General features: G+C 60.2%; 45 protein-coding genes and 1 tRNA gene. 29 read left to right on the forward strand and 17 right to left on the reverse strand.

All coding sequences use genetic code 11. From position 1 onward, the window contains the following. Positions 1 to 156: dissimilatory sulfite reductase D family protein (locus Q0J81_RS01835; protein WP_294445763.1), on the forward strand; the 156-nt coding region annotated here is incomplete at its 5' end. A gap of 136 nt (positions 157 to 292) precedes the next feature. Next, positions 293 to 1678 carry a cobyrinate a,c-diamide synthase gene (locus Q0J81_RS01840; RefSeq protein WP_294445710.1) on the forward strand — a complete coding sequence of 462 codons (1386 nt, stop codon included), beginning with the start codon at positions 293 to 295 and terminating at the stop codon, positions 1676 to 1678. Between the two features lie 150 nt (positions 1679 to 1828). On the opposite strand, the gene Q0J81_RS01845 is transcribed toward Q0J81_RS01840, so the two are convergent. From Q0J81_RS01845 to nth, 5 genes are all read right to left on the reverse strand, one after another. Then, positions 1829 to 2746 (reverse strand): amino acid ABC transporter permease, encoded by a 918-nt coding sequence (locus Q0J81_RS01845; protein WP_294445711.1) that lies wholly within the window; start codon positions 2744 to 2746, stop codon positions 1829 to 1831. Beyond that, positions 2725 to 3534 (reverse strand): transporter substrate-binding domain-containing protein, encoded by an 810-nt coding sequence (locus tag Q0J81_RS01850; RefSeq protein WP_294445712.1) that lies wholly within the window; start codon positions 3532 to 3534, stop codon positions 2725 to 2727. The genes Q0J81_RS01845 and Q0J81_RS01850 overlap by 22 nt, the downstream gene beginning before the upstream one ends. After that, positions 3531 to 4331, reverse strand: coding sequence for an amino acid ABC transporter permease (locus Q0J81_RS01855; protein ID WP_294445713.1), 801 nt, complete (start codon positions 4329 to 4331; stop codon positions 3531 to 3533). Before Q0J81_RS01855 ends, Q0J81_RS01850 begins: the two co-directional genes overlap by 4 nt. 18 nt (positions 4332 to 4349) lie before the next feature. Continuing rightward, positions 4350 to 5063 carry a hypothetical protein gene (locus Q0J81_RS01860; RefSeq protein ID WP_294445714.1) on the reverse strand — a complete coding sequence of 238 codons (714 nt, stop codon included), beginning with the start codon at positions 5061 to 5063 and terminating at the stop codon, positions 4350 to 4352. Positions 5064 to 5243: 180 nt separating this feature from the next. Next, on the reverse strand, positions 5244 to 5918 hold the full coding sequence (nth, locus tag Q0J81_RS01865; RefSeq protein ID WP_294445715.1) for an endonuclease III: 675 nt from the start codon (positions 5916 to 5918) through the stop codon (positions 5244 to 5246). A gap of 499 nt (positions 5919 to 6417) precedes the next feature. Between nth and Q0J81_RS01870 the strand changes: the two genes are divergently transcribed. Then, the gene (locus tag Q0J81_RS01870; protein WP_294445716.1) at positions 6418 to 7401 is read left to right on the forward strand and encodes a carbohydrate kinase family protein; all 984 of its coding nucleotides are present in this window, start codon (positions 6418 to 6420) and stop codon (positions 7399 to 7401) included. A gap of 150 nt (positions 7402 to 7551) precedes the next feature. Here the strand turns inward: Q0J81_RS01870 and ade are convergent, their stop codons facing one another. The 9 genes from ade to lepB all read right to left on the reverse strand — a co-directional run bounded on the left by ade (position 7552) and on the right by lepB (position 17108). Continuing rightward, on the reverse strand, positions 7552 to 9279 hold the full coding sequence (gene ade / locus Q0J81_RS01875) for an adenine deaminase (RefSeq protein ID WP_294445717.1): 1728 nt from the start codon (positions 9277 to 9279) through the stop codon (positions 7552 to 7554). Position 9280: 1 nt separating this feature from the next. After that, complete coding sequence (locus tag Q0J81_RS01880; protein ID WP_294445718.1) at positions 9281 to 10459, reverse strand: MFS transporter; 1179 nt, start codon at positions 10457 to 10459, stop codon at positions 9281 to 9283. A 422-nt stretch (positions 10460 to 10881) separates the two neighbouring features. Further along, a complete protein-coding gene (lpxC, locus tag Q0J81_RS01885; protein ID WP_294445719.1) occupies positions 10882 to 11733 on the reverse strand; it encodes a UDP-3-O-acyl-N-acetylglucosamine deacetylase in 852 nt (283 codons plus the stop codon). A 64-nt stretch (positions 11734 to 11797) separates the two neighbouring features. Continuing rightward, positions 11798 to 12652 (reverse strand): peptide chain release factor N(5)-glutamine methyltransferase, encoded by an 855-nt coding sequence (prmC, locus tag Q0J81_RS01890; protein WP_294445720.1) that lies wholly within the window; start codon positions 12650 to 12652, stop codon positions 11798 to 11800. A gap of 223 nt (positions 12653 to 12875) precedes the next feature. Next, positions 12876 to 13358: a ribonuclease HI gene (gene rnhA, locus Q0J81_RS01895; protein WP_294445721.1), complete on the reverse strand. Its 483-nt coding sequence runs from the start codon at positions 13356 to 13358 to the stop codon at positions 12876 to 12878. 3 nt (positions 13359 to 13361) lie between these two features. Then, on the reverse strand, positions 13362 to 15467 hold the full coding sequence (locus Q0J81_RS01900; RefSeq protein ID WP_294445722.1) for a sulfatase-like hydrolase/transferase: 2106 nt from the start codon (positions 15465 to 15467) through the stop codon (positions 13362 to 13364). A 52-nt stretch (positions 15468 to 15519) separates the two neighbouring features. Next, on the reverse strand, positions 15520 to 15726 hold the full coding sequence (locus Q0J81_RS01905) for a dual CXXC motif small (seleno)protein (protein WP_294445723.1): 207 nt from the start codon (positions 15724 to 15726) through the stop codon (positions 15520 to 15522). 66 nt (positions 15727 to 15792) lie between these two features. After that, positions 15793 to 16398 carry a recombination mediator RecR gene (gene recR, locus Q0J81_RS01910; RefSeq protein ID WP_294445724.1) on the reverse strand — a complete coding sequence of 202 codons (606 nt, stop codon included), beginning with the start codon at positions 16396 to 16398 and terminating at the stop codon, positions 15793 to 15795. A 95-nt stretch (positions 16399 to 16493) separates the two neighbouring features. Beyond that, entirely contained in the window at positions 16494 to 17108 is a 615-nt protein-coding gene (lepB, locus tag Q0J81_RS01915) for a signal peptidase I (RefSeq protein ID WP_294445725.1), read from the reverse strand. 207 nt (positions 17109 to 17315) lie between these two features. Here lepB and argJ point away from each other — a divergent pair, with 207 nt between their 5' ends. The 12 genes from argJ to Q0J81_RS01975 all read left to right on the forward strand — a co-directional run bounded on the left by argJ (position 17316) and on the right by Q0J81_RS01975 (position 29719). After that, on the forward strand, positions 17316 to 18524 hold the full coding sequence (argJ, locus tag Q0J81_RS01920; RefSeq protein ID WP_294445727.1) for a bifunctional glutamate N-acetyltransferase/amino-acid acetyltransferase ArgJ: 1209 nt from the start codon (positions 17316 to 17318) through the stop codon (positions 18522 to 18524). A gap of 13 nt (positions 18525 to 18537) precedes the next feature. Then, positions 18538 to 18828 (forward strand): DUF503 domain-containing protein, encoded by a 291-nt coding sequence (locus Q0J81_RS01925; RefSeq protein ID WP_294445729.1) that lies wholly within the window; start codon positions 18538 to 18540, stop codon positions 18826 to 18828. Continuing rightward, positions 18818 to 19819, forward strand: coding sequence for a bifunctional oligoribonuclease/PAP phosphatase NrnA (locus Q0J81_RS01930; protein WP_294445730.1), 1002 nt, complete (start codon positions 18818 to 18820; stop codon positions 19817 to 19819). The genes Q0J81_RS01925 and Q0J81_RS01930 overlap by 11 nt, the downstream gene beginning before the upstream one ends. A 46-nt stretch (positions 19820 to 19865) precedes the next feature. Beyond that, on the forward strand, positions 19866 to 20702 hold the full coding sequence (gene dapF, locus Q0J81_RS01935) for a diaminopimelate epimerase (RefSeq protein WP_294445732.1): 837 nt from the start codon (positions 19866 to 19868) through the stop codon (positions 20700 to 20702). A 63-nt stretch (positions 20703 to 20765) separates the two neighbouring features. After that, the gene (gene dapA, locus Q0J81_RS01940) at positions 20766 to 21641 is read left to right on the forward strand and encodes a 4-hydroxy-tetrahydrodipicolinate synthase (protein WP_294445733.1); all 876 of its coding nucleotides are present in this window, start codon (positions 20766 to 20768) and stop codon (positions 21639 to 21641) included. A 408-nt stretch (positions 21642 to 22049) separates the two neighbouring features. Then, positions 22050 to 22412: a DVU0772 family protein gene (locus Q0J81_RS01945; protein WP_294445734.1), complete on the forward strand. Its 363-nt coding sequence runs from the start codon at positions 22050 to 22052 to the stop codon at positions 22410 to 22412. 289 nt (positions 22413 to 22701) lie between these two features. Next, positions 22702 to 22786, forward strand: a tRNA-Leu gene (locus Q0J81_RS01950). Positions 22787 to 22856: 70 nt separating this feature from the next. Next, positions 22857 to 24170 carry a trigger factor gene (gene tig / locus Q0J81_RS01955; protein WP_294445735.1) on the forward strand — a complete coding sequence of 438 codons (1314 nt, stop codon included), beginning with the start codon at positions 22857 to 22859 and terminating at the stop codon, positions 24168 to 24170. 33 nt (positions 24171 to 24203) lie between these two features. Further along, complete coding sequence (locus tag Q0J81_RS01960) at positions 24204 to 24851, forward strand: ATP-dependent Clp protease proteolytic subunit (RefSeq protein ID WP_294445736.1); 648 nt, start codon at positions 24204 to 24206, stop codon at positions 24849 to 24851. After that, positions 24848 to 26083, forward strand: coding sequence for an ATP-dependent Clp protease ATP-binding subunit ClpX (gene clpX / locus Q0J81_RS01965; protein ID WP_294445737.1), 1236 nt, complete (start codon positions 24848 to 24850; stop codon positions 26081 to 26083). Before Q0J81_RS01960 ends, clpX begins: the two co-directional genes overlap by 4 nt. Positions 26084 to 26254: 171 nt before the next feature. Then, a complete protein-coding gene (gene lon, locus Q0J81_RS01970) occupies positions 26255 to 28690 on the forward strand; it encodes an endopeptidase La (RefSeq protein ID WP_294445738.1) in 2436 nt (811 codons plus the stop codon). A gap of 180 nt (positions 28691 to 28870) precedes the next feature. Then, on the forward strand, positions 28871 to 29719 hold the full coding sequence (locus tag Q0J81_RS01975) for an aldo/keto reductase (RefSeq protein ID WP_294445739.1): 849 nt from the start codon (positions 28871 to 28873) through the stop codon (positions 29717 to 29719). On the opposite strand, the gene Q0J81_RS01980 is transcribed toward Q0J81_RS01975, so the two are convergent. From Q0J81_RS01980 to Q0J81_RS01990, 3 genes are all read right to left on the reverse strand, one after another. Then, positions 29707 to 30618 (reverse strand): AraC family transcriptional regulator, encoded by a 912-nt coding sequence (locus tag Q0J81_RS01980; protein WP_294445740.1) that lies wholly within the window; start codon positions 30616 to 30618, stop codon positions 29707 to 29709. The two genes, Q0J81_RS01975 and Q0J81_RS01980, sit on opposite strands and share 13 nt — an antisense overlap. A gap of 131 nt (positions 30619 to 30749) precedes the next feature. Beyond that, a complete protein-coding gene (locus Q0J81_RS01985; RefSeq protein WP_294445742.1) occupies positions 30750 to 33041 on the reverse strand; it encodes a heavy metal translocating P-type ATPase in 2292 nt (763 codons plus the stop codon). 390 nt (positions 33042 to 33431) lie between these two features. Beyond that, positions 33432 to 33641 carry a heavy metal-associated domain-containing protein gene (locus tag Q0J81_RS01990; RefSeq protein ID WP_294445743.1) on the reverse strand — a complete coding sequence of 70 codons (210 nt, stop codon included), beginning with the start codon at positions 33639 to 33641 and terminating at the stop codon, positions 33432 to 33434. Positions 33642 to 33778: 137 nt separating this feature from the next. Between Q0J81_RS01990 and Q0J81_RS01995 the strand changes: the two genes are divergently transcribed. From Q0J81_RS01995 to Q0J81_RS02060, 14 genes are all read left to right on the forward strand, one after another. Continuing rightward, a complete protein-coding gene (locus tag Q0J81_RS01995) occupies positions 33779 to 34174 on the forward strand; it encodes a helix-turn-helix domain-containing protein (RefSeq protein ID WP_294445744.1) in 396 nt (131 codons plus the stop codon). A gap of 94 nt (positions 34175 to 34268) precedes the next feature. Next, complete coding sequence (locus tag Q0J81_RS02000; RefSeq protein ID WP_294445745.1) at positions 34269 to 35324, forward strand: hemolysin family protein; 1056 nt, start codon at positions 34269 to 34271, stop codon at positions 35322 to 35324. Between the two features lie 164 nt (positions 35325 to 35488). Continuing rightward, positions 35489 to 35899: a cytochrome c maturation protein CcmE gene (locus tag Q0J81_RS02005; protein ID WP_294445746.1), complete on the forward strand. Its 411-nt coding sequence runs from the start codon at positions 35489 to 35491 to the stop codon at positions 35897 to 35899. 84 nt (positions 35900 to 35983) lie between these two features. Then, entirely contained in the window at positions 35984 to 37900 is a 1917-nt protein-coding gene (locus Q0J81_RS02010) for a cytochrome c-type biogenesis CcmF C-terminal domain-containing protein (RefSeq protein WP_294445747.1), read from the forward strand. Further along, positions 37900 to 38541, forward strand: coding sequence for an ABC transporter ATP-binding protein (locus tag Q0J81_RS02015; protein WP_294445748.1), 642 nt, complete (start codon positions 37900 to 37902; stop codon positions 38539 to 38541). Before Q0J81_RS02010 ends, Q0J81_RS02015 begins: the two co-directional genes overlap by 1 nt. Then, positions 38538 to 39218: a heme exporter protein CcmB gene (locus Q0J81_RS02020; protein WP_294445749.1), complete on the forward strand. Its 681-nt coding sequence runs from the start codon at positions 38538 to 38540 to the stop codon at positions 39216 to 39218. The genes Q0J81_RS02015 and Q0J81_RS02020 overlap by 4 nt, the downstream gene beginning before the upstream one ends. Next, positions 39218 to 39916 (forward strand): cytochrome c biogenesis protein CcsA, encoded by a 699-nt coding sequence (gene ccsA / locus Q0J81_RS02025; protein ID WP_294445750.1) that lies wholly within the window; start codon positions 39218 to 39220, stop codon positions 39914 to 39916. Before Q0J81_RS02020 ends, ccsA begins: the two co-directional genes overlap by 1 nt. Positions 39917 to 39945: 29 nt before the next feature. Then, on the forward strand, positions 39946 to 40080 hold the full coding sequence (locus tag Q0J81_RS02030; protein WP_294445751.1) for a CcmD family protein: 135 nt from the start codon (positions 39946 to 39948) through the stop codon (positions 40078 to 40080). Further along, positions 40073 to 40660: a hypothetical protein gene (locus Q0J81_RS02035; protein ID WP_294445753.1), complete on the forward strand. Its 588-nt coding sequence runs from the start codon at positions 40073 to 40075 to the stop codon at positions 40658 to 40660. The genes Q0J81_RS02030 and Q0J81_RS02035 overlap by 8 nt, the downstream gene beginning before the upstream one ends. Next, complete coding sequence (gene mnmE / locus Q0J81_RS02040) at positions 40657 to 42072, forward strand: tRNA uridine-5-carboxymethylaminomethyl(34) synthesis GTPase MnmE (protein WP_294445755.1); 1416 nt, start codon at positions 40657 to 40659, stop codon at positions 42070 to 42072. Before Q0J81_RS02035 ends, mnmE begins: the two co-directional genes overlap by 4 nt. Positions 42073 to 42418: 346 nt before the next feature. Then, a complete protein-coding gene (locus Q0J81_RS02045) occupies positions 42419 to 43102 on the forward strand; it encodes a 3'-5' exonuclease (RefSeq protein ID WP_294445757.1) in 684 nt (227 codons plus the stop codon). 256 nt (positions 43103 to 43358) lie between these two features. Further along, positions 43359 to 45497, forward strand: coding sequence for a DNA mismatch repair endonuclease MutL (gene mutL / locus Q0J81_RS02050; RefSeq protein WP_294445759.1), 2139 nt, complete (start codon positions 43359 to 43361; stop codon positions 45495 to 45497). 540 nt (positions 45498 to 46037) lie between these two features. Then, positions 46038 to 46301 (forward strand): RNA-binding protein, encoded by a 264-nt coding sequence (locus Q0J81_RS02055; protein WP_294445761.1) that lies wholly within the window; start codon positions 46038 to 46040, stop codon positions 46299 to 46301. Between the two features lie 195 nt (positions 46302 to 46496). Then, positions 46497 to 46985, forward strand: a complete 489-nt coding sequence (locus Q0J81_RS02060; protein WP_294445762.1) for a glycine zipper 2TM domain-containing protein — start codon at positions 46497 to 46499, stop codon at positions 46983 to 46985. Positions 46986 to 47217 lie beyond the last annotated feature (232 nt).

Genomic DNA, 47217 nt, shown 5'->3' on the forward strand with positions numbered 1-47217 from the left:
CTCGAACTGTTCCCCGGCGCCAGCCCCCGCAAGGTCAAGAACGTCCTCACCGCTCTGGTGGACGACGAAAAGGTGGCGTACTGGTCCTCCGGTTCCACCACCATGTACGGCCTCAAGGGTGCCGGCAAGCAGGGTGCCACTGAAGAAGGCGAATAATATCGCCCCCGCGTAAGGCGGGATTCCGACGGGTCGACTGACGTCGGCCCACGGCACCTTCCAGCACGCTGGAAACTTCAAGGGGAAGAACTTTCGGGTTCTTCCCCTTTTCCTTACCCTTTTCCTCCTCTTCCCCATGCAGCAGCCACGACTCGTCATTTCCGGACTCTCCGGCGGAAGCGGCAAGACGCTTGTTTCTCTCGGTCTCTCCCGACTGTTCCAAAGGCGCGGTCTTGCCGTGCAGGCCTTCAAGAAAGGCCCGGACTACATCGACTACGCCTGGCTTGCTCTGGCTTCAAAACGGCCCGCAGCCTGCCTCGATCCCTACTTTCTGGATGATGAACGTCTGCTGCGGCAATTCTGCCGCGTCTGTGCAAAGCGTCCCTCAGACCTTGCCGTCATAGAAGGCAATCGCGGCCTCTTCGACGGACGCGACGTGGAAGGAACCTGTTCCACGGCGCACGTAGCGCGCCTTCTCAAAGCCCCTGTGGTGCTTACCATGAACTGCGCCAAAATGACCCGCACGGCGGCCGCCATCGTGTCCGGTCTGGCGCATTTCGAACCCGATCTGCATCTTGCCGGCGTCCTGCTGAACAATGTCGCCGGAGAGCGTCACGGCGCCATGCTCCGTCGCGCCATCGAAAGCTATACCGACATTCCGGTGCTCGGTATTCTGCCCAGAATGCGGAAAAATCCGCTGCCGGAAAGACACATGGGACTGTCGCTCGATGCTGCGGACCACACCGTGCACGCCGTTCTCGATGCGCTGGCCGATCTTGTGCGGGATAACGTCAACTGGGAACAGGTGCTTGAGCTCTCCCGCAAGGCGCCCGAACTTCCCGACATTCCGGCTCCGGCTCCGACGTTCTCCGAAAGCGCGGAAGACAGACCCCGCATAGGTTATGTGCATGACCGCGCCCTCTGGTTCTATTACGAAGAGAATCTGGAAGCGCTGCGTGCGGCAGGCGCGGAGCTGGTACGTCTTGATCTGTTCGACTCCGCGCCATGGCCGGAGCTGGACGGTCTTTATCTCGGCGGAGGCTATCCCGAGCTCTTTGCAGAAGAAATCAGCGCCTCACGCCATCTGGAAGACATTCGTCATCTTTCCCTGACCGGTCGCCCCGTGTATGCCGAATGCGGCGGCTTCATGCTGCTGTGCGACGCTCTCGTTCTTGATAAAGGTCCCATGCCCATGGCTTCCCTGCTTCCGGCCCGGGCACGCTTTTTCTCCAGACCGCAGGGACTCGGCTATGTCACGGTTCATGTCGTGGCGGAAAATCCCTTCCATCCCCTGGGAAGCGAGTGGCGCGGCCATGAATTTCACTATTCCCGCTGCGAATGGCCGCAGGGGGCGGAGCCCGTCTGCTGCCTTGATCTTGCTCCGGGCACAGGCATGTACGAAAAGCACGGCAAACACTACGACGGCCTGCTGACCCGCCGAACCTTCGGGTGCTGGACGCATCTTTTCGCGCCCGCTGTTCCTCACTGGGCCCGCAACTTCGTGGAGGCCTGCCGTCGCTGACCAAATCCGGCGCGCCGTTTCCTCAATCCTGTTTTTCCGATACGAAAAGAGGCAGATCACAACTGATCTGCCTCTTTTCGTCCGGCCAATGAAACAAAAAACGCTTTATGAGCTTCCCGCCCGGAACGGGAACGTCTCTCCAATCGCTTCTCAGTACCGCCTGCTCCGCTCCAATATTCTGCCGAGAAGAGCCCAGAAGCAGGATACGCAAAGATACATGATCGCCGTGACGAACCACAGCTCAAAAGTCATGCGGGATACGGCCATGACCTCAAGACTCTGAAACGTCAGTTCCGGCAGAGAAATGACCGACGCCAGCGCCGTTTCCTTGAAGACCGAAATGCACTGACCCGTCAAGGGCGGAATCATGTGGCGGAACGCCTGCGGAGCAATGACCCAGCGCAGCTGCTGCCAGCCGTTCATGCCGAGCGAAGCTGCAGCTTCCCACTGGGTTTTGTCCACGGCCTCAATGGAACCGCGTACGATTTCCGCCACATAGGCGCCGGAATACAGCCCCAGCGTCAGTACGGCGGCCGCCATGCGGTCCATCTGTCCGGCAGGCGCAAAAAACGCTGCAACGAAACTCTGCCCCCATGAGGGAAGCGTCGCCACCGCATCCTCGATCTCAAGAAAAGGCTCGGTGAAAAAGGATCCGGCAAAGAAATAAACAAGGAAAAGCAGCACCAGAGGAGGCGTATTCCTCAGCGCCGTGATGTACAGCGTGGCCGGCCACGAGGCAAAGCCCCGTTGTCCGGCGGAAAGAGCTCCCACCAGCGCACCGGAAACAAGCGCCACAAGAAGCGACCAGAAGCCCAGCCGGAGCGTGCCGAAAAAGCCCTTCAGAAGCATGCCGGGCTGCCATGCGCCGGACGCATCGCGCGACACGACATAGGACCACACGGCCGTCCAGTCCCATTCATGCCGCATCACATCCGCGGCGCGCCAGCAGAAGGCCGCCGTCAGAACAACGACGGCCAGCAGAAGGACGGCGTCCCATGAGTTCAGTTCACGCCAGCCTCGCCTCCGGGAATGACCGGGGATGACGTTCAGTTGAGTCTGCTCTGCCATGCGTCGGACTTGAACCAGTAATCACGACGTTCCTGAAGCCAGCCCTCAGCTTCCATGAGGCGGATCCAGCCGTCGAATACGTTGACGGTATCGAAATCACCCTTGGGAACGGCGAAAGCCACAGGCTGAGCATCCAGCCGAACCTCGAACTTCTGCTCCAGAACGTCCGCATGGCGCAGCGTTTCCATGGCCGGAAGCGGCGCACTGGACACAAAGGCGTGCGCACGACCGGAAAGAACCTCCTCCACAGCGGGAGCCTCATCGTTGAACATACGGAGCGTGGCCTTGGGAAAGGATTTGGAGGCGGCAGCCGCCGCAGTTGTTCCGGTACGCACGGCAATGACCACACCTTCGCGATTCAGGTCCTCAAGACTGCTGATATCCGCCGTCTTTTCACGATTCAGCGTAAGATCGACATAGGCATGGTCGTAGGGAACGGAAAAATTCACGGACAGAAGGCGCTGCGGCGTGATGCTCATGCCGCCGATGATGACGTCGAACTTGCCGGACAAAAGCGCGGGAATGATGCCGTCCCAGCTCGTGGGCACAAGCTGAAGCTTCACGCCGAGATCGTCGGCCAGACGCTGTGCGACATCAATCTCAAATCCGATGTACTTGCCTTCCTTATCCTGCATGGCCCACGGCACAAACGAGGAAAAGCCCACGCGGAGCGTTCCGCGCTGCATGACCTTTTCGATGACGGATCCCCTCGGAGCTGCGAGGCTCTGAGTGGAAACACAGAAGGACAGGCCTAGGATCAGAAGGAATGCGGTGAACCACTTTTTCATGAATGCTCCTTTCGCTCCAGAAGTCGGGCAGGAATGCTGACCAGCGACGTAAGAACGAGATAGATGGCTGCCGCCAGCAGCCAGAGTTCAAAGCTGAGAAAGGTATCCGTAATGACCACGCGCGTTCTCATGGTCAGATCGGCCACGGCAATGGCGCTGACCAGCGACGTGTCCTTGATGAGGGATACCATCTGCCCGGCAAGCGCAGGCAAAGCCTGTCGCAGGGCCTGAGGAATGATAACGAGCCTTGCCGTCATGCCCACAGGCATGCCGAGACTCATGGCGGCTTCCCACTGTCCGCGCGGCACGGCCATGATGCCCGCACGGAATATCTCGGCCATGTAGGCGCCTTCAAAAAGGCCGAGCGAAATCACCGCCGCCCAGAACGGGCCGATTCCAAGCACGGGAGCCACGGCAAAATACACCATGAACAGCTGCATGAGCAGCGGCGTATTGCGCAGAACACCCAGAAACATCGTGGCCAGCACTCCGGCCACGGGAGACGTCGAAAGACGCATGGCGGCCATGATGCCGCCCGAAAGCAGCGCGAGCACGAGACTCGCCGCCGTAAGCTGCAACGTTACTCCGAGGGCTTCAAGAAGCACGCCCGGATGGAACGAACCGTCCTCCCACACGCCGATATATCGCCACACTCTGTACCATTGCCAGCGGTACTGTTCCGAAGCCGTATCCGCAAACCACCAGACAAGGGCCAGCATGAGGACAAGCAGAAGCAAAGGCCGCCACAGGGCTCTGATGCGCTGCCTTCGGGCAAAAACGACGCAGGAATCGGGCATGGCTCCCCCGCGTTTCCGTCAGTGACTCAGGGAGGTCTGCTTCAGCGAAGAGCCCTCCTCCAGTTTCCGATGAACGGTACGGCTGTCCGCAGCCTCCGTCATGATGGACTGCCCCTGCATGAATTCCATCACATTGGTTTCCGCCAGCTCTCCGCCCGACGCGTCGTTGCGGACGGTCACGCGGTTGTAGACATGATCAAGTACCATGAGCACATACGGCTTGAGCACAGGCGTAGTCAGGTCTATGATGACGAGATAATATTCCCGAAAACGCTGCGGCGTGTCGGTATAGCCGACCCGGCAGTTCACCAGCCAGTCGTCGACACCGTCGTTGTTCCAGTCGGTCACGGCCACGAGCTCCAGCGTCACGCGGCTCATGCCCTGCTCGATGACGGCCCTGTTGTCCTCAATCTTCACCTTTGCGTCGGGCGTAAGCATGGCCCGGAACGTGGGCGCCACGGCCAGTTTGGAGCCGGGGAAGCGAAAGGCCGGAGCAAGTCTGTCCACCAGCGTCTTTCCCGCATCGACAGGACGGGAAGAAAACATGGGAGAATACCAGTCGCCGTTCTGGTCCACCATGTTCTTTTTCAGCATCACGGGACGCATGGCCCGGGACATGGCCACAAACTGCCCGCCGTCCAGTGCCTCCACCATGCGGCAGTTCTGCGGAGCGCATCCCGCAACAAGAGAAAGACAGGTTGCCAGCACCAGACCGGCATAACGCTTCTTCATGATACTTCCTTCCTTATGAGGCGGGCAGGACGTCACGCCCTCCCTGCAAAAACAAATAATCCATGAAACGCGCCGACAACGCCGGCGCTCCCTGAAAACGGAACGGTCGCCCCCCGTCGGACAACACGACGATGCCCGATCCCGGGAGATAGAAACGACGACGGGCTCATCAGCCCGGCGTCATCCCCGCGAACTCTTACTGCCGGAAGAAGCCTTCACGCCGTTTTTCGGACACAGCGGCGCAAGCTCGCATACATCGCAGGAGGGGCTTCGCGCCGTACATACGTCACGCCCGAACCAGACCAGTCGGTGATTCACATCCCCCCACTCCTCGCGGGGAAAAATTTTAATGAGATCCTGCTCTATCTTCACGGGCTCGGTATTCTTCGTGAGGCCGAGACGGAAGGAAAGCCGCTTGACGTGAGTGTCAACGGCCAGCCCCTGATTGATGCCGAAACCGCCCCACAATACCACGTTGGCAGTCTTTCTGGCCACACCGGGCAGCGTTATGAGCTCTTCCATGGTCTGGGGCACTTCGCCGCCGAAAAACTCGGTCACCCGTTTTGCCGCACAGAGCAGGTTCTTCGCCTTGCTGTGATAAAAGCCCGTAGGCCGTATCACTTCTTCAAGTTCTTCCTGCGTGGCCAGAGACAGCGACGCCGGATCGGGCCAGCGCCGGAAGAGCTCGGGCGTTATGGTATTCACGCGGGCGTCGGTGCACTGGGCCGCCAGTACCGTGGCCACCAGAAGTTCCCACGGATTCTCATGAACGAGCATGGTTTCCGGCACGGGGTAACGCTTCTTCAAAAGCGCCAGAATAGCCATGGCACGGTCTGTCTTTTCCGTCCTTCTCATTACTTCTCTCCAGAATACTCGTCCGTTCCGGCGGCAGAATCCGCTGTTTTACAGGGCATTTCCGGAACATTGCAGACCATGACAAGAACCGGCGCGAGCCTTCCGCTGTCTGCGCGGGAAATCATCCTATTTTCAACAGCGCAAATCAACAGTTATTTTGTTCCCGACATGCCGTGCGTCCCTCGAAAAAACGACCGCAAAGACCCGGTCATGATTTCCCGTTCACCAGTAAATATTTTGATATCAAATTATCTAAAGAAAAACAAGTTGACCGTGCCTCTTTCCCCCGGAAGGCCGCGTCTCAGGAACATGCCGGCTTCCGTGAGCGCCTGCAGCGCCGGGAATGAACTTTTCAGAAAAGCTCGACGAAGATCAGCGTATGTCCTGTTCAACAGCCCCCTGCTCTCATCCTTTTTTCCGTTCTTCCCGCTCCCCGTGCCGAACGGGAAGAGATACTTGTCAAACCCTCCATCCTGCCGTTAAAAACAGAAGAAACGCCATGCCAAACGGCATGGGAACCTACCTCACGGAGCCATGCATGATTCATCTTTCCGGTTCTCTCGCCTTTGACCGCATCATGACCTTTCCCGGTCACTTTGAAGACCATATTCTTCCCGAAAAGCTGCACTTTCTGAACGTTTCCTTTCCCATCGACCGTCTTGAGGAAAAAATGGGCGGTACGGCGGGCAACATTGCCTATTCTCTTGCGCTGCTCGGCGAGCAGTCCGCCATTTACGGCACGGTCGGCAAGGACTTTGAAGGCTACGGTCGCCGCCTTGCCTCCATGGGCATCGATCTTTCCGGCATAAAAACCGATGAGAAAGACTTCACGGCCTGCTGCTACATCATGACCGACAAAAGCAGCAACCAGATAAACGCCTTCTCTCCCTCGGCCATGAAGACGCCCGCCTTCCCGGACAAGACGCCAGCCGTGAACAAGGGCGACTGGGGCCTCGTAGCGCCCGGCAACGTGGATGACATGGTAAACCTGCCCGCCTTCTACCGGGAGCACGGCATTCCCTACATTTTTGATCCCGGACAGCAGATCACCGTGCTCGGCGGCGATCAGCTCACCTCCGGTCTTACCGGAGCTCACGTGCTCATCGGCAACGACTATGAAATCGACCGCATCGAAAAAATGACCGGCTTGAGCCGCGAAGCGCTGCTCGACCGCGTCGAATTTCTCATCGTCACCTTCGGCGGCAAGGGCTCCGTCATTCTGCATAAAGACGCCCGTCCCTACGAAGTTCCCGCAGTCTCCGTGGAAAACGTGTCCGACCCCACCGGCGCGGGCGACGCCTACCGCGCAGGCCTTCTCAAGGGACTGCACCACGGCATGGGCATGGCCTTTTCCGCCAGACTCGGCACGGTGACGGCCAGCTTCTGCGTAGAGCAGTACGGCACCCAGCTTCATACCTTCACACAGGAAGAATTCCAGACCCGCTATGAGTCCTGCTTCGGCCCCATGCCCGTACTGAACTGATTGCTGCTTCAAAAATACGTACGGCCCGCGTGCCTATTGCACGCGGGCCGTTTTTCATGCCTTCTCACGGACAGACCGCAAGACCCTCCAGAGCAGACTCATGCGGCAGGGCAGAGCCCGAAAAAAATCATGACAGCCGAAGGCAATGCCTCAGCGCGAGGCGTCCACGTCCACAAAGGTAAACCGATCCACGTCGAAGAGGCCCCGGGCGGTGAGCTTGAAACTGGGAATGACAGGCAGTGCCAGAAAACTCAGCGTCATGAAGGCGTCCGCGCCATCCCATATATGGTAGTGCGATGAGGCAAGTGCCAAAAGCTCATCCAGCTTTGCCGAAACTTCCGAGGCCGGTCTTTCACTCATGAGGCCGCTCACAGGCAGGGGCAGCTCGGCTATCACCCTTCCGTCCGACACCATGACGATGCCGCCCTGTCTTTTTTCCACCTCGCGTACGGCAACGAGCATGTCAGCTTCGTTGTCGCCCGCCACCACGATGTTGTGCGAATCATGAGCAATGGTGGTGGCAATGGCTCCGTTCTTCAGACCGTATCTGCCGTCCAGCAGCCCCACCCCTATCTTGCCCGTGGCATGATGACGTTCCAGAACGGCAATCTTCAGAAGTCCCGGATTGTCGGCAAGCTCCACCTCGCCGTCCGGCCCCGTCTTCACCGAACGCTGCAGGCAGTCCGTGATGAGGGAGTGGGGACGAAGACCGATGACTCGCGCCCTTCCCGAGGGCACACGCACGGAAAACGGACGCTCGGGCAACGGAGCGAGCACCACGCTGGAGCACAGATCCCCGGCGTCGCGCACGGGCAGAGACCGCAGCATTCTGCCTTCTTCGGCCACCAGTTCACCCTTCGCCCAGCAGAAAATCACACGGAAATCCTTCAAATCCTCCACAAGCACCAGGTCGGCGCGGAGTCCCGGAGCAATGCCGCCCCTGTCTCTCAAGCCGTAGCACTCCGCCGCGTTCAGCGTAGCCATACGAACGGCGCTTACAGGATCGATCCCGAAGCGGACGGCCATGCGAACGTTGTTGATGACGTGTCCTCTCTCAAGGATGTCCGAAGAGTGTCTGTCGTCCGTGCAGAAAAGACAACGACGCAGATTGGCAGCAGTAAGTCCCGGCAGAAGATGAAGGAGATCCCGCGAGGCCGATCCTTCTCTCAGAAGTACATACATGCCGCAGGCTATACGAGCTTCCAGCTCTTCCACCGTGGTGCATTCATGATCAGTGCCTATGCCGAGTGCGGCACAGGCTTCCAAGGTGGCCTCAGGCACCAGAGGCGAGTGGCCGTCTATGACCTTGCCCGCGGCGCGCGTCATGGCCATTTTTTCCAGCACGTCGTCGTCTCCGGCCATGAGGCCGGGAACGTTCATCATTTCCGCAAGGCCGCCCACTCTTTCCTCGGAAAGCAGCGGCGCGATGTCTTCGGCGCGCAGCACGGCCCCAGCATCCTCCACAGGCAGCGCAGGAACGCAGGAAGGCAGCATGATGCGCACATCGAGCGGAAGATCCTTTGAAGCCTCCAGCATGTAACGAATACCGTCCATGCCCTTCACATTGGCAATCTCATGCGGATCCGCCACCACAGTGGTCGTGCCGAAGGGGAGCACAAGCTCGGCAAAACGCGCCGGGCAGAGCATGGAAGACTCGATATGAACATGACCGTCGATAAGACCGGGCAGAAGCCAGCGTCCTTTGCCGTCCACGACCGTTTTCGCTTCAAAGGGACCGAAACCAAGAATGCGGCCCATACCCATGCTTACGGATCCTTCCCGTATCGTGCCGCTGAAAACGTCCACAATGCACACGTTGTCGATACGCACGTCCGCGGGCTCGCGACCCGTGATCATAGCCCAGAACTGCTTGTTCATGCTATCCTCTTGTCTGTGTGTTTTTCATGCGTATTTCCCTGTCTACAAGCTGCGCAAGCAGAAGGGACATCACCGTAAGTCCGGCTCCGAAAAGAAACACGGACTGATAGCCGAAGCTCGTCCACATCCAGCCGCCGATGGCAGGAATGGTCACGGCAGGAATATGGTTGATGGTCTGAGCTATGGCCATGTTGGGCGCGGCATCTTCTGGGAAAGCAATCTTCTGGAAGAAGGTACGCACCGCGATGGAAAAATTGAAGGTCAAACTGTCAAACACATAGAGAAGCACGATGAAATACTCGTTCTTCGTCGTGGCATAGCCCATGAATATGCTGAATGCGGCGATGTACTCGATGGTCATGAGACGCCGTTCGCCGAGCCGGTTGATGATCTTTCCCACCATGGGATTGAACAGCCAGTTCACGGCATAGTTGAACATGAACATGAGCGACACGCTGCGCACGGAAAAGCCGAACTGCTCCACCATGAGGAACACGGCAAACACCGAGAATACGATGCGTCGCCCGCCCATGAGCAGGTTGAGCACGTAAAAGAGCCAGTAACGCTTCTGCGGGAGCATTCTTTTGCGCTGCCTGGGCGCACTGCTTCCCGTAAGAGGATGGACGAGACCGAAAAATCCGAGCAGAAGTCCTATGGCTCCGGGCACGAAAAACAGCCAAACGAAGCTCAGCTTTTCGGAAAAGATGAACACGAAAACGGAAATCATGAGACTGCCGCCCGCTACCAGTCCGCGGAGCCGTCCCATGACTATGGGCGTCTGCCTGAGATCGAAGTGCTGTATGGCCAGCGAGTTGTTCATGGCCTCAAAATAATGAAATCCGAAGGACATGAGCATGCTGGTGAAGATGATGGGCACAAAGGAGGGAAAAAAGCCCGTGAGCATGGTGCCGAGTCCCGCCGCCATGACGGAAAGTGCCGCCAGCCTGTGTTCCTTGATGAAGAAAAGAAAAAGAATGAGCGTGACGCCCAGAAGGCCGGGCAGCTCGCGCAGCCCCTGCACAAGACCGCTTTGCGCGGGAGTAAGTCCGGCATAGTTCACCACGAAGTTGTTGTACAGCATGGTCCAGCCCTGCATGGCCACCGTGGAGCCGAAGTTGAGCATGGCCATGAAGAGAAGCACGTGTTTTTTTGATGCGGGAAGACCTGTAAAAAGCGCCATTGTTCACCTGACCTTATAAGAAATAAAGTTCAGGTGTAAGCCTTATCCGCCGTTGCGTCAAAGGTGTGTGCACACGCTGCCCCTTCATGCTGCTTCTCCGGGCCGACAGACCGGCCGGCGAGACAAAAGGCAGGAAAAAGGATGCATTGGACCTGGCCGCCTCGCCCTGTCGGGACTACGACAGAACGATCTGAACATCTGCTCACGGGAAAAAGACTTTTTCCGTGAAAGATGCCGTAATGCTGACCGGAGCCGGACAACTCGGCATGTCCACAGCCGGACGCATGGGGTACGATAAAAAAGGGAGCGGTTCCCCGCTCCCTTTTTAAGGCTTCAGGATAAATAATGGGACACAAGCCGAAGACTCCGCTTCTGCCCCGAGCCTTCGTTCTGCCGCAGGGCAGAAGAGCTCCCGGGACCGGTCATCTCTCCACGTATTCCAGCAGTCCCTCACCCCTTACAAGCTCGCGCAAAAAGGCATTGTTGTGCCCGTGTCCGGAGCAGGAAACCGTGAAATCGCCCAGCAGAGGACGACCAAGCATGGCTATGTCACCTATGAAATCAAGCATCTTGTGACGCACGAACTCGTCGGGAAAACGCAGGCCCTCCTTGTTGAGAACACCGTCGTCGCCCACGACCACCACGTTTTCCAGAGAGCCTCCGCGGGCAAGACCACGGCTGTGCAGGTATTCCACTTCCTTCAAAAAGCCGAAGGTGCGGGCGGGCGCCACTTCCTTTTCAAACGTCTCCGGCGTGATGGTCAGGGCAAAATGCTGCTCGCCGATGACCGGGTTCGGAAAACGAATGGTGTAGTCCACGCGGAAACCGTCAAAGGGGCGGGCCACGATGGATCTGCCGTCCTTTTCCAGCGAAAATTCCCGTGTGAGTCTGGCCACGCGCCGGGGGGCGCTCTGCGAACGGAGACCGACGCTGAGCAGGGCATCCACCACAACCATGGCAGAACCGTCGAGGATGGGAGCCTCCCCGCCGAAAACGTGCACTTCCACGTTGTCCACGGCAAGGCCGTTCAGGGCGGCAAGCACGTGCTCAATGGTGGAGACGCTCACCTTGCCGTCGGTAACGGTGGTGGCAAGTTCCGTGGTGCTCACGGCTTCGGGACGGGGCGAAAGCAGATGCACGCCGTCCTCGGAATGAATATGAAAAACAATGCCGGAGTCTTCTGCAGCAGGTCGAAACTCCACGCTGACTTCATGACCGGAATGAAGGGAAATCCCCTTGCATCTGACAGTTCCGCCAAGAGTGGTCTGGGGCATGACGACAATCTCCCAAGCGCCCGGCGGAACATTCCGCCGCAGCTTCCCCGGTAAGGCCGGGGGTTTACACGCCGGAGCGCCTCACCGCGAAAAGATATCGGTCTTTTCCGGCGAGGTCGCGTCCCGTGCGCATATCCATCCAGTATGCGTCCGAACACAATGCCCGGCACGCTTCGCCCTGAAGGTACCCATGCTCCATGAGCAGCAGGCCGCCTTCCTTCAGCAGGGCGCGGGCCGCCGCTTCCACTGCGCGGGGATGCTCCAGGCCTTCCGGTCCGGGAACAAGCGCAGAGCGCGGCTCAAAATTTCTGACGCCGGGATCAAGACCGGCATATTCTTCTTCGCTTATGTAGGGAGGGTTGGAGATGACGAGGTCGAAACTGCGGGGAGCAAAAGGCAAAGGCTCCGTAAAGTCGGCCTCAAAAAACGTCACGGACTCCGCAGCACCGTTTCGTTCGGCGTTTTGCCGGGCCATGGACAGAGCCTGCGGCGATATGTCCACGGCCGCTCCGCGCCACGTGGGGCGTTCCGCCGCGAGCGTCACGGCAATGCAGCCGCTGCCGGTGCCGAGATCAAGAAAGCGGACATCGCTGCGGGCATGAAAAAACTCCAGCGCCTCTTCCACCAGATGCTCCGTTTCGGGGCGGGGGATCAGCGTGCTGGAGTCCACAAGAAAATCACGACCGAAAAATTCACGACAGCCCAGAAGATACGCTGCGGGCTCGCCGGCAAGGCGACGTTCCACAAGAGACTCAAGCCGTGCCTCGGCCTCGGGGGGAACCGTCTCTTCGGAATGGGCCACAAGCTCTACCTTGTCTATGCCGAGCACATGACAAAGCAGAAGTGCGGCAACCGTCGCCGGAGCTTCCGTTCCGGCAAGTCGGGCCGTCGCACGTATTTTCCATTCACGTCTGGTCATAACGTCACAAATATAACACAGGACAAGGGGCAGGACAAGCAGCTCCAGCGACGTCTCTGTTTTTCTCAGTTCTTCCGTACGGCACTGAGGCCTGCCCAGGGGCAGGGGGGCCGGAGCAACGCCGGTACTGCAACCACGGGCAAAAGCGCCTTCCGCCTATCCAGGTCCGACGCACCGGAAAGGGGGCCTCCAAGAAAAGGCGCCCTTTCCGACACGTCGCTGCTCATATTCCTTCGGAAAACCCGGTATCCTCGGGAAGATCCTTCCGCGAGGCTTCCGCTCTGGCCAGCTCGTCGCAGCGCTCGTTTTCCCTGTGTCCCGCATGCCCCTTGAGCCAGTGGAAATGCACCTCATGCCGCGAAAGCAGCGGAGGCATTCTCTTCCACAGATCCTGATTCTTCACGGGCTTCTTTGCCGAGGTCAGCCAGTTGTTGCGCAGCCACCCCGCAAGCCAGCGATCCTTGATGGCTTTTGCCACATACTGAGAATCAGTATAGAGCTCGACGATGCAGGGCTCCTTGAGTGCGCCGAGAGCTTCCAGCACGGCAAGAATCTCCATGCGGTTGTTCGTGGTACGGGCAAAGCCGCCGCTCATTTCGCGACGCGCCGGACCGTTTGCGCCCTCGCAGGCAAGCACGGCGGCCCAGCCGCCCGGACCAGGATTGCCGAGGCAGGAGCCGTCGGTATGAATGGTCACCGTCTTCATGACTTACTTTCCTGCCCCGCCTTCCGCGGCACGGCGGGCATCGGCAATGTGCTCCTTGCCGTTGTTGTGCAGAAGGTACTGCGAAGTATAATAGAAATCCATGAGCTCCTGGCGCATGGCTGCCGCTCTTTCCGGCTGCTCGGCGGAAAGGTCGCGGGCGTTGTTGTCCGGCGTGCGCTCATCAAGGCGGTACAGAGCGTTGCCCGCAGGACGCACGGCATACACATAACCGTCCCCGATAAGGTAATGCACGCTGTCGTTATCGCTGATGAAGGCTACTGCATCGACATCATTGGCGGGATCAAACAGATTGCGCCCCAGGGTGTTGGTGTAGAAATCCAGTCCTGCAAGGGATGCCATGGAAGGCAGCACATCGGGCTGAATGTGCGGGGCCGGATTCACTCCGGGCTTCACCTGTCCGCCCGGCGCGTAGATAAGAAGCGGCACGTGCCAGGCCTGAAGATTGCAGGCGCGCACGGCGGGCGTGATGTTGGTGGAGTTGAAGTTGAGCCCGTGGTCACCGAAGATGACGAACACCGTGTCGTTGAACCACGGCTGCTTCGAGGCCTTGTCGAAGAAACGGCGCAGAGCATGATCGGAAAGATGCAGGGAACGATATTCGTCCGCGTTTTCGTAGCCGTACCAGGCAAGAGCCTCGGGAGATGGATCGGGCGGTGAGACGTAGCCTTCGTTGTCGTCGGGAATGGTGTAGGGCCGGTGAAAGGAGGCGGACTGGATGACGGAGATGAAGGGCTTGCGGCTGTTCGAGAGCACGTCCACGGCCTCGCGGAACATGGCGATGTCCGACACGCCCCACACGTCGGTATTGGGGGCCTCCCAGGCCGATTCCTCCAGAAGATGCAAATCTTCCACATTGTGCTGAAGCATGCCGCGGATGTTGGCCCAGTTGGCGTTGCCGCCTATCATGTAGTATTTTTCGTAACCTGCGAACTCGTTGAGCACGGAGGACTGATCCACCAGCTTGGGATTACGCGAAGTGGTGCCGCCGGAGTGGTTCACGTCCGGAACGCCGCTTATGGTGGTGAACACGGCTCTTGCCGTAGTGCGCGTAGGCGCGTAGAAATTGGGATAATACAGACACTTGGGAGCAAGTTCCTTAAGGAACGGCGTAGGGTCTATGTCTTTGCCCAGCGAAGCGGGCATGGAAGGCGCAAGGGACGTGCGCTCCCAGCAGAGCGACTCCATGATGAGAATGACGATGTTCGGGCGCTTTGCCATGTCCCTGCCGGGGAAGTGCCGCACGTAGGTGAGAGGAGGCGTTCCTTCCGGCAGGCGCAGATATTCGGCCATGCGGGGCCATGCCTCGCGGGTGGCTTCCACGTTCGGGGGAATGGCCTTGCCGTAGTTGCGCGTGTCGTACAGATTCTGGATGGGGTTCACGGCAAGAAGGGCAATGTTCTTGTCGGCGCTGAAATAGGCGTTGCTCCAGCGCAGGGGGAAGAAGTTGGAGCTTATCTGCCCGTAGCCCACGATGAAGAGCATGACGAGAGAAAGCACCGTGACAAGAGCGCGCCACTTGCGGGAGCAGCCTTCACCGCCCGTCTTCGGACGAACGGGACATGCCGCATGAGAGCGCAAAAATCTGCTCAGAATCCATACATAAAGCGCCACCGCCGCGGCAAAGGCCACAACGATGAGTACCACGGGATAGCTCTGCCACACCATGCGCACGGACTCGGAAGGATCTTCCAGAAAGATCTTTGCCCCCATGTCGATATGCTGGTGCAGATAGAAGAAAAAGCCGAAATCGAAAATATAGACGAGCATGGCGCCCGCGGCCATGAGTCCCGTGACAAGACAGAGCACACGCCGGGCCGCGGAGGGACCCTCCTTGGAAACGGCGCGCTCAAGGCGCGGCCAGAGCAGGCAGAAGGCCAAAGGCAGCGTCATGAACACCGCCATGCGGGCGTCGAACTTGAGACCGATGTAGAGCGCATGAGGAATATGGCCCTGCTCGGTGATGTCTGGCAGAAGAAAGTGCAGGAGCGCCAGTCTGGCGGCAAAGAAAAGCGCCGTATTGAAGAGAATGAACAGCGCTATGTCCACAAGCGGCTGGAAGGCCGAAAAAAGAGTGCGTCGAGAGCTCATGAATGCTCCTTGGACGGAAAACGTCGCTCATGGGCGCTTTCCGCAAAAGAGGCTACACGCGGTCGGCGTACAGCCGTTCGAGAAATTCTTCCATCACGTCGTCCATCTGACTGATGAACTGCGTCAGCTTGAAGGTGCGGCGGCAGGAGGAGCACTGCATATACGCTTCATGGCAGGTGCGGCGTATGTCCAGAGGTTTGCCGCATTCCGGGCAGGTCAGCGTGGTTCTTGCCTCGCGGGGAGCAAAATAGAAAGCCATGATGTCTCCTGAATGAATTGTTCTGGGGGACCGGAAAACGTCCGGCAAACGTGCGGTAGAAAAACGCTACAGGGCCTGACGATAGCGCAGCGACTGGCGCAGCGTCTCCCTGTCCATGTATTTTACTTCGGCGCCCAGCGGAATCCCCTGAGCAAGACGGGTGACGCGCACGTCGGGAAAACGAGCACTCACCTGTTCCTTGACGAAGGTGGCCGTAGCCTCGGCCTCGGCCGTGGCGCCGAGAGCAAGAATGAGCTCCTTCACCCTGCCTTCGGCAAGCCGGGAGCGCAGGCGGTCCATTTCCAGCGTTTCGGCCGGACTGTGGTCAAGAGGCGCGAGAAGACCGCCGAGTATCATGTAGTAGCCCCTGTAGAAATTGCCCTCTTCCATGGTGAGCATGCTGTCCCATTCGGCCACGAGACAAAGCTGACTTTCGTCGCGTTCCGGATCGGAACAGATGGGGCAGGGGTCGGTATCCGAAAGGCCGCCGCAGCGGCTGCACAGATGTAGAGTGTCCCGCAGCTCGTACACGCCCTTGCCCAGCCGCCGGACTTCGGCTTCGGGCCACTTGAGCAGAGTCATGGCGGCGCGCATGGCGGACTTGGGGCCGAGCCCGGGCAGCCGGGCGAGCTGGTCCACGAGATTTTTCAAAGGTTCGGGAATACGCTGCACGTAAACGTCCTTGGGTATGTCAGAAAAAACAACGTCTCTCCCGAGGATCTCCCCGGGAGAGACTGCCCGCATGAGGCGGAAAAAAAAGAAGCATGCTATTTGACGAGATGACCGAGACGGCTGAGCCTCGGCGTATGGGTATCACCGTCCCACGACCAGTAGATGCGCCAGGCCTTGCCGTGAATGTAGGAGCGCGGCACACAGCCCCAGGCACGGGAATCTTCGGAGTTGTCGCGGTTGTCGCCCATGACAAAGTAGGAGTCCTCGGGCACGGTTACGGGACCTATGTTGTCCAGCCTGCCGATGACGTCGGGATAAAGCTGCTGAATGTAGTCTTCCTTCACGGGCTCCCCGTTGCGGTAGAACTGCTTGTTGCGCATTTCAATGACGTCGCCGGGCAGTCCCACCACGCGCTTTATGTAGTCGGTTCCGGGATCGCGGGGATACTTGAACACGATGATGTCGCCGATCTTGGGATCGGCGCCGCGGAACAGATACTTGTCGGTAAAGGGAATCTTCACGCCGTACACGAACTTGTTGACCAGAACATAGTCGCCTATCTGCACGGTCTGAAGCATGGATCCGGAAGGAATGGTATAGGCCTGAAACAAAAAGGTTCGGATGATGAGAGCCAGCACCACTGCCACGAGCAGCGCTTCGCCGTAATCGTATAAAATGGATTTGCCTTTCTTTTCAGAAGATTCGGACATATTCGCCACTGGCCGAAGGCCGGGTTGAAGGACAAAGAAGGGGGTCAGGAACGAGCGGAGATTAGCACGGCGGGAAAGGACGCGCAAGGCGACATTTTCCGCTGTTTTTTCCAATGGTAATCTTCTTCCGGTTCCTTGCGTTGCTTGCACCTGCCAGACAAGTGTGGCAAATTGGTCACGCATTCCAAAAGGAACGGAGAACTTTCCATGATTCAGATACCTCAGGGCTTCCGTCTCGGCGCGGCCAACGCCGATTTCCGGGGCAAGCATCTCGATCGCAACGACCTTTCCCTCGTCTTCAGCGACGTGCCCGCCACCGTCGCGGGCGTGTTCACCACCAATCTTTTCCGGGCTGCCCCCGTCCTCGTCTCCGAGGAACACATCAAAAAAGCCGGTGACAAAGGCGTGCACGGCGTGCTGTTCAACTCCGGCCAGGCCAACGCCTGCACCGGCGAGACCGGCAGGGAAAACTGTCTGCGGACGCTCGACATGGTGAAAGACGCCCTGAAGGACGCCGGCCTGACCGTGTCTTCGGACGATCTTCTGCCCGCTTCCACCGGCGTCATCGGCGCGCAGATGCCCATGGACAAGTGGGAAGCCGCCGTTCCCTCCCTCATGGCCTCTCTCGGCACGGTGGACATTGAAGGTCTTGCCCGCGCCATGATGACCACCGACGCCTATCCCAAGATGTCCGGTCGGGAGCTTGCCCTTGAAGGCGGAACCGTACGTCTCGCCGGCGTGGCCAAGGGCGCGGGCATGATATGCCCCAACATGGCCACCATGCTCTCTCTCGTCATGTGCGACGCCTCCGTGGACCCCTCCGCCTGGCGCGCCATGTTCCGCCGCGCGGCAGACGCCACGTTCAACCGAGTGAGCGTCGACGGCGACACTTCCACCAACGACTCGCTCTACGGCCTTGCCAACGGCGCTTCCGGCGTTGCCGTCAGAGAAAGCGAACTTCCCCTGCTGGAAAAGGCCCTCACCGAAGTGCTCGGCGAGCTTGCCTACATGCTGGTCAAGGACGGCGAAGGGGCCACCAAGGTCATGCACATCCACGTCACGGGAGCCGCCTGCGACGAAGACGCCAAAAAGGTGGCCCGGACCGTGGGTCATTCCCAGCTCGTGAAGACGGCCATGTTCGGCCGCGATCCCAACTGGGGACGCATCGTGGCCGCCGCCGGTCGCGCGGGCGTGAACTTCGATCCCATGGCTCTCCGCGTAACGCTGTGCGGCGTGGAACTGTTCCGCAACGGACGCCCCACGGACCTCGATTTCGACGCCCTGCTTGAGGAACCGCTCAAAAACGTGGATCTGCCTCTCGACATCGTACTCGGAACCGGCCCCGGCGAAGCACGTCTGCTGGCCTCCGATCTTTCCCACGGATACGTGTCACTCAACTCCGACTACCGTTCTTAAAAAGGCTCACGGCATGGTCATAGGCGTTCTCACCGTGGAATACGCACTGCACGGCAACGACTCGCTCAAGGGCAAACGCCGCGTGGCAAACAGCCTGAAGCAGAAGGTGCGCAACACCTTCAACGTCGCCATAGCCGAAGCCGGCACCGAGGAATCTCTGGTCAGGCTCCGGCTGCAGGTCGTGTCGGTAAGCAACAGCGAGCGGCATATGCAGTCCCGCATGGACAAATGCCTGCTTATGATGGAAGCCGTGTGCGAAGAAGAAATGGTCTACAGCGACCTTGAGTTTTTCTATGACGACTGAACATACTCCCGTTCCCGAAGAACTGCTCTTTGCTCTGCGAAACCACAAGCGCGTGCTCATTGCCGCGCACGCACGCCCGGACCCCGACGCCATGGGCTCAAGCCTTGCCATGGCCTGGACGCTGCGCTCCATCGGCGTGGATGCGCTTGTGTTCAACGAAGACGGTCTGCCGCCCTTTCTGCGTTTTCTCACGCTTCCGGGGCCCGTGCTCACGACTCTCGAGAACCTGCCCTGCGACCCCGACCTCGTGGTCTGCCTCGACTGCGGCGACAGAGCACGTCTCGGCGAGACCATTCAGCCTCTGCTCGACCGCGTCCCCAGCGTGAACATCGACCATCACCTCGACAATCCGCTCTTCGGTACCGAGGCCAACTGGGTGGAGCCCGGCATGGCCGCCACGGGCGAGCTTGTGGCATACATCGCCAGAGCGCTCCGAGCTCCGCTTCACGGAGCTCTTGCCGAAGCGCTGTATGTGGCCATTTCCGCCGATACCGGAAACTTCAGCTACGGCAACACCACGCCCGGAGCTCTGCGCCTTGTGGCGGACATGGTGGAAGAAGGCCTCGACCTGCCGCGGCTGCGTGAAGCCATGGAAAACAACTGGACCGAAGCGCGCCTGCGTCTGTGGGGCCGCATCATGCAGCAAGTCCGCATTCTCGAGGACGGCAAGCTCGCCGCGGCGCTCATCACGCTTGAGGACATGAAATCCTGCAACGCCGTCCGTGAAGACTCCGAAGGCATCGTGGAACAGCTGCGCCGTCTCTCCGGCGTCCGCGTGGCGCTCATGCTGCGTGAGGAAGAAAAGGACGGCAAAGTGCAGGTCAAGGCCAGCCTCCGCTCATCCGGCAAGGATAACGTTCAGAAAGTGGCCGCCCAGTTCGGCGGTGGCGGACACCGCAACGCCGCCGGAGCCACCATTGCCCTCGATGCCGAAAAGGCGCTCACCGTCATGCAACCCTATATCCGGTTCGTATGGAACCGGCTCCAGTAAAACATCTCCTGCGGCCGCAGCATGCGGTCCTTCCCGGAACACTATCATGAAAAACGTACGCTTCCATAAAATGCACGGCTGTGGCAACGACTTCATCTTCATCGACAACAGAGAGGCCGAAGTCAGCGTGCCGCAGATGACCTCCTGGGCCGTCATCCTGTGCAACCGCAAGACGGGCATAGGCGCCGATGGTCTGCTCTTCCTCGACAGCACCCCCGCAGACAGGCAGGGTGACTTCATCTGGCACTTCTACAACGCCGACGGCTCGCGCGCGGAAATGTGCGGCAACGCCTCCCGCTGCGCCTCCTGGCTTGCCGTGGATCTCGGACTTGCCGGCCGCACGCAGTGCTTCGGTACCGACGCCGGACTCATCCATGCCGAGGTGGACGTGGAAAACATGCGCTCGCGCGTGGAACTCACTCATCCCGAAGGGCTGGTACTTCACACGCCGCTTGAAGCGGACGGCAAGACCTGGGACGTCAACTTCGTGAACACCGGTGTGCCGCACGCCGTCATCGTATGCGAGGACTGCGACAAGGTGGACGTGGACCGTCTCGGCCGCATCTTCCGCTATCATGAGCACTTCGCCCCCAAGGGCACCAACGTGAACTTCATCACCGTCACCGGCAGGGACGCCATCCATGTGCGCACCTACGAACGCGGCGTGGAAGGGGAAACTCTCGCCTGCGGCACCGGTGCGGCGGCTTCCACTTGTATCGCTCATGCACTTGGGTTGACGGACAGCTGCGTCAATGTCACTACTTCAGGTAGGGAACTCTTGGGCATTGAACTTCAGGGCGACTCGGTTTTCCTCTCCGGAGCCGTGGCCCGCGTCTTCACGGGCGTTCTCGATCCTACCATGTTCAGCCTTTTGAAATTCTGACCGTCCGGGGCCCAGTCGTCTGGAAATCTCTCTTCATTCAATTCATCCCGCTCGGAGAAAAACATGTTTCACGGTACGATAACTGCTCTGCTTACCCCGTTCAAGAATGGCACCATCGACGAAGAGGCCTACCGCGCTCACATCGAGTGGCAGATTGAACAGGGCGTGAACGGCGTGGTGCCCTGCGGCACCACCGGCGAATCCGCCACCATGACCCATGCCGAACATGAGTCCGCCATCCGCATCTGCGTGGATCAGGTGAAGGGACGCGTCCCCGTCATTGCCGGCGCAGGCTCCAATAATACCGTAGAGGCCATCAGCCTGACCCGCTTTGCCAAAAAGGCCGGCGCCGATGCTGCCCTGCTCATCTCCCCCTACTACAACAAGCCCACGCAGGAAGGCATCTTCCAGCACTTCAAGGCCATCAACGACGAAGTGGCTCTGCCCATGTTCGTGTACAACGTACCCGGCCGCACCGGCTCCAACGTGCTGCCCGCCACGCAGGCCCGCATGGCCCGCGAGCTCGAACACGTCATCGGCTGCAAGGAAGCTACCGCCAACCTGGTTCAGATCTCCAACATCCTTGAACAGTGCCCGGCAGACTACATTCTGCTTTCCGGCGACGACTTCACCGTGCTTCCCACCTACGCCGTGGGCGGCAAGGGCGTGATTTCCGTGACGGCCAACGTGCTGCCCGACATCATGTCCGCCCTCACCGCGGCCTGCGAGCGCGGCGATTACGAGGAAGCCCGCCGTCTGCACTACAAGCTCGAACCCATGAACCGCGTCATGTTTGTCGAGAGCAATCCCATCCCCTGCAAGACCGCACTGTCTCTCATGGGCCGCATGGAACCCGACGTTCGTCTGCCGCTCTGCAGCGCCAGCGAAAAGACCGTCGCCCTTCTGCGCGAGGTTCTCGCCTCCTACGGCAGAATCTAGCTTCCGGCTCCAGGTGAAAGGCTTCGGGCGTCTCCCCTTCCGGGAGGCGCCCTTTTTTGTTCCCAAAACACCTCTGCCGCTTCTCTGCCCTGGTTCGAGTTTTCGTATTTCAACAGGCCCCACTTTGGCAAAAATATGCCGCTCCTCGCCCGGAGCGCCTGGGAACGCCCTGCAAAGAATCCGACAGAAAATTTGAAGTGCGTGACCTTCATCACGTCATAAAATAAAATACCGTGGAAAAACAACGGGAAAGAACTTATTTTTCCATCTTCGGAAAAACTTCCGTTTTTCTTATTAGGAATTATTCTTGACAAGAATGCAATTCATATCCATACTGTTTTCAACGACCATGCTTATGGAGCGACGATTCCGCCGCCGCTCCAGTTTTCTCCCATAAAGGAGTTGACCATGCAGTACAATACCCCCGATCAGCTCAAGGCCTTCAGCCGCCTTCCCATAGAATGGAACCTTGACCCCGCCGACGCCGTGACCCTGTACCTGGAATGGGGAAACAACGACTGGAGGGCCGAGCATCCGCCCGTCCGTTCCAAGGACGACTTTGCCCACTACTTCGTGCTCGACAACTGGACCGACCATCCCACGTTGCGCCTTGTCATGCGCAATTCCGAGGCCACGGAAGATCTGTGGGTCTATCCTCTTCCCAAGGAGCTTGAAGGCGACTTCCAGCAGGAATTCGGTTCTCTCAAGGGAGTGTTCATGCCCTCCGATCCCATGAAGAACTGGCTGAAAAAACAGCTTTACGCTGCGTAGTCATACGCATCCCTCGACCAGGGCCCGCCGGAACATCCTCCGGCGGGCTTTTTTTGACCGCCTTCCGCACGTCTTTCCGGCGGAAAATATTTCCGCCTGCCTTTCTCTCCTGCCGGAGCTCTTTTTCCGACCGGCAAAGGGGACGACAGGCCGCAGTTGATGAAGGGAAATCTCCCGCTGCTCAAGGACGGAAAACCTGTGCCGCAGGCCGCCGGGCAAGCGCCGTTCCTCTTGCCTCCGGCGCGAAGCTGTGTTAAATTCATCGCCTTGCAGTATATGGAGCTTTTCTGCGAGAGTGGCGAAACTGGCATACGCACTGGATTTAGGATCCAGCGGAGCAATCCTTGAGAGTTCAAGCCTCTCCTCTCGCACCACTTTTTTTGCGCCATTTCCTCCGTCGGACACGCAAGGTCCGGCGGCTCATTCATAAGGAGTTTTACCGATATGGCTCACAGCATTGAAGTCGTTTCCCCCGTTTCCCGCAAGATCAGCGTGACCGTCCCCGCCGAGGAAGTCAACGCCGCGCTTTCCGCCGCTGCCCGCGAAGTGGGCGCTTCCGTCACGCTGCCCGGATTCCGCAAGGGCAAGGCTCCCGCTTCCGTCATTGAAAAGCGCTTTGCCGGGGAAGTGATTTCCCGTGCCACCGAAACGCTGGTGGAACGCCGCGTAGCCGACATTCTGAAGGAAGAAGACATAAAGCCCCTCTCCCGCCTCGACTACGAAGGCGGCCAGATCACCCGCGGTCAGGACCTGTCCTTCTCCTTCAGCTTTGAAACCCTGCCCGACGACATCAAGCTGCCCGAAGACCTTTCCGCCCTTACCGTGGAAATGGATTCTTCCGAAGCCACGGAAGAAGAAGTGGCCGCCTTCATGAACCGCCTGCTGAAGAGCACCGCCACGCTGGAGGAAGTGAAGGAAGCTCGTCTTCCCGAAAACGGCGACATCGTCACCATTGACGTGGACGGCGACGTGGACGGCAAGAGCGTGCCCGGCATGAAGGTGGAAAACTACAGCATTCAGCTTTCCGAACCCAAGGACGGCAAGGAACTTTCCGAACTCGACAAGATCATCCGCGGCCTGCACGCCGGCGAGGAAGGCACCGGCTCCATGGTCTGCCCCGAAGACCATGTAGACGAGTCTCTTCGCGGCAAGACCGTGAATCTCCGCGTGAAGCTCAACCGGATCAGCCGCGAAATTCTGCCCGAGCTCAATGACGACTACGCCAAGAAGCTCGGCTTTGCCGATCTCGACGGTCTCAAGAAGATGGTTGCCGATCAGGCCAATCACAACAAGCTCACCACCGCCCGCAGCGAAGCCGAACGCAAGCTCATGACCTCCGTGCTCGAAGGTCAGACCTTCCCCCTGCCCGAAGCCGTGGTGAAGGCCCAGCAGGAAGAATACGAAAACGAAGTGCGCGAGTACCTCAGCCAGCAGGGTCTTGAAAAGGAAGCCGTTGACGAGACCGTCAAGAACATGGGCGAAGACAGCCGCAAGCAGGCTGAAGAACGCGCCCGCGTTCAGCTCTTCCTCACCGCGCTCGCCCGCCGCGAAAAGATCGAAGTTTCCGCTCAGGAAGTCGACATGCAGATCATGCAGATGGCCCGTCAGTACGGTCAGGACTTCCACAAGCTGCGCGAGGCTCTGTACCAGAACGGCGCCGTCAACGACATTCAGGACCGCATGGTGAACAGCAAGGCCATGAACCTCATGTTCGACAAGGCCCAGAAGGTCGCTCCCGCCGAAGCCAAGGCCGAATAAAGAATCAGGAACAAGGAACGATTCCCCGGCCCCATGGGCTGGGGAATTCCTTTCTTAAGGAGTCCAGACGTGACTATTCCCTTCGTTATCGAATCCACCGGACGCGGAGAACGTTCCTACGACATATACTCCCGTCTGCTCAAGGACCGCATCGTGCTTCTGTGCGATGAGGTCAACGATGCCACGGCGTCTCTCATCTGCGCCCAGCTTCTGTTTCTGGAGTCGCAGGACCCCGAGAAGGAAATCAGCCTTTACATCAACAGTCCCGGCGGGTCGGTCACTGCGGGCATGGCCATTTACGACACCATGCAGTTCATCGCTCCTCCCGTGGCCACCATGTGCATAGGCCAGGCCGCCAGCATGGGCGCCTTTCTTCTGGCCGGCGGCGCCAAGGGCATGCGCTACAGCCTGCCCAACAGCCGCATCATGATCCATCAGCCCTCCGCCGGCGTGCAGGGCCAGATCACCGACATGGACATACACGTGCGCGAAGGCATTCGGCTCAAGAAGAATCTTAACCGCATTCTTGCCGAAAACACCGGCAATACCCTTGCCCGCGTGTCCGCAGCCACCGAGCGCGACAACTTCATGTCCGCCGAAGAAGCCCTCAAGTTCGGTCTTATCGACCGCATCCTCAGTTCCCGCCACGATGTGGCGGCCCTTGCAGGACAAAAGGCATGAGCGACGAAGAAAAGGAACTCCACTGCTCCTTCTGCGGCAAGAGCAGCTCTCAGGCCCGCCATTTCGTGATGCAGGGCGACGTGTGCATCTGTGATGCGTGCGTGGCCGCCTGCTCCCGCATCATGGCGGAAGAGGACGCCGAGGAAGAGCAGAAGAACGCCCCCGGCGAGCTGCTCACCCCGCAGCAGATCAAGGCGCGCCTCGACGACTACGTCATCGGTCAGGAGCGCGCCAAGAAAATTCTTTCCGTGGCCGTGCACAACCATTACAAACGGGTGTTTCACGCCGGAGCCATCGAAGGCGTGGAGCTCGAAAAGAGCAACATCCTGCTGCTCGGCCCCTCGGGCAGCGGCAAGACGCTGCTTGCCCGTACGCTGGCGCGCATTCTCAAGGTCCCCTTCGCCATAGCCGACGCCACCACGCTCACCGAGGCCGGCTATGTGGGCGAAGACGTGGAAAACATTCTCGTCCAGCTTCTGCAGAACGCCGACTACGACCTTGACGCCGCGTGCAAGGGCATTATCTATATCGACGAAATCGACAAGATTTCCCGCAAGGCCGATGGTCCGTCCATCACCCGCGACGTTTCGGGCGAGGGCGTGCAGCAGGCTCTTTTGAAAATCATCGAAGGCACCGTGGCCAACATCCCGCCCAAGGGCGGACGCAAGCACCCGCAGCAGGAGTTCATCCGCATGGATACCTCGAACATCCTGTTCATCATGGGCGGCGCGTTCATCGGGCTGGAAAAGCTGGTGGAATCGCGTTCGCGCGGCACCAGCATGGGCTTTGGAGCGCACATCGAAAAGAAGACCGAACACCGCATAGGCGAGCTGCTCGACAGGGTGCTTCCCTCCGACCTCGTGCAGTTCGGGCTCATTCCCGAATTCATCGGTCGCATTCCGGTGATCACCCATGTGGAAGAGCTCGACGTGGACGATCTTCTGCGCGTCATGACCGAACCGAAAAACGCACTGGTCAAGCAGTACCAGAAGCTCTTCGAGCTCGACGGCGTGACGCTCACCTTCGAGGACGACGCGCTGCGGGCCGTAGCGGAAAAGGCGCTGGACAACAAGACCGGCGCCCGCGGCCTTCGCAACGTACTGGAAAACGTGATGCTCGACATCATGTATGAACTCCCCACCCTCAAGGACGTCACCGAGTGCATCATCACCCGCGGCGTCATCGAGGGGAAGGACAAGCCCGTTCTGAAGAGTTCCGCAGAAAGCCGGTAACGGCTCGCGGGGCGCTTCAACCGGCGCGCTCAGGCGCAGCAGCAGCCTGCCTGACGCGCGACACGGGATAAACTTTCTCCGGGGGCATCCCCGGTCCCATGGTCTTGCGTTCCTGCCCGGCCTCCATGCCGGACAGGAACGCAATTCCGTAACGGGAATACGAGGTTCCTTATGGCTGAACAGACTCCGCTGGAATTGCCCATAATCACTCTTCGTGAAGTGGTGATGTTTCCGCACGCCGTCATGACGTTCCATGTCGGGCGTTCGGCTTCGGTAAGCGCCATCAACAGCGCCGTCACCGAATACGACAAACAGATATTTCTGGTAGCGCAGACCAGCTCCGCCATCGAACGGCCCGGTCCCGAAGACCTGTTCCGCATAGGTGTGGTCAGCCGCGTTCTGCGCGCCGACCGTCTTCAGGACAACACCATCAAGCTCGTGTGCGAGGGCCTGTACCGCGCCTCGTGGCTGCCTCTGAACGCAAGCTCCACCTTCGGCGACAGAGCCTTTCCGCGCCTGCGCACCGTGCGCGTGGAAGAAACGCTGAACCGGGACGACGAACTTCCCGCCGTGGTGGAAGCCCTGCAGGAATCCCTTTCGGAAGCCTGCCGTCAGAACCGCCGCATCACGCCCGAACAGCTTGCGGCCTTCGCCCTCATTGAAGACCCCGGCACGCTGGCCGACGCCGTGGCGCCCTGCCTCAGGGCGGACTACCTGCACAAACAGGCCATTCTGGAAACGCTGGATCAGGGGCAGAGACTGCGTCAGGTCTACGAATCCCTCGGCGGAGAGCTCATCTCCTCCAGCATCGACAAGACCATCAAGAGCCGCGTCAAGGCGCAGATGGAGCAGAACCAGAAGGAATACTACCTGACCGAGCAGCTCAAGGCCATCAACAAGGAGCTCGGGCACGACGACATTCAGGCCGAGATTCTCGAACTTGAGGAACAGCTCAAGGCCAAGAACATGCCCGAGGAAGCCCGCGAACGTGCTCTTCGCGAAGTGCGCAAACTCCGCCAGATGCCTCCCGCCTCCTCGGAATACGTAGTGGCCAGAAACTACGTCGACTGGATCATCGACCTGCCGTGGAACGAGCTCAAGAAGATAGACATTGATCTTGCCAAAGCCAGAGAAGTGCTCGACGGAGGTCACTACGGCCTTGAAAAGGCCAAGACCCGCATTCTCGAATACCTTGCCGTGCAGAAGCTCTCAGGATCCCTCAAAGGGCCCATTCTCTGCCTGGTGGGGCCTCCCGGCGTGGGCAAGACTTCGCTCGCCAAGTCCATAGCCGAGGCCACGGGCCGCGAGTTCGTACGCATTTCCCTCGGCGGCGTTCGTGACGAGGCCGAAATCCGCGGACATCGCCGCACCTACATCGGCGCTCTGCCCGGCAAGATCATCATGGCGCTGAAGAGGGCCAAGTCCAACAACCCGCTCTTCTGCCTCGACGAAATCGACAAGATGACCGTGGACTTCCGCGGCGATCCGGCCTCCGCGCTTCTCGAAGTGCTGGATCCGGAACAGAACAGCGCGTTCAACGATCATTACCTCGACATGGATTACGACCTCTCCCAGGTGTTCTTCATCACCACGGCCAATTCCATGCAGAGCATCCCCGCGCCGCTTCTCGACCGCATGGAAGTGCTCGAGCTCTCAAGCTACCTTGAAGGCGAAAAGGTGCACATCGCCCGGGAATTCCTGCTTCCCCGACAGTGGAAGCTGCACGGACTTCGCGCCGAGAACATGAACCTCACGGACGAAGCGCTTCTGGAAATCATCCGCTCCTATACCCGCGAATCCGGAGTGCGCAATCTGGAGAGGCAGATAGCCTCCCTGTGCCGCAAGACGGCCATCCGCCTTGTGGACGCAGGCGACACGAACCTTTGCGTGACCATTGCGGAAAATGACCTTGAGGACTTCCTCGGCGTCAAGAAGTACCGCTACGACGAAAAGGAAAACGCGCCGCAGGTCGGCGTGGTGGCGGGCCTGGCCTACACCGGAGCAGGCGGCGACATTCTGTACATTGAAACCGTGATCATGCCCGGCAACGGCAAGGTGCAGGTCACGGGCAAGCTCGGCGACGTCATGAAGGAATCCGCTCATGCGGCTTTCTCCTACATCCGTTCCCGTTCCAGTCAGCTCGGCCTGCGTCCCGACTTCTACAAGGACATCGACATTCATGTGCACGTGCCCGAAGGCGCGGTACCCAAGGACGGCCCGTCGGCAGGCATCACGCTGGCCACGGCCATAGCCTCCGCGCTGCTCGGCATTCCCGTGCACGACGATGTGTGCATGACCGGCGAAATCACCCTGCGCGGTCGCGTGCTTCCCATCGGGGGTCTGCGGGAAAAACTGCTTGCCGCAAGCCGTTCCGGCATGAAGACCGTGCTCGTTCCCGCCGACAACGAAAAGGACCTCAAGGAAGTGCCCGAAGAGATTCGCAAGACGCTCGACATCCACTTCGTGCGCGACGCCGACGAAGTGCTGCCTCTTGCGCTCATGGCTGCCAGAGAGGAAATTTTCTCCGGCGAGGCCTCCCATGCCCTGACACACTCTCTGCGTGCTCACCGCACGCTCGGTCAGGATCTCGGCGGCGCGGTGCTGTAGCGCTTCCGCTCCTCTGACTTCAGGCCCGTCCGGCTTTTGCCGGGCGGGCTTTTTTTCGGCAGAAAAAGGCAAGCAAGCGACAGGAAAAGGCATGTACCCGACAACGCCAACCCCCTATATCTTGTCATGGGCCACAGCCGGAAACACTCCCGCCGGCCATAAGAACAACGGAGGTCATCCATGAAGGAAATCACCCTGAACTGCGGCGTTTCCATGCCCATGCTGGGATTCGGCGTCTATCAGATAAGCGCAGATATGTGCGAAGGCTGCGTATCGGCCGCTCTTGCAGCCGGCTATCGCCACATCGACACCGCAGCCGCCTACATCAACGAAGAGGCCGTGGGAAAGGCCATGAAGCAAAGCGGCATTGCGCGCGAAGACATTTTTCTCACCACCAAGCTGTGGCTTCAGAACACGGGCTATGAAGAAACAAAGGCGGCCTTTGCCGCATCCCTCAGGCGTCTCGACACAAGCTACGTGGATCTCTACCTCATCCATCAGCCATTCGGCGACGTATACGGTTCCTGGCGCGCCATGGAAGATCTGCATGAAGAAGGGAAAATCCGCGCCATAGGCGTAAGCAACTTCCCGCCCGACCGTCTTGTCGATCTCATCATTCACAGCAGAATCGCGCCCGCCGTGAATCAGGTGGAAACGCATCCCTTCTGTCAGCAGCGTGAGGCCATGGCCGTCATGGAAGCATACGGCGTGCGCATGGAGTCGTGGGGGCCTTTTGCCGAGGGGCGGAACAACCTCTTCCACAATCCCGTGCTGCTCGCCGTGGCGGAAAAGCACGACAGAACCGTGGCACAGGTGGTGCTGCGCTGGCTGAATCAGCGCAACGTCATTGCCATTCCCAAAAGCGTGCATCCGGAACGCATGATCGAAAACTTCGCCATTTTCGACTTTGCGCTCGATGATGAGGACATGGCGCGCATTGCCGCGCTCGACACGGGAAAAAGTGTGTTCTTCGATCACAGAGACCCGGCCGTGGTCAAAATGCTCTGCGCCATCCGCTACGACATCTGACGTCTTCCGGCTCTCTTCCGGCGTCCCTCCTCAGCATCGCGCCCCGGCGGAAGCCCGAACAGGCGCCGGTATTCACGGCTGAACTGCGATACGCTCTCATACCCTACGGAAAATCCCGCCGAGGCGGCATCGCACGCCTCCAGCACCATGAGCCTGCGAGCCTCCATGAGCCGCAGCCTTTTCTGATACTGGAGAGGACTCATGGCCGTCATGGCCCGGAAATGATGGTGCAGAGTGGAAACGCCCATGCCTACCTGCCGGGCCAGCACCTCCACGTTCAGGCGAAGACGAAAGTGCTCCCTTATCCACGCGGCGGCCTCCGCCACCTGACGACCGGAAGTCCCCTCCCTGCAAAGTCCGGCAAGCCACGGTCCTGCCGGGGAAAGCAGCGCCCTGTAATGGATTTCCCGCACGATGAGCGGCAAAAGATACGGAGCATCATGCGGACAGTCCAGCAGGCGAACCAGCCGGATGAAGGCATCGACAAGCGCATTGTCGGCATGGATCAGGGCCACGGCCCTCGTCTCCTCCCGAGACGGGACCGTCATTCCTCCCTTGTCTGCAAGCTCTGAGAGCACGGCCGGATCGAGCCTGAGCGACACGCCGAGATACGGATCGTCAGCCGACGCCTCGCTTACATAAAAAAGGGCGGGCATATCCATGCCGACCAGAAGACAGTCGCCCGGACCGTAGTCGTATTCCTCCGCTCCCACGGCGGAATGCTTTCTGCCTCCTGCCAGAAGCGCGATAACGGGCGTATACAGACAGGCTTCCGGTCTGTTGGCCTGGCTGCGCCGTCCTATGCGTACGCCGGTCAAACCGGCATCCATCATGACATCGTCCGGCAGACGACGCAAAAGCAGCTCCCTGAGTTCCGACAGGCCGGATGAAATGTCCATGCGTCACCTCCGCTGTTCGTCATGATACGACACAGAGCCCGGAAAATACACAGCTTCAGAAAGCACAAAACAGACACGAAAAGGCCCCCGGCAGACGACGGTCGGGGCCTTTTCGGAATAAGCGCATGACTTCAGCGGAAGTTTCTCAGACGCAGGGCGTTGAGCACCACGGACACGGACGAAAGGGACATGGCCGCACCCGCCAGCATGGGCGACATGGAGGGGCCGCCGAACAGAAGCAGCACGCCTGCGGCCACGGGCACGAGCAGCACGTTGTAGCCGAAGGCCCAGAACAGACTGAGGCGTATGTTCGAAAGCGTGGCTCGACCGAGAGCGAGCGCCGTCTTCACGCCGGGCAGACCGCGCAGAAGCACCACGTCGCCGGCTTCCATGGCCACGTCGATGCCGGAACCCATGGCCATGCCCACGTCGGCGCGGGCAAGGGCCGGGGCGTCGTTGATGCCGTCGCCCACCATGCCCACGCGCCTGCCTTCGACCTGAAGACGGGAAATGACCTGCTCCTTGCCGTCGGGCCGCACGCCGGCCACCACGTCGTCGATGCCTGCCCTTGCCGCCACGGCACGCGCGGTACGCTCATTGTCGCCGCTCAGCATCATGACGCGGCAGCCCATGACCCGCAGGTCGCGAATGACGCCGGGCGTTTCCTCACGCAGCGGATCGGCCACGCCCATCACGGCCAGAAGCTTTCCGTCCGAAGCAAGCAGAAGCGGCGTCTGCCCCTCGTCGGCAAGACTCGTGACAAGCTTCTTCTGGTCTTCGGAAAGAGCGACGCCGTGCTCGGACAGCAGCCTTTCGTTGCCGAGCAGAAGTTCCCGTCCGTCCACGCGTCCGGTCACGCCCGCGCCGCCCACGGCGAGAAAGCCGTCCACGGACATTGCGGCAAGACCGCGATCCTTTGCCTCCTGCGTCACGGCCAGCGCGAGCGGATGCTCGGACACGGCCTCCAGCGAAGCGGCCAGCGTGAGCGCCTCGTTTTCATCCATGGCTTCCGCGTGCAGGCTCACCAGGCGGGGGCTGCCTTCGGTAAGCGTGCCCGTCTTGTCGAACACGATGGTGTCGAGATGTCCCGACGCTTCCAGCGCCGTACCGTTTTTCATGAGCACGCCGAGCTGTGCGCCGCGGCCCGTGGCCACCATGATGGACATGGGCGTGGCAAGACCGAGCGCGCAGGGACAGGCCACCACCAGCACGGCCACAAAGACGCGCAGGGCCTCGCCGAAGGGCAGATTGCCGAGGAAAAGCCACGCAAGGGCGGCCGCCGTGGCCACGGCGATGACGGCGGGCACGAAATACAGACTGATGCGGTCGGCAAGACCGGCTATGGGCGCCTTGGAGCCCTGCGCCTCACGCACGAGATGGATGATGCGCGCAAGAGCCGTATCCGAGCCCACGCGACGGGCTTCCATGACGAAGGATCCGCTGATGTTCAGCGTTCCGGCGTTGACCTCGTCCCCCGAGGCGACGTCCACGGGCATGGATTCGCCCGTAAGACTCGACATGTCGAGAGAAGAGGAACCTTCGGCCACCACGCCGTCCACGGGAATGCGGGAGCCGGGCTTGATGAGCAGTCTGTCGCCGGGCATGACGGAGCTCACGGAAATATCCTTCACGCTCCCGTCGGGCATCATGCGTTCCACACTCTCGGGCGTGAGTTCCATGAGACCGCGGATGGCCTCGGACGTCCTCGTACGGGACACGGCCTCCATGTACTTGCCGAGGGAAATGAGCGCAATGAGCATGCCCGCGGATTCATAGTACAGACCCATGACGGCCTGATGCGCCTCTTCGGGCGTGACCGCCGCGGCTGTCTCCGCCGTGCTCCACAGGCTGTAGAGCAGCGCCGCGCCCGTGCCCATGGCCACAAGGGAATCCATGTTGGGCGCGCCTCGCAGAAGCAGCGGAATGCCGTGCCGGTAGAAGGCCCGGCCGGACCAGACTATGGGCAGCGTAAGAAGAAGCTGGAACAGGGCAAAGATGAGCGGACTTTCGTGCGGCGAAAGCCACGACGGCAGCGGCAGGCCCCAGTGACTGCCCATGGCCACGAACACGAGCGGCACGGCAAAAATGAACTCCGTGACGAGATGGCTGCGACGCTCGGCCAGATCGGCCCGGGTCTTCTTCTGCTCGCTTTCCCACAGATCGTGTTCATCCACGTCCGGGGGCAGATAGGAGGCCTTGAAGCCGAGCCGGTCCACCCTTTCCGTCACCTCTCTGACGAAGGCGTCAAGCCCCTTGTCCAGCGCGCCTTCGGCAGGACGAACCTGAGCCGTGCCGTCGGCAAGGCTCACGCTGGCGCTGTCTATGTCCTCCATCTTGCAGAGGGCCTTCTGCGAACGGGCGGAGCAGGCCCCGCAGGCCATGCCGTCTATACGAAACCTGAGAATCTCGGGATTGTTTTTCATGGGACTTTCTCGCTTGGAAACGTGAGTGCCCGCACCAGCCGAAGGAATGGGCAGACAGGAGGAGATCCGGCGAATGCGGGCAGGAAAAAAGCGATGACAATCAAAAAATCGACGAGCAGCCCGACGATGCGCCTTCGGAAGGCCCGTCCCGGGAACGCCTCAAACGAGGGGGAACATGCGACGACGCGCCCGAATCCGGCGAGCCTCCCGAAAAAGCGCAGCCCGCGCCCGTCACCGTCCCGAGGGGCCGGCGGCACGGCGCAATGCCGGAAAGACGCGCCCCTGCCGGCGCGGCCGCTCAAGGCGTCGGACAAAGGGGCATGGCGTCTTCCGAAAGCCGGTGCTCCGTCCCGCTCCAGGCAGAGACGGAATCCGGCATCATGACAAGATTCAGCGGATGGCGGTGACGTCAAAGCCGAGATCGTCCACGGCCTTTCTGAACGCTTCGTCGGAAACGCCGTCCGCGGCTTCCACCGTGGCGGTCTTGGAGGCAAGATCCACGGTCACGTCGCTGACGCCGGGAATTTCACGCAGAGCCTTGTCCACGTTGGAGGTGCAGTGCCCGCAGCGCATGCCTTCGATGCAGATGACTTTCTTCATGATCATTCTCCTTTCCCTTGCGGGAGACGACGTCCCTTCCGGACATCTTCGTTTGACTTACGTTTCTTTTATAGCTATGAATATTTTATAAGCAAGAACGTACTTTTTTGATATATAGTATCTAAAAGGATACCATTATGAACGACAATGCCTCCTGCTGCTGTTCCCACGCCGCACCGATGCCGGGCGCAGAGCTTCACTGTCCCGTGGAAGCCACGCTCTCCATGATCGGCGGCAAGTACAAGACTCTCATTCTCTGGAAGCTGATTTCCGGCCCCATGCGCTTTTCCGAGCTTCGGCGAGCCGTTCCCGCCGCCACGCCAAAGATGCTGACCCAGCAGCTCAGGGAGCTGGAAAACGACGGTCTCGTGCACCGGGAAATATTTCCCGTCATTCCTCCCCGGGTGGAATACTCGCTCACGGAATTCGGGCGGAGCATACGTCCCGTGCTGGAGTCCATGTACGCGTGGGGCAGCCGCTGCCTTGAGCGCAGAGGGCTCACGGTCAACTGCTCCATGGAACCTCTCCCCTGAGAGCCGTCGCCCGTCAAAGGCCGGCTTCCGCCATTGCCGTGACGGGCTTCTTCGGCTAGAATGACGCAGATTAACCTTCAACCCCGGCCCTGCCATGACCGCCCTCATCATCACCATCGTTCTTGCCCTGTCCATTTCCGCGCTCTGCTCCACCATGGAAGCCATGCTTTATTCCATTCCATGGACCACACTAGAAAAAATGAAGGAATCCGGTTCCCGCTCCGGAAAGATTCTGTACCATATGCGCTCCAACGTGGATCAGCCCATATCGGCCATTCTCACGCTGAACACCATCGCCAACACGGCGGGCGCATCTCTTGCGGGCGCACTGGCCGCCGCGGCGCTCGGGCCGGAAAACACGCCCTACTTCGCCGCGCTTTTCACCGTGCTCGTGCTGCTGTTCGGCGAAATCATCCCCAAGACCCTCGGCGTGTCCTACCCCGGCGCGCTCGGTCGTATCCTTGCGCTTCCGCTTTTCTTCATGACCACGGTGCTGCGCCCTGCCACCTGGCTGTCCGGTCAGATAACGAAGCTCATCACGCCGAAAAAGGCAGGCCCAGAAGCCACGGAAGACGACATCAACGCCATGGCGCGCATCTCCCGTCAGGCAGGCGTCATTCAGAGCTATGAGGAAACCGCCATCCGTAACATCCTTGCGCTGGACCAGAAACGCGTGCACGACGTGATGACGCCGCGCACCGTGGTGTTCTCTCTTTCGGAAAACTGCACCGTGGACGAAGCCCACGCCATTCCCTCCTTCTGGCATTTCAGCCGCATTCCCGTGTACGCCGAGGACAACGAGGACATCGTTGGCATCGTGCTGCGCCGCGACGTGGTACTTCACAGAGACGCCCATGAAGGCAACATGACGCTTGCCCAGATCATGCAGCCCGTGCACTTTGTGCTCGAATCGCTCACGCTCGACAAGGTGCTGGCCGAATTTCTGGAACGCCATCAGCATCTGTTTGCCGTTCTCGACGAGTACGGCGGCCTTGCGGGCGTCATTTCTCTCGAGGACGTGATGGAAGAAATGCTGGGCCGTGAAATCGTCGATGAAAGCGACGTGGCCGCCGACCTCCGCGCCGTGGCCAGAAACCGCCGGGCAAAGACCACGGCTTCCGCGCGAACCGAACACGCCGAGGAAGCCTAAACAGGAACAATTCCTACTTGCATGAAGACATCAAATCTGTCAAAGTTCTCACGGGCGGCATCATGAAAATCATGAAATGGTCCGACCCGTCTCCCCGGTGACGCAAATCACTGAAAACGGCAGCAACCTGACCGATGCTTGACCATCCCTCAGGAGGTAATTCCATGTCGGCAAAGAAGAATCTGTGCATATATCTCACGGCCTTCGTCCTTCTGGCCGGAGGCGTGGGCTTCATGCTGTGGTCGGCCCTTTCCGAGGGCAGCATGTATCATCTGAACGTGGCCGAAGCCGTGGCCATGCCTTCAGAAAAGCTGAAATCCGCAAGGCTGTTCGGCGTGGCTGCCGATGACATCGTCAGGCCGGAAAACGGTCTCGGGGCCGTTTTCACGCTCCGTGATCTGGAAAAGCCGGAACTCGGCATCCGGGTACACTACCGGGGCGCGCTGCCGGATACCTTTGAAAAGGGCGCCGAAGTCATTGTGGAGGGCCGCATGGACGGCAGGGACTTCACGGCGAAGACGCTCATGACCAAGTGCCCTTCCAAATACGAAAAAAGCAATCGGGAACACGCCTGACGGAAAGGGAACGAGCCTTCGGCCGTTCCCTTTCCGTCGTTTCCGAGACCTTTTCGCCTGTCTTTTCCCGTTTCAGGAGCTTCCATGTATCTTGCCGCCTATGTCTGTCTTCTCATTTCACTGTTCGCCGCGCTCGCCGGAGCCGCCATCGGCACGGCGCAGCTTCTTCAGGGCAAGCACTCCGAACTGCGCTGGCTTGAATACGCGCAGGGCGCAGGTTCCCTCTGCCTGCTGATATCTTCCGGCATTCTCATGTACGCCTTCGTGGTCTGCGACTTTTCCGTGGACTACGTGGCAAACTATACCGACATGGCCCTGCCGCTCTTCTATCGCTGTACGGCCTTCTGGGGTGGACATGAAGGCTCCATGCTGTTCTGGGCTCTCATGGTGTCCGTCTGCGGCACGGCATTTCTTTTCACCCGCACCTATCGTTCTCTTTCCGAAGAAACAAGAAGCTGGTTTCTCATATTCTTTCTGACCATCATGGCCTTCTTCGGCCTTCTGCTCTCCACCTGGAGCAATCCCTTCCTCGTGAGCGTTCCCGCGCCTGCCGACGGTCAGGGCCTGAATCCTCTGCTCCAGAATCCCGGCATGATCTTCCATCCGCCGCTGCTCTTTCTCGGCTACGGCGGCTTCGTCATTCCCGGCTGTCTCGCCCTCGCGCAGGCCATGAGCTCGCAGAAAGACCCCATGCACTGGCTCGACGTGGCTCGTCCCTTCACCCTTACCGGCTGGCTCTTTCTCACGGCGGGCATCGTGCTCGGCGGCTGGTGGGCCTACATGGAGCTCGGCTGGGGCGGCTACTGGGCCTGGGATCCGGTCGAAAACGCCTCGATTCTGCCCTGGCTCATCGGTACCGCAGCCCTGCATACCGGCATTGTGGAAACAAAGCGCGGCAAGTTGCACCGGGTCAACATCTTCCTCATGAGCCTCACCACGGTTTCGGCCTTCTTCGCCACCTATCTTGTGCGCGGCGACGTGGTGAACTCCGTGCATGCCTTCGGCGGCAACGGCACGGGCCCTTACCTGCTCTTCTTCGTGCTGGCCTTCCTTGTGATCATCACCTTCATTTCCCTGTCCGCGAAGGAAGAAAGTCCCAGAGAGCTCGGCGGCCTTGAAACCCGCGAAGGCTTCGTGGTCATGACGGTGTGGCTGCTCATGGCCATCGGCCTCGTCATTCTGCTGGCCACGCTCTGGCCGGTCATAAGCAAACTGTGGACCGAACGCCCCGTGGGGCTCGATCAGCACTTCTACAACCGCGTGTGCCTGCCGCTCTTTACCGTCATGCTCGCGCTTCTTCTTGCCTGCCCCTGGCTCAAATGGCAGGGCGGCATGCGCAACTGGCGCAAATTCGTCATTGTTCTCGCCGCGTTCTGCGGCGCGCTCATCGTCTTCTGGCGCGTGGGCATCACGCAGGCTCTGCCGCTCATGAGCGCCTCGCTGAGCGCCGCCCTCATCGTAAGCATGGCGCTCATGCTGGCCGAAAAGTCCACCCGCGCATGGATGCCCTCCCTCATGGCCTGCCTCGTCCACCTGAGCGTGGCGCTCGTCGCTCTCGGCATTTCCTTTTCCGGGCCGTACAAGCAGGAAGTGGAGCTGGAACTTGCCCAGGGCGGAACGGTGCAGGTCGGCCCCTACAGCGTGACGCTTACCAATATGTATGAGGGACGCGGCAACGCCTTCGAATTCATCGAAGCCGAACTCCAGCTCTCCAAAGACGGGGAAGTGGTGGCCACGGTGTCTCCACAGCGCCGTCTGTACGACAAGTTCCAGCGCTACGCCTTTTCCGAGGCCACCACGCACCCCTCGCTCGGCAGCGAGTTCTACGCCACGCTTCTCGGCATGAACGGCACGAAGGCCGTGCTTCGCATGAGCGCCAATCCTCTGGTGAACTGGCTGTGGATAGGCGGCGCGCTCATGAGCCTTGCGCCCTTCCTCGGTCTGCGGCGCAGACGCCGTCCTGAAAGCTCGTCGGACGACGGGGAAGGCTCGGAACGCTGATGGAAGGCGTGCGACCGCTTCTCGAGCTTCAGGGCGTAGCCAAGGCCTTCGGGCCAAGGCTGCTCTTCCGCCGCATCGACGTTGCGCTCATGCCGGGCACGCTCTCGCTTCTGGCCGGAGCCAACGGCGCGGGCAAGTCCACGCTCATGCGCGTCATGGCAGGGCTCACAAAGCCGGATTCCGGCACGGTGCTGCGCCGCGTTCCCGACGAAAGGCTCGGCTACATGGCCCACGCCACCTTTCTTTATCCGGGACTGGAGGCCGAGGAGAATCTTCTGTTCTGGGCCCGCGCAGCCGGACTCGACCATCCCGGAGAACGGGCAAAGAAGGCTCTCGAAACGGTAGGACTTGCCCGTCACGCCCATGAACGGGCGGGCATTTTCTCACGAGGCATGGCGCAGAGGCTCAACCTTGCGAGACTCCTTCTTGCCGAGCCCTCGCTCATTCTTCTGGATGAGCCCGCCACGGGCCTTGACGTGTCGTCGCGCGCCATGCTCATGGAACTCATGCTCAAGGCGCGGAGCCGTGGCGCAGCCATTCTGTGGATAAGTCACGACACGGCCGGAGACTCCCGTCACGCCGACCGCGTGCTCACGCTGGAAAACCGTTCCCTCAGGGAAGAGGCGGGAGGTCTGTCATGATGCGATGTGCGCTTGCCGTATGCGGCAAGGATCTCAAGCTCACGCTCTCCCGCGGTGCGGGGCTCATGCAGGCTCTGCTGCTCGGCCTGCTGCTCGTGTTTCTGTTCAGCCTGTCCCTGAACGCGGGCGACAGGCTCAGTCCTCAGGCAGCGGCCGCCATGTTCTGGCTGGCCTCGGCCTTCTGTCAGGTGCTCATTTTCAACATGCTCTACGCCGTGGAGGAGACGGCGCAGGCAAGGCTCGGCCTTGTGCTTCTGCCCGCTCCCGTGCAGGGCATCTGGCTCGGCAAGGCGATTGCCGGCGCACTGCTCATCATGGCGGCCCAGTGCATCTTTGTGCCCGCCGTCTTTGTGTTCCTCGGGCAGAACCTCGGTGAAGCATGGCCCACGGCCCTTCTCGGCATACTCCTCGGCGATGTGGGCATGGCCGCTTCCGGCTCCCTGCTCGGCGCGCTCTCCACAGGCAGAGGCGGAAGGGAATCGCTTCTGTCCATCGTACTCTTTCCCCTGCTCGTGCCCATGCTTCTCGCCGGCGTGCGCCTCGTGTCCATGGGCATGGACCCCGAGCCCATGCTCGACGACGCCCTGCGCTGGATGGGCCTTGCCGCGGCGTTCGACGGTCTTTTCCTTGCCGCCGGACTTCTCCTCTTCCCCTTTGTCTACAGCGGAGATGACTGATGTTTCGTTCTCGCCTCGCCGTTCTCGCCCTTCTGGGAGGCCTGGCCATGGCCGGCTGCCAGTGGCTCGTCTTTGCGTACGCGCCCGAAGAGCAGGTCATGGGACTTGCCCAGAAAATATTCTACTTTCATCTGCCGCTTGCCTGGTGGGGACTCATCAGCTTCGCACTCTCCTGCGCATCCGGCATTCTGTATCTGAAAAGCCGCGCTCCGAAGTACGATCTTCTCTGTGCCTCGGCCGTGGAAACCGGCATGCTTTTCTGCACTCTCACGCTCGTCACAGGCTCCATCTGGGGACGGCACTCCTGGGGCGTGTGGTGGACATGGGATCCCCGCCTGACCACGGCGCTCATATTGTGGTTCATCTACGCGGGCTTCATGGCCGTGCGCTCCATGCCCATGCCGGAAAGCCGCCGTGCCGCTCTCTCGTCCGTTGTGGCCATTGCGGGCTTTCTCGACGTCCCGCTGGTCTTTCTTTCGGCCAGACTGTGGCGCTCCATCCACCCCGCGGTGTTCGCCTCGGAAGGCGGAGGGCTGGAACCGGAAATGGCCGTGGCCGTCATTGCCTGCGTGGTGAGCTTCGGTCTCGTGTGGCTTGCCATGCTCCTTCTGCGCTACCGGCAGATGCTGCTCGGCCGCAGGCTCGACGTGCTCATGTTCGAGCGCATGATGGCGGAAGACGAAAAGGAACAACACTGATACCACGCCGAAAGGCGAGGAGACATGCCATGACTGCAGTTACCTGGCTCATGGCGGCCAACGCCGCACTCTGGATAGGACTCGGACTCTACGCGGCCTTCCTGGCCGCCTCGCAGAAAAGACTTGAACGCCGTCTTTCCCAGTGGGAGGCCGACCATGACTGATTCCTCCCGCCGCATCGTTCTCGGCGCGCTCTCTCTCGGGCTCGCCGCCATGTTCGTTCTCTCCGTGGTCTGGCGCATGGGTGATCATCCGCTCATCCGGCAGAAGGCTCCTGCCGCCATGCAGAACGCTTCCGGAGGCGATGCCATGCGCAGCATGATGGAACAGGGCGCCGACTCCCCGCAGGGGCAGGCCATCATGTCGCTCATGCAGAAGATGAAGGACAATCCCAACGACGTGGATACCCTTCTGCAGCTCTCAAGCCTGTTTGCCGAACAGGGCAACAACGACGGCGCCATGGACATGGCGCAGCGGGCTCTCGTGGCCGCGCCTTCCGATCACCGTCCGCCCTATCTTCTGGGCGTGCTGCTCTCCCGCGAGGGCAACTGGGCGGAAGCCGCCGCGCAGCTTGAACGCTCCATCTCGCTCAAGGACGACGCCGCCACCCGTTACAGCCTCGCCGTCATCTACCGCTATCATCTGAAGCAGGAAGACAAGGCCCGCGCCAACTACGAAACGGCGGCACGCATCTGCGAGGATCCGTCCCTTGCCTCCATGATCCGGGCGGAGCTCGATAAATGAACGGCGACGAAAAAAACGACGTGACCGACACCATAGCGGCCGTAGCCACGGCTCCCGGAGCCGGCGGCGTAGGCATCATACGCCTTTCCGGCCCAAAGTCTCACGACATTCTGCTGTCCATGTTCCGGTCGTCGAGCCCTTCGTTTCATGACTTTACGCCACGCATGCTGCATCACGGTCACGTGCTCGACGCCGAAGGATGTGAGGCCGACGATGCGCTGGTCGTATTCTTCAGGGCTCCGCATTCCTTTACCGGCGAGGACTGCGCCGAAATTCAGGGTCACGGCGGTCCGGCCGTACTCTCAGCGCTGCTTGAGTCCGCGCTTTCGCGCGGCGCGCGCATGGCGGAACGCGGAGAGTTCACAAGACGCGCCTTTCTGAACGGTCGCATGGATCTCTCCCAGGCCGAAGCCGTGGCCGAGCTCATCGCCGCTCCCTCGAAGGAGGGCGTGCATCTTGCCGCGGCCAAACTGGACGGACTTCTCGGCCGCAGAGTGGAAGAGCTGCGGGAACGGCTGGAATACCTGCGTCAGCGCATCTGCCTTGCCATCGACTTTCCCGACGAAGAAGGCGAATGTCTGCCTCCGCAGGAATTTGACGCCATCACCGAAGAAGTGACCGCCGGCATACGCACCCTTCTTGCGGGTTATGAGCGGGCACGCTGCTGGCGCGAAGGGGCGCTGGTAGTGCTGGCCGGACAGGTGAATGCGGGCAAGTCCAGCCTCATGAACGCCTTTCTCGGTCGCGAGCGGGCCATCGTCACGGAAAAGCCGGGTACCACGCGCGACTATCTGGAAGAAGAAACGTCGCTTTCCGGTCTGCCTGTGCGCCTCGTAGACACTGCGGGTCTTCGCGAGCACAGCGAGGACAGCATAGAACTTGAAGGCATGCGCCGCGGCAAAGAACTCGCCAAAAGCGCACGCTGCGTGCTTGTGGTGCTGGACGGCACACGCATTTCCTCTGCTTCCGGTGACTCTCTTGCCGTCTTTGACGCGGAAGGCAGACTCGTGGAGGAACTCGGGCCGGAACGCTGTCTCGTCGTCTGGAACAAGGCCGACCTTGTCCCGCAGCCCGGAGAGACAACGTCCTTCCACGGCGCGCGTCTCATGAGCGTTTCAGCAAGGCGGGGCGAAGGCATCGACGAGCTTTCCGCCGCCGTGCGCGCGCTCTGTCTCAAGAACGAAACGCCGGAAGAAGGCGACATCGCGCCCAATCTCCGTCAGGCAAACCAGCTTCGCCGCGCCCTGGAAGGGCTGGACGAGCTCAGGCGGGCCATCGCCCTGTCCGTTCCGCCTGATCTTTGCAGCATCCATCTGGAAACGGCCTGCGCACACCTTGCCGACATCACCGGACTGAACAGCACGGAAGACACCCTGAACGCCATTTTCTCGAGCTTCTGCATCGGAAAATGACCAACCGGTCGACGCCTTTCACGCCCTGACGCGCTGCCGAAACTTTTTCGGCAGCGCTTTTTTCATGGGCAACCTCTTCAACTTTTCCCGAAACCGCACGACGCGTTTGGACATTCCGCCGCATTGCCTGTTCACCGGCGCACGTTGTACCCGTCAAAACGCACCGACATGTCCGGCACTTTCCTCCGCCGCTGAAGACTCCAGACGTCGCTTCCGTTCTTCCTTCATCCCTGAATCCTGCCGAACGAGAGCCCTCTTTCCCCTTGCGATCCTTGCCTTGGCCCGGAACAAACGGCTTGCCCGCGACTTCTTTCCGTGCTAGTTCTTGACGGGAAGGTTATCATTCATGTCCGTCACCAACGCGCCAGCACCACGCACTCAGCCCAAGCAGGCTCTCTCGCCTGTCGTTCTTCAGCCGTCCCTGAGCAAGGAAGAAATCAATCTTCTTCCTCTTCGCGCGTGGGAAGGCCCCGTCGTGCTCATACAGACCGAAGATGCGCTTGCCGCCGCGCTGGAAGACATGTGGAAGGAACACGTACTCGGCTTCGATACCGAAACGCGCCCCACCTTCACCAAAGGCAAAACGTGCAGTCCCGCACTCATCCAGCTTGCTACGGCGGACACGGCCTATCTCATCCAGCTTACCCGCATTGCCTTCTGCGACGAGATCGCAGAGCTCCTTGCCTCACCGCGCGTGCTCAAGGTGGGCGTAGCCATTCATGACGACATGAAGGCCCTTGCCCGCATCCATCCCTTTCAGGCCGACGGTGTGGTGGACCTTGCAGCCATGGCCCGGGCCCGCGGCATACAGGCGCAGGGACTGCGCACCCTTTCCGCCAACCTTCTGGGATTCCGCATCAGCAAGAGCGCCCAGTGCTCCAACTGGGAAAACCACGAGCTTACGCCGCAGCAGATAAAATATGCCGCCACCGACGCCTGGGTAGGACGGGAGCTCTATTTCCATATGCTGCGCCAGAGTGCTGGCGTGCCGCGCCCTGTTCGCAGACGAAGCAGGAAAGCTGATTCCTGATCCTTTCTTTCCCCGTCCTTTTCCGCCCCGACCTCAGGACGGAAACACCCACTCGTGTTTTTCCCCAAAATACGCGCTTTGCCGCAGAACATCGCGGCTCCATGACGCCCCTGTTCGAGCCGCACACGGCCTCGACGAAAAAATGCGATCGTCCGAGGGGAAACGCCTGCCGGAGCATCTTCTTGACTTCCTGCAATTTCGCCCGAAAATATCTCCCTGGCACGTTGCCGCGCCGTCACCTCAGCCAGGGAATCCCATGAACGATTCATCAAGAAAAACGATACGTCTTCTTCCCCCAGAACTTTCCAACCAGATCGCCGCGGGAGAAGTGGTGGAGCGACCGGCCAGCGTGGTCAAGGAACTTGTGGAAAACAGCCTCGACGCCGGCGCGACCAGCGTTCTCGTGGAGCTTGAAAACGGTGGACAGACGCTCATCCGCGTGACCGACGACGGCCGGGGCATGCCCGGAGACCAGCTTGAGCTGGCCGTGACCCGTCACGCCACCAGCAAAATCGCCGACATAGGCGATCTCATGAACATTCGCTCCTACGGCTTCCGCGGCGAGGCTCTGCCGAGCATCGCGTCCGTGTCGCGCTTCCGCATGACCTCCGCCCCTCTGGAAGACGACGGCTCCACAGGTGACGCCCACTGCATCAGCGTGCTTTACGGCACCATAAAAGGCGTCGCGCCTGCGGCCCTCAATCACGGCACCATGGTGGAGGTCTCCGAACTTTTCTCCAACGTGCCTGCCCGGCTGAAATTTCTGAAAAGTCCGGCCACGGAACAGAAAAAGACCCAGGAGCTTTTCACGAAAATGGCGCTTGCGAGAACGGACGTCTCCTTCACGCTCAAGGCCGGATCCCGGGAAATCGTGCGCTTTGAGGCCGGGCAGACGCTGGCGCGCCGCATGGCACTGCTCTGGCCGCCCGCCATCGTGGACGCTCTGCGTCCCTTCGACGTCACCACGGGCGGCATGCACCTTCACGGGCTCACTTCCGACCCGCGCTCCTCACAGCCTCGCGCCGACAGAATGCTCTTTTTCGTCAACGGCCGCGCCGTGAACGACCGCCTGCTCATGCGGGCCGTGCGTCAGGTCTATCAGGGCAGGCTCACCAGCCGGGACTACCCGCAGACCGTGCTTTTTCTGGACATGCCGCCGGAAGAAGTGGACGTGAACGTGCATCCCGCCAAAAACGAAGTACGCTTCCGTGACGAACAGGCGGTGTTTTCCGCAGTGCTGCGCGCCGTCGGCAGCGCGCTTGCGGGCGTCCCCCTGCCCTCGGAACGCTTCGCGGAACGCACGGAAAACACGACGGAGCCCGCCGCCTCCTCCCGAAGCGACAGGGCCCGGCCCGTTCACCCGCTCGGATTCTGGGGCGAAGCCGACGCCGTGCGCGTCATGGCAAAGCCCAAAAGTGCCCCGCGCCCCGCGCTCGTGGAGCCTGACGACGACTTTTCCCCGGCAGGTCTGCGCGAACGCGGCATGCCGGAACGCGACTTCTTCACCGGACGGCCAAACCCGGATCATCCGCGCGAAGGATCCGGCCTCGCCATGCATTCTCCCCGCCCCTCGGACATTCCTCCCCTGCCGGATCATGAGCAGACAACCGAGAAAGCCTCAGGCGGCAGGCAGGAAGAAAAGCTCTCCGCCATGCCGGAAGCCTTCTTCCTTTCCGAAGACGACGCGTCGTCTTCGGAAAGCGCCGCACCCGCCGCGGCGGCTTCCGAGGGAACGGACTCACCTCTGTCCTCCGAAGCCGTCCCCGGGCGGCACATCGCTCCCGAGTCCCTCGAGCTTCCCATGCCGGACAGAAAAAACGATGCTCTCGTCGAAGACTCTCCCCTGCGGGGCTTCCGCTATCTCGGACAGGTTGCCAGAACCTATCTCGTGCTCTCGCAGAACGACGACACGCTGCTCCTGCTCGATCAGCACGCCATGCATGAACGCATCTTCTATGAAAAATTCCGCAAGGGCGGTTCGCGCGGCGTGGCTCAGCCTCTTCTCGTGCCGCTCTCCATGGATCTCCATCCCGCGGAAGCGGAAAGGCTGCTGGAACTCAAGGACACGCTGCTTCGTCTCGGCTTTGAAACGTCCTGCCGTGGCGGACGCTGCCTTGTGCAGAGCATTCCCCCGGAAATGGACCGCTCCGAGGCTTCCGCATTTCTGCGCGAGGCGCTTTCCGGCCGCGTGGATGATCTGGAAGGCACCTGGATTCATCATGCCTGCGCCACGGCCATACGCGCGGGGCAGCACCTCACGCGGGACGACGCCATGAATCTCGTGCGGCAGTGGCTGCGTACCGAATCGCCGGATTTCTGCCCGCACGGCCGTCCCTGCGCCGTCACGCTGGAAAAGACGGATCTTGAAAAGCTGTTCAAGCGCAGACAGTCCTGACGATACGGACGAATCCCTGCGGCATCAAAAGGCGGGAGAAGCCGAAACGTCGGCCCTTCCCTGCGACGGCCGCGTTCCCGTGCGGGGCCGTCGCGGAGTCACCCGCTGCCCCGCGTGAGAACTTTTCTCCGTCACGGACAAATGCGCTCATTATGCTCATCTTCACAATCCTTGTTCAAAAAGCATATAACACTATATTAATTATAGATATTTTTAAGTTTTTACATATCTTGGCAAGCCGATGGACGCCCGAAGATTCGTCAGAAGGCCCTCTTTCCTCCGCCATGCCGGAAAAAACGGGCGCTGCAAGGAAAACATACGGCGACTTCCGCTTCTGAAGCGCGGATTTTTCTGCATTTAATGGCAATTCTGCAAGAAATCCCAAAAATTTATGCTGATAAAATGAGAAAAAAATACCAAATACGCATTGACTTGCTTTTCTCCTTGGTGCATAGCTGATAGACAGGAGAGACACTCTGGGCAATCGGTTTGCCGGAGCAGGGTGTGGGTTTTAGATTTCTTTTGTGTGAGGTTTTTCTCATGGCCAAGTCTATTTATGTCGGGAATCTTCCCTGGTCCGCCACCGAAGAGCAGGTTCAGAATCTTTTTGCCGCCTACGGCAACGTGCTCTCCGTGAAACTGGTGAGCGACCGCGAAACGGGGCGTGCCCGTGGTTTTGGTTTTGTCGAGATGGAAGATCCCGCCGCTGCCGCTGCCATTGAAGCTCTGGACAACACCAACTTCGGCGGCCGCACCCTGCGCGTGAACGAAGCGAAGCCCCGTGCTCCCCGCCCCCGCTACTAGTCACTGAGGCTGCCAGGTCAGCCTTTTTCCGCCCCGGCTTGCCGGGGTCTTTTATTTAAGCGCGAAGGCGATGTGAAGCGCATGAGCCAAGCCTTTGCCGGCAAGGCTGCGACGTGTTCTTAACTGGACATTCCCCGCAAGCTGGTTATGATGGAAGCACTCTTGTTTCCACTTCGTCTTTACAGGAGACCCCTTATGCCTTTTCGTAAATCGTCAGCCCTTGCTCTGGCCGCAGTTCTGGCCATTACCCTGCCCGCTCTTCCGGGTTGCGGGCCGCAGCTCGGCGGTTACGACTATAGTGCCGGAGAAGCCCGCCAGTCCTTTACCGTGTACCGTGCCACGGCCACGGAAGTGAGGGAAGTGAACATCAACAGCAACGCCAGTTCCCGGCAGACGGCGGGCGCGCTCGTGGGCGCCATTGCCGGCGGCGTCATCGGCAGCACCATAGGCAGCGGCTCGGGCCGCACGCTGGCCACCGTGGGCGGCGCGCTCTTAGGCGGCGCGGCCGGCGCGGGTGCGGGAAACCTCACGTCTCAGCAGACGGGCCTTCAGATCACCGTGCGCTACGACAACGGCAGCGAAGAAGTCATCGTTCAGGGCAAGGATCCCTACATCACTCCCGGACAGCGCGTGCGCATCGTCGTGGGAGCCAACGGAACCCGTCGCGTCGAGCCTGAATACTGATCCTCCGCAGGATCCATGTTTACCCTTTTCAGCAACACTATCTACTCTGGGAGGACCAGATGCTTGATCCGAAACAGTGCGTTCTTTTCAGCGGCGGCGCGGCCGGCGCGGAACAGTTCTTTGGAGCTCAGGCCGAAGCCTGGGGCATCGAAGAGGTCAACTACAGCTTTGAAGGCCATCAGATAGAGCGCACGCGCGGCGTTCGCGTGCTCACTCAGGACGAACTGGCGCT

Source organism: uncultured Mailhella sp., assembly GCF_944324575.1.
GTDB lineage: Bacteria > Desulfobacterota > Desulfovibrionia > Desulfovibrionales > Desulfovibrionaceae > Mailhella.

Coding starts and splice junctions, on each gene's coding strand:
- Q0J81_RS01840 (WP_294445710.1), top strand. CDS start 293: ATGCAGCAGCCACGACTCGTCATTTCCGGACTCTCCGGCGGAAGCGGC.
- Q0J81_RS01845 (WP_294445711.1), bottom strand. CDS start 2,746: ATGGCAGAGCAGACTCAACTGAACGTCATCCCCGGTCATTCCCGGAGG.
- Q0J81_RS01850 (WP_294445712.1), bottom strand. CDS start 3,534: ATGAAAAAGTGGTTCACCGCATTCCTTCTGATCCTAGGCCTGTCCTTC.
- Q0J81_RS01855 (WP_294445713.1), bottom strand. CDS start 4,331: ATGCCCGATTCCTGCGTCGTTTTTGCCCGAAGGCAGCGCATCAGAGCC.
- Q0J81_RS01860 (WP_294445714.1), bottom strand. CDS start 5,063: ATGAAGAAGCGTTATGCCGGTCTGGTGCTGGCAACCTGTCTTTCTCTT.
- nth (WP_294445715.1), bottom strand. CDS start 5,918: ATGAGAAGGACGGAAAAGACAGACCGTGCCATGGCTATTCTGGCGCTT.
- Q0J81_RS01870 (WP_294445716.1), top strand. CDS start 6,418: ATGCCAAACGGCATGGGAACCTACCTCACGGAGCCATGCATGATTCAT.
- ade (WP_294445717.1), bottom strand. CDS start 9,279: ATGAACAAGCAGTTCTGGGCTATGATCACGGGTCGCGAGCCCGCGGAC.
- Q0J81_RS01880 (WP_294445718.1), bottom strand. CDS start 10,459: ATGGCGCTTTTTACAGGTCTTCCCGCATCAAAAAAACACGTGCTTCTC.
- lpxC (WP_294445719.1), bottom strand. CDS start 11,733: ATGCCCCAGACCACTCTTGGCGGAACTGTCAGATGCAAGGGGATTTCC.
- prmC (WP_294445720.1), bottom strand. CDS start 12,652: ATGACCAGACGTGAATGGAAAATACGTGCGACGGCCCGACTTGCCGGA.
- rnhA (WP_294445721.1), bottom strand. CDS start 13,358: ATGAAGACGGTGACCATTCATACCGACGGCTCCTGCCTCGGCAATCCT.
- Q0J81_RS01900 (WP_294445722.1), bottom strand. CDS start 15,467: ATGAGCTCTCGACGCACTCTTTTTTCGGCCTTCCAGCCGCTTGTGGAC.
- Q0J81_RS01905 (WP_294445723.1), bottom strand. CDS start 15,726: ATGGCTTTCTATTTTGCTCCCCGCGAGGCAAGAACCACGCTGACCTGC.
- lepB (WP_294445725.1), bottom strand. CDS start 17,108: ATGTCCGAATCTTCTGAAAAGAAAGGCAAATCCATTTTATACGATTAC.
- argJ (WP_294445727.1), top strand. CDS start 17,316: ATGATTCAGATACCTCAGGGCTTCCGTCTCGGCGCGGCCAACGCCGAT.
- Q0J81_RS01925 (WP_294445729.1), top strand. CDS start 18,538: ATGGTCATAGGCGTTCTCACCGTGGAATACGCACTGCACGGCAACGAC.
- Q0J81_RS01930 (WP_294445730.1), top strand. CDS start 18,818: ATGACGACTGAACATACTCCCGTTCCCGAAGAACTGCTCTTTGCTCTG.
- dapF (WP_294445732.1), top strand. CDS start 19,866: ATGAAAAACGTACGCTTCCATAAAATGCACGGCTGTGGCAACGACTTC.
- dapA (WP_294445733.1), top strand. CDS start 20,766: ATGTTTCACGGTACGATAACTGCTCTGCTTACCCCGTTCAAGAATGGC.
- Q0J81_RS01945 (WP_294445734.1), top strand. CDS start 22,050: ATGCAGTACAATACCCCCGATCAGCTCAAGGCCTTCAGCCGCCTTCCC.
- tig (WP_294445735.1), top strand. CDS start 22,857: ATGGCTCACAGCATTGAAGTCGTTTCCCCCGTTTCCCGCAAGATCAGC.
- Q0J81_RS01960 (WP_294445736.1), top strand. CDS start 24,204: ATGGGCTGGGGAATTCCTTTCTTAAGGAGTCCAGACGTGACTATTCCC.
- clpX (WP_294445737.1), top strand. CDS start 24,848: ATGAGCGACGAAGAAAAGGAACTCCACTGCTCCTTCTGCGGCAAGAGC.
- lon (WP_294445738.1), top strand. CDS start 26,255: ATGGCTGAACAGACTCCGCTGGAATTGCCCATAATCACTCTTCGTGAA.
- Q0J81_RS01975 (WP_294445739.1), top strand. CDS start 28,871: ATGAAGGAAATCACCCTGAACTGCGGCGTTTCCATGCCCATGCTGGGA.
- Q0J81_RS01980 (WP_294445740.1), bottom strand. CDS start 30,618: ATGGACATTTCATCCGGCCTGTCGGAACTCAGGGAGCTGCTTTTGCGT.
- Q0J81_RS01985 (WP_294445742.1), bottom strand. CDS start 33,041: ATGAAAAACAATCCCGAGATTCTCAGGTTTCGTATAGACGGCATGGCC.
- Q0J81_RS01990 (WP_294445743.1), bottom strand. CDS start 33,641: ATGAAGAAAGTCATCTGCATCGAAGGCATGCGCTGCGGGCACTGCACC.
- Q0J81_RS01995 (WP_294445744.1), top strand. CDS start 33,779: ATGAACGACAATGCCTCCTGCTGCTGTTCCCACGCCGCACCGATGCCG.
- Q0J81_RS02000 (WP_294445745.1), top strand. CDS start 34,269: ATGACCGCCCTCATCATCACCATCGTTCTTGCCCTGTCCATTTCCGCG.
- Q0J81_RS02005 (WP_294445746.1), top strand. CDS start 35,489: ATGTCGGCAAAGAAGAATCTGTGCATATATCTCACGGCCTTCGTCCTT.
- Q0J81_RS02010 (WP_294445747.1), top strand. CDS start 35,984: ATGTATCTTGCCGCCTATGTCTGTCTTCTCATTTCACTGTTCGCCGCG.
- Q0J81_RS02015 (WP_294445748.1), top strand. CDS start 37,900: ATGGAAGGCGTGCGACCGCTTCTCGAGCTTCAGGGCGTAGCCAAGGCC.
- Q0J81_RS02020 (WP_294445749.1), top strand. CDS start 38,538: ATGATGCGATGTGCGCTTGCCGTATGCGGCAAGGATCTCAAGCTCACG.
- ccsA (WP_294445750.1), top strand. CDS start 39,218: ATGTTTCGTTCTCGCCTCGCCGTTCTCGCCCTTCTGGGAGGCCTGGCC.
- Q0J81_RS02030 (WP_294445751.1), top strand. CDS start 39,946: ATGACTGCAGTTACCTGGCTCATGGCGGCCAACGCCGCACTCTGGATA.
- Q0J81_RS02035 (WP_294445753.1), top strand. CDS start 40,073: ATGACTGATTCCTCCCGCCGCATCGTTCTCGGCGCGCTCTCTCTCGGG.
- mnmE (WP_294445755.1), top strand. CDS start 40,657: ATGAACGGCGACGAAAAAAACGACGTGACCGACACCATAGCGGCCGTA.
- Q0J81_RS02045 (WP_294445757.1), top strand. CDS start 42,419: ATGTCCGTCACCAACGCGCCAGCACCACGCACTCAGCCCAAGCAGGCT.
- mutL (WP_294445759.1), top strand. CDS start 43,359: ATGAACGATTCATCAAGAAAAACGATACGTCTTCTTCCCCCAGAACTT.
- Q0J81_RS02055 (WP_294445761.1), top strand. CDS start 46,038: ATGGCCAAGTCTATTTATGTCGGGAATCTTCCCTGGTCCGCCACCGAA.
- Q0J81_RS02060 (WP_294445762.1), top strand. CDS start 46,497: ATGCCTTTTCGTAAATCGTCAGCCCTTGCTCTGGCCGCAGTTCTGGCC.